Source organism: Embleya sp. NPDC020886 (assembly GCF_044333915.1).
GTDB lineage: Bacteria > Actinomycetota > Actinomycetes > Streptomycetales > Streptomycetaceae > Embleya.
Map to the genome: position 1 here is coordinate 1 of NZ_JBIRRX010000020.1, position 43,320 is coordinate 43,320.

Consider the following 43,320-nt stretch of genomic DNA (forward strand, 5'->3'; position numbering starts at 1 on the left):
TGCAACGCACCCAACGCGACCCCACCATCCGCCTCACGCTTGAAGTAGATGTTGAAGAACGCCAGGAACCGATGCCACGCAACACCCATGCTCGGCTTGAGGCCGATGGTGATCGCCCACGTCATCGAGATGACGATCTTGATCGTCGCGACGAGGTAGATCAGGTTTTCCAGCGAGCCGTCGGAGAGCCCACCGAACGCGGACACCAGGGGGTAGCTCACCCAGTAGCCGGCCTCGTACCCGTCGACTCCGGCGAGCGCGCCCTCCAGGCCGCGCAGCAGCATGATGCACACGCCGACCGAGCCGACCACGAACTCGACGAAGTACGCCTGGCCGAACCGCGATCCGGCGAATCGGCTCTTGCGCCCGGCCCGACGCGGGTGGCTGATCTGGCGGATGACGATCAGCACGAGGATGCCGACGATGGTCATCAGGCCCATGAACTCGGTGAAGACCTCGAACACGTCCCAGTGTCCGAGCCCCCACAGCGCGAACTCCGGTGAGAAGAGTTGTCCGTACGCGTTGACCAGGGTCAGGATCAGCGCGCCGAAGCCGACCATGACGAACCAGTGGGCGGCGCCGACGATGCCCCAACGGAGCATCCGGGTGTGCCCGACCGTCTCGGTGAGCATCGTGCGCAAACGGGTGCCGGCCGCGCTGGTCCGGCCCCACGCGGGCTGCCCGAGTTTGACGAACGAGTAGATGTAGGCGGCGGTGCGCCCGAGTAGGGCGAACCCGATCACGCTGATCAGCAGCGAGATCACGATCCCTGCGAGCTGCATGGCGTTCGACTCCTCCGGTGGGACGTCCCTTCCGGGGCGTGTGTCGGCCGACCGGGCGAGGCGTTCGAGCGCCGTACCCGGTGGTAACTTGATCACTGTGTCGATGATATCCATCCGCCGAACGCCATCGACCTCGCGGGTTTTGCCCGTTTTGTCGCAGCGCCGACGGAAACTGTCCGGTCGTTCGTTCCGCACCGACCCGGCCGGTTCGCCAGTTGTATGACGCACCGTCAGATCTGTCGATATGCATGCTGCCATGCCACGCCTGCGGAATCCGCAACAGGTCCCGACCCGAAGGTCAGCCGGTGCCGTGGATCGCGTGCCATTCCGGGGCCAGCACGGACCAGACCTCGGTGTTCTGCCGCACGCCCCGGTAGAGGTAGTTCTCCCGATGCACACCTTCGCGGGTCATCCCGAGGCGCTTGGCCACGTTGATGCTCGGGGTGTTCTCGGCGGAGACCAGCCACTCGACCCGGTGCATCCCGCGCTCCCGGATCGCCCAGTCGATGATCATCGTTGCCGCCCGGGTGACCAGGCCCCGGCCCGCGGCGGCCGGTTCGAGCCAGCAGCCCGCCTCGCAATTGCCCTGTTCCGCGTCGAAGACCCGGAAGAGCACCCCGCCGACCAGGACCCCGTCGAGCCAGATGCCGTACAGCCGACCGGCGTCGACGGCGGTCTTGTCGGCGTAGGACTGGAGCCAGCCCCGGGCCGAGTCGAGATCGGCCGTGACGTCGGCCAGTCCTATGTGGCGGCCGACGAACTCCCGGCCGCGGTCCATGTGAGCCAGGAACTCCTCGGCCCGCCAGGGCTCCAGCGGCCGCAACTCGGCTCCGTCGCCCAGGGATCTCGCGAACATTCTCGTCCTTCCGCAATGGCCGTGCAGATCGGTTGATCAACCGTCGGATCCTAATGCGGGCCGATCGAATTCGGCCGCTCGAATTCGGCCGCCCGAAAGTGAGCAGCCCGCCCGAGCCGGCGTTCTCGGACCGGCTCGACGCGCGGCCGTTCGTGCTGCTCGCGGAGTTGCCGCCGTCGTCCGGCGGTCGCCGCGGCGGCCTCGGCGCGGGCTTCGGAAAAGCGAGTACCGCACGAGGCGAGCAATTGCTCATAATTGGGTCGTGACCTGGGCCTGGGCACCGATCGCCGGGTCGGGCGAGGCCCGGACGGCCGCGCCCGGCCCGATCCCCGACGGAGCGGCGAAAGCGAGAAGCAGAGATGTTGCCGAAGGTGCAACTGCCGGAAACGCGGCGGATGATATCCCTGACGGTGCGTGAGAACACGCGCCTCAGCCCCAACTTCGTACGCCTGACGCTCGGCGGATCCGAACTGGCGCACCTACACGGGTCCGGATTCGATCAGGGCGCACGCCTGTTCTTCCCGCGCGAGGGACAGGAGGAGCTGCGCATGCCGAAGTTGTCCAACAACGCGTGGATGGCCGAATGGCTGCTGCTGCCCAAGGCCCGTCGACCCTGGGTGCGCAACTACACGATCCGCGCCTTCCGGCCCGAACGCCACGAGATCGACATCGAGTTCGCGCTGCACGGCGACGCCGGACCGGCGTCGGCGTGGGCGGCCCGGGCCCGACCCGGCGACCCGGCGGGCATCTTCGATCTGGGCCGGATGTACCTGCCACCGAGCCATGCCGAGTGGCACCTGCTGGTCGGCGAGGAGAGCGCGCTGCCGGCCATCCTGTCCATCCTGGAACACGCCCCCGCGACCCTGCACGCGGAGGTCTTCCTGGAAGTGCCCGAGGTCGCGGACATCCGCGAGCGGGTCGAGGCCCCGGCGGGCGTGCGGGTGCACTGGCTGGCCCGGGACGGGGCCGGATCCCGGCCCGGCCGGCTCGCCCTGAACGCCGTCGAGTCCGCGACCCTGCCCGCGGGTCCGTTCTACACGTGGACCGCCGGCGAGCACGGCCTCCCGACCGGTCTGCGCCGGCACCTGGTGAACGAGCGGAGGATCCCCAAGTCGGACATCACCTTCTTCGGCTACTGGCGCCACGGCCGCTCCAGCCCCGGCTGACCACGGCCGACAGCGGTGTGCCCGCCCGGCCCCCGGGCTCAGCCGAAGTCGACCCCCTGGGCGAGCGGCAGCTCGTCCGAGTAGTTGACCGTGTTGGTCGCCCGACGCATGTACGCCCGCCACGCGTCGGAGCCGGATTCGCGCCCGCCGCCGGTCTCCTTCTCGCCGCCGAACGCGCCGCCGATCTCGGCGCCGGAGGTGCCGATGTTGACGTTGGCGATGCCGCAGTCCGACCCGTCCGCGGCCAGGAATCGTTCGGCCTCGCGTTGGTCGCGGGTGAAGACGCCGGACGAAAGCCCGTGCGGCACGTCGTTGTTCAGGGCGATGGCCTGGTCGAACGTGCGATAGGTGAGCACGTAGAGGATCGGCGCGAAGGTCTCCTCGCGCACCACCTCGGTCTGCCCGGGCATCCGCACGATGGCCGGACGCACGTACACCGCGTCGGGCGCCTCCGGCCGGGCCACCCGCTCGCCGCCGACCACCACGTCGCCGCCGTCGGCCCGCGCCCGGTCCAGCGCCGCCGCCATCGCCGCCCCCGACCCGGCGCCGATCAGCGGCCCGACCAGCGTGCCGTCCGCGAACGGATCGCCGATCCGCAGCTCGGCGTAGGCCCGGCTCAGCCGCGCGACGAGCACGTCCACCACGTCCTCGTGCACGATCGCCCGGCGCAGCGTGGTGCAACGCTGCCCGGCGGTGCCGGCCGCGGCGAAGACGATGCCGCGCACCGCCAGATCCAGGTCGGCCGACGGCGCGACGATCACCGCGTTGTTGCCGCCGAGTTCGAGCAGGCAGCGGCCGAATCGGGCGGCCACCCGGGGCGCGACCTCGCGGCCCATCCGCACCGAACCGGTGGCGCTCACCAACGCGACCCGCGGATCCTCGACCAGCGCCTCGCCGACCGCACGATTCCCCAGCACCAGGCGATGCAGGTCGGTCGGCGCGCCGACGTCGACGGCGGCCCGGAAGAGCAGCGCGGCGCAGGCGACCGCGGTGAGCGGGGTCAGTTCGGACGGCTTCCACACCACGGCGTCACCGCAGACCAGGGCGATCGCGGTGTTCCACGACCACACCGCCGCCGGAAAGTTGAACGCGGAGACCACGCCGACCACGCCCAGCGGGTGCCACGACTCGGACAGGCGGTGCCCGGGTCGCTCCGAAGGCATGGTGCGTCCGTACAACTGCCGGGAGAGCCCGACGGCGAAGTCGCAGACGTCGATCATCTCCTGCACCTCCCCGCGCGCCTCGGTCCGGATCTTGCCCGCCTCCAGGGTGATCAGGTCGGCCAGGTCCTCGTGGTGCTCGGCGAGCAGTTCGCCCAGTCGTTTGACCAACGCCCCGCGCACCGGCGCGGGCGTCGTGCGCCAGATGCCGAACGCGCGGTGCGCGGCGCCGATCGCCTCGGTGACCTGCTCCGGCGTGCCGGAGGCGAGTCGGCGCAGCACGCCGCCGGTGATCGGCGTACGCACGATCAGATCGCCGGCATCGGGCCGGGACACCGCACCGCAGCGGCGCAGGCATTCGTCCGCTCGCGCACGCAGCCGATCGGTGTCGGGAAGGGAGGTGGTGACGTCGGACATGGGGGCTCCTGACCGGGACGCGGGTCGGATCGGCGGAACACGCAACCCTCGGGTCGTACCCACGCACCCGGTGCGGGTACTCCCCGCCTTCGCCGCACCGACCGCACCGGATCCGGCTGCGCGATCGGACCGGCGCCACGCCGGCCGGTGCGCGCCGCCGAAATCCGGCCCGGGACAATGTCCGGCATGGAACCGAAGATCGAATTGTTGCGGCCCACCGACGCCGACGACCGACTTCGCACCGAGATCCACCGGGTCGTCCACGACGTCGCCCGTCTCGGTGGCGCGATCGGCTATCTGTCCCCGCCGAGCAAGCCGACCACGGACGCCTGGCTGGAGGACGTGCTCGCCGCCGTCCGGGTCGGCGACGCCGTGCTCGTGGTCGCCTCGGTCGACGACGACGTCGCCGCGACCGGCCTGTGGCGACGCCGGCCCGAGCCGGTCTTCGCGCACTCGGCCGACGTGGAGAAGGTGATGGCCCACCCCGACAGCCGCGGCCTGGGCCTGGGTCGCCTGCTGATGACGGCCCTGATCGACAGCGCCCACCGAGCCGGCATCGAGACCCTCACCCTGGGCGTGCGGGGCAACAACCACGGCGCCATCGAGCTCTACGAGCGGCTCGGCTTCACCGTGTGGGGCCGGTTGCCCAACGTCATCGAGGTCGACAACGAACGCTTCGACGACGTCCGGATGGCCCTCACCCTGGGCCACGCCCCCGACGTCGTGTTGCGCGGATCCACACCCGGCGGCCCCGGCTCCTCGCCCCGCCGCCCGCTCGCGGGGTCCTGAGCCCACCCGGCCTCAGTGCTCGACGGTGACCACGATCTTGCCGACCTGGGCGCCCGCCTCCAGGTAGCGGTGTGCGTCGACGATGCGCTCCAGATCGAAGGTGCGGTCCACGGTCGGCGCAAAGGCACCGGTACGCAGCCCGGAGGCGACGAACGCCTCGGCCCGGCGCAGCCGTTCCGGGTCGGTGGTGGTCTCCAAGGCGGTATAGCTGCGCATGTTCAGCGCGGGCATGCCCAGGTCGATTCCCGGATAGGGGGTCGCCTCGCCGCTCAGCGCGCCGTAGATCAGCAGCGTGCCGCCGGGGGCGACCACCCGGGCCAGGTCCACCACGCCGGAGCCGGCGACGGCGTCGAACACGAATTCGGCGCCGCGGCCTCCGGTGAAGGCACGCACCCGCTCCACGACGTCCTCCTCCTCGGTGACGATCACCTCGGCGGCGCCGGCCGCGCGCAGCCGGTCCGCCTTGGCCCGGGTGCGGGTGGTGGCGATCGGCACCGCGCCGACCCGGAGCGCCGTGCGGATCGCGGCCAGGCCCACGCTGCTGGAGGCGGCGGTCAGCACGACGGTGTCGCCGGCGCCCAGCCCGCCGATCTCGACCAGCGCGCCGTAGGTGGTCAGGTACGGCATCCACACCGCCGCACCGGCGACCGCGTCCAGCGAGTCGGGCCGGTGCAGCACGGCCGACGCGGGCACGATCGCGCGTTCGGCGTAGACGCCGTAGTCGTTCATCGAGAACGCGGGCACCACGCTGATCGGCCGGCCGACCTCGAACCCGGCGACCCCGGCACCGACCGCCTCGACCACGCCGGCGGCCTCCAGGCCGAGCCGGGCCGGGAACTCCCGGACGTCCTGGATGTAGTTGCCGCTGCGGAAGAGCGCCTCGGCCCGGTTGATGCCGATCGCGTCCACCCGGATCGCCAGTTCGCCGGGACCGGGTACGCCGAGTTCGGCGTCCTCCAGGCGCAGCACGTCCGGCCCGCCGAGTTCGTGGAAGCGCACTGTCCTGACCATCACGCATCGTTCCTTCCGGGCGCCGCCGACACGGGAGCGTGTCGACGTGCCTCACCCAAGCGGAAAGTTCGGTGAGTGTCAAACTTCGATGGTCATCGCACTTTGATGAGTGTCGTACCATTCGGCCAGGAGGTATCAGATCGATGGCGAGCACCCAGCACGGCGGACGCGAACGCGTCCCACCCCACCCGGACATCGACACGATCGGCCTGCAACAGGTCCTCGAAGCCCTCGTCGACCCGGTGCGCCGACTGATCGTCGGCGAGCTCTACGCCGCGTCGGAGGCGTTGAGCTGCGGCACGATCGAGCTGCCCGTCAGCAAATCCACCGCCACCCACCACTTCCACGTGCTGCGCGAGGCCGGCCTCATCCGCCAGTACTACGTGGGCACCTCCCGGATGAACGCGCTGCGCCGCGAGGAGTTCGACGAATCCTTCCCGGGCCTGCTGCCCGCGCTGATCGCCGCCGCCGACCGGGCGTGAGCCGACCGCCGGGGCGTTGCGCCGGTGGGACGCGGCCGGCCGACACCCTCCCCACCTGCGGTGTCGGTTCCGGTCGCTCCTTCGAGTGCGCGGACGTACTCCCCCGCGTCCGGACACGTGCGCGGTTCCGCGCGCGGGGTCCGGCGAGCGGGCGTCCGGGCACCCGATCGGCTCCCGACGGCACTTCGGCATCGGCGCCCCGTCCCGGACCGGGCCCGGCGCGACCCCGGCGCCGCACCGATCACGCCAGCAGGTCCTCGTGGTTGTGCACCACCAGCCAGCCCTGCTCGAAGCGGCGGGCCACCGCCGTGTTGCGGATGTGTTCGGAGGCCGGGGTCGAGCCGTCGGCGCCCGGGGCGAAGTCGACCCGCAGCGTGTAGCGGGCCAGCGCGGTGTCGTCCCAGACGTCGATCACCTCGTCGCTCGCGTGGATCCCGGTGACCACCGGCGCGTCCGGGCCCACCGGTCGGGCCGCGCGGATCCGGTCCAGGTCGGCCCGGCCGAACAGGAGTTCCGGCGCGGCCGAGTCCCAGATGGTGGCCTCGGGGTGGATGCGGCTGTCGATGCGCGCACGGTCGCCGGCCGTGAAGCCGGCGTAGATGTCGAGCAGGGCGCTCCAGACGGCGGCGCGGTCCTCGGCCGACCCGGCGGGTCGGTGGGTGTCGCGTGCGGCGGCGTCGGTCATGGCACGAAGGTCCTTACGTCGGGGGTGGGTCGGGGCGCGGCGACTCCCGGGCGGGGGCCGGCGAGGTGCACCCGCCGGGATGCGGCCGCGAACGGTTCAGGCGGCCAGGTCCTCGCGGACGATCCGGCCGCCCTGCATGACGAACGACAGGCGGCCCAGCGCCGAGATGTCGTGCAGCGGATCGCCGTCGACCGCGATCAGGTCGGCGGTGAACCCGGGCGCGACCTGTCCCAGCCGGTCCTCGGCCTGCACCAGGCGGGCCGCGGTGGTCGATACCGACTGGAGCACGCGCAGGTTGTCCAGGCCGCCGCGGGCCATCAGATACATCTCGTACACCGCCGCGGGCACGCCCTCGACCAGGTCGGCGGGCGGGATGTCGGTGCCGTTGACCAGTTGCACGCCGGCGGCGACCGCCCGCCGGAAGCTCTCCTGGTGCGGTTCGATCGCGTTCTGCGCGTTGGCGATCGACGCCTCCTCGAAGCGGTTCTCCCGCATCCAGCCGAGCGAGTTGGTCACGCACAGCGTGGGAGTCACGAACGCGCGTCGGTCGGCGAGCAGGCGCGCGGTGTCCTCGTCGAGCGCATACGCGTGTTCGAACGAGCGCACGCCCTGGGCCAGCGCGGCCCGGATCGCGGCGGACTCGCCGGAGTGCGCGACCACGTACGCGTCGTGTTCGTGGGCGGCCTTGACCGTGGCGGCGATCTCCTCGTCGGTCATCTCCGCGTGCTCGAAGTCCTCGCCCTCGCGGGCCAGGCCGGAGTTGATGAAGATCTTCAGGTGGTCGGCGCCGGCGGCCAGTTCGCCCAGCGCGGCGCGGTAGAAGCCGTCCGGGCCGCTCGCGTAGGAGCAGTCCGCGCCCTCGCCGTGTCCGTGCGGGGTGGACAGCGCGCGGCCGGCGCCGAAGATCCGCGGGGCCTGGATCCAGCCGCGCTTTTGCGCGTCGCGCAGCACCAGGTCGATCTGGTTCTGCTCGTGCACGCAGCGCAGCGTGGTGATGCCGGCCCGCAGCGCGTCGTGCGCGCGTTGGGCCGCGCGGAACGCGGTCAGGCCCGGCGATTCGTCCTCACGCGTGTCGGAGAAGGGGAAGACCACCGACAGGTGCGAGTGGCAGGAGATCAGCCCCGGCAGCAGGTATCGGCCGCCCAGATCGTGCGCGTCGGCGTTGGGCGGCAACGCGCCGCGCACCTCGGCGATGGTCGAACCCTCGACCCGCACACTGCGGTCGCGCAGCAGTTCACCCGTGACGACGTCGACGACATGACAGTTGGTCAGCCACATGAGTGCGGTCACCCGACTTTCGTGAGGGTCGGCGCGAGCACGGTGCACGCGGCGCGCCGGCGCGGAAGGAACTCGACCAGTGCGGGTTCGTCGAGCGCGCACGCGTCGACGGCGATCGGGCACCGGGGGTGGAAGCGGCAACCGGCGGGCGGGAAGGCCGGGTCCGGCACGTCGCCGGGCAGGTCGACGGGCAACTCGCCGCTGCCGTCGGCGCGCGGCACCGCCGCGATCAGCGCCCTGCTGTACGGGTGGCGCGGCTCGGCCCAGACCTGGTCGGTGGGGCCGCTCTCCACCACGGTGCCCAGGTACATCACCGCCACGGTGTCGGCGATCTGTCGCACGATGGACAGGTCGTGCGAGATGAACAGCAGGCCCACGTTGCGCTCGCGGGCCAGTTCGAGCAGCAGGTTGGCCACCGACGCCTGCGCCGAGGCGTCCAGCGCGGCGATCGGCTCGTCCGCGACGATGCAGGTGGGCTCGGCGGCGAGCACCCGGGCGATGGCGATGCGTTGGCGCTGGCCGCCGGAGAACTCGTGCGGGAAACGATCGACGAACTCGGCGGGCAGGCCCACCCGTTCGAGCAGTTCGCGGGCCACGCCGCGGCCGCGTTCGCGGGTGCCGCCGGCCAGGACCACGGCGTCGGAGATCTGTTCGCCGACCCGGCGGCGCGGGTTCAGCGACGCGTACGGATCCTGGAAGACCATCTGGAGGCCGCGTTGGGTCACCGGCCGCGAGCGCAGCCCGAGCGGGACGACCGGGTGTCCGTCGAACTCGACCGTGCCGGCGGCCGGCTTGAGCAGTCCGACCGCGGCCTTGCCCAGGGTCGACTTGCCGCACCCGGACTCGCCGACCAGGCCGACCACTTGGCCGGGCGCCACGGTCAGATCCACGCCGGCCACGGCGCGCACGGTGGGCCGACCCGGCGTGCGGTACGCCACGGACAGGTCGCGCAACCGCAACCCGGGATCCTTCGCGGTGACGGCGACGGTGGAGGTGAGGGAGGACAGGGTCATCGGCTATCCACCTTCGAAGCGGCGACGGCGAGCGGATCGATCGGACAGGCCCCGGTGTGGGTGGGCGTCAGCGCCAGCAGGCGCGGGCGCTCCTCCCGGCAACTCGGCTGCGCGTGCGGGCAGCGCGGGTGGAACGCGCAACCGGCGGGCGCCTGGCCCAGCTTGGGCGGCGTGCCCACGATCGGCACCAGCGCCGCGGTGCCCCCGTCGGGGTGCGGCAGCGCGTCGAGCAGGCCGCGGGTGTAGGGGTGGCGGGGTTCGCGCAGCACGTCCGCGCGCGGCCCGCTCTCCACGATCCGGCCCGCGTACATCACGCTCACCCGGTCCGCGAGCGCGGACATCACCCCCAGGTCGTGCGTGATGATCAGCACCGACAGGCCGTTCTCCCGGCGCAGTCGGTCCAGCAGGCGCAGGATGCCGGCCTGCACGGTGACGTCCAGCGCGGTGGTGGGCTCGTCGGCGAGCAGCAGCGCCGGGTCGCAGGCCAACGCGATGGCGATGGCGATGCGTTGACGCATGCCGCCGGAGAATTGGTGCGGGTAGCGGCGCAGCGCCCGCTCGGGGTCGGGGATGCGCACCGTGGCGAGCAGTTCCACCGCCCGGGCGTTGGCCGCGCGCTTGTCCAACTTCTTGTGGTGGCGCAGGTGTTCGGTGAGCTGTTTGCCGATGCTCAGCATCGGGTGCAGCGAGGTCATCGGGTCCTGGAAGACCATCGCGACCCGATTGCCGCGCAGGTCGCGGACCTGACGCGGGGTCATGGTCAGCACGTCCTGGCCTTCGACGAGCATCTGCCCGCGCGCGCTGCCGCCCTGGGGCAGCAGCCCGAGCAGCGCGAGTGCGGTCATCGTCTTGCCGGAGCCGCTCTCGCCGGCCAGGCCGACGATCTCGCCGCGGCCCACGGTCAGGTCGACGCCGTCGATGGCGCGCAGCGGTTCGCCGTCGGGTCCGGGCAGTTCGACGACGAGGTCGCGGATCGCCAGCAGCGGCTCCTCGGCGTCGACCACCGGCGGGGTCGGGGTGTCGTTCATGTCCGTCACTTTCGGATCGCCCGTGCCGTACGCGGGTCGAGCGCGTCGCGCAGGGTGTCGCCCAGGAAGTTGAAGGCGAGCACCGAGAGCAGGATGGCCGCGCCGGGGAAGACCGCGACCCACCACGCGTCGAAGTTCGCCGAGCCCGCGTTGACCATCGCACCCCACTCGGCCGCGGGCGGTTGTGCGCCCAGGCCCAGGAAGGACAGTCCGGACAGCAGCAGTACGGCGTTGCCCAGGTCGAGCGCGGCCAGCACGGCCACCGGGCCGGCCAGGTTGGGCCGCAGGTCCACGGCCAGCACCCGCCACCCGGAGGCGCCGAGCAGCCGATCGGCCTGGACGAAGTCGGACTGGCGCAGCGTCAGCACCAGTCCGCGCACCACGCGGGCGTAGGTGGGCCAACTGACGATCACCACCGCCAGCACGGCGTTGGTCAGGTTCGGGCCCAGTGCCGCCACCACGGCCATCGCCAGGATGATCGCCGGGAAGGCGAGCACCAGGTCGGCGCAGCGCATCACGACCATGTCGATCCAGCCGCCGAAGTAGCCGGCGACCGCGCCCAGCACGGTGCCGATGACCATGGCGAGCACGACCAGCAGCAGGGCGAGCGGGAGCGAGATGCGGGTGCCGTGGATGACCCGGGAGAGGATGTCGCGGCCGAGTTGGTCGGTACCGAACCAGTGTTCGCCGGACGGCGACTGGTACTTCGGCCATTTCTGGGCGAGCGGATCCTCCGGCGAGATCACCGACGCGAGGACCGCGGCGATCAGGAAGACGCCGATGATCACGATGCCGGTGATGGCCAGGGGGCTGCGCCACGGCGACTTGCCGGGACGGCGCTTGCGCCGCGGGGCCGGGTCGTCCGTGCCGGTGCGGTCGGCTCCGAGCCGATCGCCGAGGAAGAGGCGCGTGGCGTTCACGAGAGGCGAATCCTCGGGTCGATGACCCCGTAGAGCAGGTCCACGAGGAGGTTGATCACGACGTACACGACCGCGACGAACAGGCAGACGCCCATGATGGACGGCAGGTCCAGGTTCAGTGCGCTCTTGTACGCGTACTGGCCCAGGCCCGGCCAGGACAGCACGTTCTCGACCAGGACGGTGCCGGCGAGCATGCCACCGAAGGTGAGCCCGGCGACGGTCAGGATCGAGGTGAGTGCGGGTCGCAGCACGTGCCGACGGACCACGGTGAACTCGGGCAGGCCCTTGGCTCGCGCGGCACGCACGTAGTCGTTGCCGAGGGCTTCCAGGACCGCGGCGCGGGTGAAGCGGGTGAGCACGCCGATGTTGAACGCGGCCAGCACACACGCGGGCAGGACCAGGCGGGAGAATGCCTCGCCGAAGGTGCCGAGATCGCCGGTGAGCAGCGAGTCGAGCGTGTACAGGCCGGTGATGTCCTGGGGTGGGATCGCGCCGGGTGACAGTCGTCCACCGGCCTGGATCCAGCCGAGCTTGAAGGAGAAGAGGTAGAAGGCGACCTGGGCGAGCCAGAACACCGGCATGGACACGCCCGCGAGGCTGACCACGCGAATGATCCGGTCCGGCCAGCGGTTGCGGGTGACCGCCGCCACGATGCCCAGTCCGACGCCGATCACCAGTGCCAACACGATGGCCACCAGGGCCAGTTCGAGGCTGGCCGGGACCCGGTCGGCGAGGTCGTCCCAGACCGGTCGGTGGGTCTGCTGGGAGGTGCCCATGTCGCCGTGCAGCAGGTTGTTCAGGTAGGTGCCGTACTGCGAGGGCAGGGACTCGTCGAGTCCGTTCTTCTTCTTGAACGCGGCGACCGCGGCCGGGTCGTTCTGGGCGCGGTCGCCGAGGTTGGCGGCGACCGGGTCACCGGGCACGGAGTGGGTGAGCACGAAGGCCAGGATGGTGATGCCCAGGCACAGCAACAGTCCGACGGACAGGCGCACCAGCACGAAGCGGGCGAAGGGATGGGAGCCGCGCGCGGTCCGAGGGCCGGCGGCCGCACCCTTGCGGGGTGCGGCCGGCCGGGGGGTGCCGCGGTCGACCGTGGGGTCAGCCGAGCTTGTCGACATCGATGTACCAGATCGGGTTGTAGTGCAGGTTCTTCACCGAGTTGTTCGCGGCGATCACCTGTGCGGGCTGGAGAAGCGGGATGAAGGGACCGGTCTTGTTCATCGCTTCCTGGAGCTGCCGGTACAACTGCACGCGCTCGGCGTCGGAGGTGGCCACCTTGGCCTGTTGCGCGAGCGCGCTCACCTCGGCGTTGGCGTCCTTCTTCCAACCGGCGCGCAGGCCGACGAGTTCACCCGGGGTGAACGCGAGGTAGTCGCTGGCGTCCGGGTAGTCGGCTTGCCACCACCAAAGGCCCATCGCCTCGGTGCCGTTGCGGTAGGAGTCCAGCGCGGTCTGGGTGGGGGCCGGCTTGAGGTTGATGGTGATGCCGACCTCCTTGAGGTTGGCCTGGACCCGGGCGCCGAGGTCGCCGAAGTTGATCCCGTTGATCGTCACGTCGGAGGCGTAGTACAGGTCGACGCTGGGGTTGTTCAGTCCGGCGCGGGCCAACGCGGCCTTGGCGCGCGGGATGTCGCGCACGATCGCCTTGGCCGGGTCGAGCGCACCGGTGAAGAAGCTCGGCACGATGCCCGCGGCCTGGGCGGAGCCGGCGCCGGCCACGTCCAGCAGGCTCTTGTAGTCCACGCCGTAGCGCACGGCCTCCTGGAAGTCCTTGTTGGAGGTGATCGGCGAGGTGGCCGGGTTGTCGTTGCTGAACAGGAACGCCGTGGTGGGCGTGGGCTGTTGCAGCACCTGCGCCTGACCCTTGACCTTGACCGCCTGGTCCGGCGACATGTCCAGGGAGATCTGGCTCTCGCCGCTGAGCACGTTCAACTGCTGGGTGTTCGCGGGCACGTTGCGCACCACGACCTTGGCGTACTTGGGCTTGGCGCCCCAGTAGTTGTCGTTGCGGGTGAGGATGACCTCGGTGCCGACGTCGTACTTGGTGATCTTGTACGGGCCGCTGCCCTGCGAGTCGGTGTTGAGGAACTGCTCGGCCTTGTCGCCCTGGTCGGCGCCCGCCGCATCGGTACCGCCGTGCGCGGTGACGACCTTGGAGTTGACCACGCCGAGCGCGGGGGTGGCGATGCGGAACGGCAGCGCGGGATCGGCGGCCTCGGTGGTGAGCACCACCGTGTGCTCGTCCTTGGCGGTCGCGGTCACGCCGTCGAGCAGGAAGGCCGGGTTGCCCTTGAGGTTCTTGACCCGGTTGAAGGAGAAGACCACGTCCTTGGCGGTCACCGGCGAGCCGTCGGAGAACTTGGCCTCCGGACGCAGCGGGAAGGTGAACGTCTTGGCGTCCGGCGCGGCCTCGTAGGACGCGGCGAGCAGCGGTACCGGCTTGGTCACGTCGCCGCCCGCGAAGGTCAGCAGCGTGTCGTAGACGGGACGGGTGACCAGGATCCCGGTGGGCTCGAAGGTCCGGCCGGGGTCGGCGGTCTTGAGACTGAAGGAGGTGTCGACGACGAGTGTGCCGCCGCCCTCCGCTTCGCCGGACTGCTTCTTGGCGCCGCCGCACGCGGCGAGCATCAAAGCGGCGGCGACGGTGACCGCCAATGGGGCGGCGGCCCGACGCACGGCCTTGGCCCGGCGACTGTCCCCGATGGGGTGATTGCCCTGCATGGCGCACCTTCCTCAAGCCACCCGATCAGCCGATGACGGAACCCAGTGTTTGATCTGGCTGAACGGTGGGCTCGAAAGTAGGCGTGGCCGAGCGTGATGGTCAATGACTTTCTTGCCCGTCTCGGCATTTGGGACCAAAGATCCATTCACGGTGATCACTCGTCCACGTGGAGCGACGATTTTTCGCCTTGATAACGGTTTGATGACTGCTCAGAGCCCATATCGACGTCAAAAGCCGCACCCATCGACGACCTCGCGTCAGGAGCCCGACACCCGACCGCCACCCGCCGGCAACCGGGCGGCGTTCACCCGGGCGACACAACGATCTTGACGGGGAGTCAGCAACCTGCTTATCTTCGCCCCGAAGCGTTCGACCACATTGAACACGCCATGAAGCACAAGCTCAGGATCCGCGAGTCGAGGGTGCTCGACACCGGAGCGAACGGGGATCGGCATGCTGGGTGACCGACTGCGCGAACTGCGACAAGCGCACGATCTGACTTTGCGTCAGTTGGCCGTCCAAGCCGGGATATCGGCAGGCATGCTCAGTCAACTGGAGAACGGCGCCGCGGAACCGAGTCTGAGCACCCTGCGCAAGCTCGCCCGCGTCTTCGACACCTCCATCGCGACCCTGTTCGACGATCCGGACGTACCGCGCGTGGCCGTGACCACCCGCGAACAACGCATGCGGCTCGGCGCGGCCCGCCAGCACATCACCTACTCCAGGCTCACCCCCGGATCGGGCGATCTCGAAGTGCTGGAGGCCGACATCGAGCCCGGCCAGGCATCCTCCGACGAGCCGTACAGCCATCCCTCCACGGAATGCGCCACCGTGCTCGCCGGACGACTCGACGTGGAGGTGGACGGTCGCGTCCACCACCTCGAAGAGGGCGACGCGATCACCTTCGACTCGCGTCTGCCGCACCGGTTCGTCAACTCCTCCGACGCCCCGGCCCGGCTGCTCGTCGCGGTGACGCCCCCGATGCCGTAGTGGTGTCGCGGTCGGGAACGATGCCCGTTCCCGGCCGTGACACCTGCGGGGGGTGTCGCCCGGATCCCGCGTTTGTGCCCCGAAAGGACCCGAGGGCATGGACCGCAACACCGTCGACTGGCACGGCTACATACCGGCCGTGACAACCCCCTTCACCTCCCAGGGCGACCTCGATCTCGCCGCCTGGGACGAACAGTTGGAGTGGTTCGCCGCCGAACGCCTCGACGGCGTGATCATCGCCGGCACCACCGGCGAGTGGTACACCCTCACCGCTACCGAACGCGCCGCCCTGTTCACCCGCGCCGCCCGCCGAGTGCGCGGTCGCTACACCCTGCTCGGCGGCTGCAACGCCTACACCGCCGCCGCCGCGATCGGCCACGCCCGGGCCGCGCGCGCCGCGGGCCTGGACGGCATCCTGCTCACCCCGCCGCCGTACATGGTGCCCAACTCCCGCGAGATCGTGGCCTTCTACGCCGAGGTCTGCGCCGCCGTCGACATCCCGGTCTGCGTGTACAACTGGCCCCGGGGCACCGGTGTGGACCTGGACCTCGACACCCTGAGCGCGCTGGCGGACCTGCCCAACGTGGTCGCGATCAAGAACTCCACCGGCGATTTCGGGGCGTTCGTCAAGGGCCTGATCGCCCTGCACGAGCGGGTGCGCTACTTCGGCATCACCACCGACCAGGTGGGCATCGCGCTGATGCGCGGCATCGGCGGCGACGGGCTGATGGGCGCCGGCGCCGTCCTCGGCCGCGACCACCCCGACTTCTTCCACCACCTCGCCGCCGGCGACGAGGCCGCCGCGCTGGCCGTGGGCGCCCGCGACCGGGTGCTGATGCGGGCCTGGTTCACCACCGACTACGGGCCCCGCTTCGGCAGCGCGCCCGCCATCCTCAAGCACGCGCTCACCCTGCGCGGCGTGCCCGCCGGCCACCCGCGCCGCCCGCTGCTGCCGCTGACCGTCGCCGAGGCCGAGCAGGTCCGCGCCACGGTCGCCGAACTGGGACTCCTGGCCTAATGACTCCCGGCCCGAAGACACCCGACCCGAAGACAGCCGGCGTGCCGACTCCCGGCATCGGGGCTCCCGGCCCGCAGACCCCGGGCGTGCGGACTCCCGGCATCGGAGCCCCCGGCTCGCAGACCCCGGGCGTGCGGACTCCCGGCCCGACGGACCCCACCGACGTCCTGGTCGTGGGCGGCGGGTTGCTCGGCTGCGCACTGGCCTACCACCTCGCCCGCGCGGGCGCCTCGGTCCGCCTGATCGAGAAGGACCAGCTCAACCGGCACGCCTCCGGCCAGAACGCGGGCAGCCTGCACTTCCAACTCGAATACCGGATGATCCAACACGGCCCCACCGTCGCCGCCCGCGCCGCCGAGGCCCTGCCGCTGCACCTGGACGCCATGCACTCGTGGGCCGGGCTGGAGGACGAGCTCGGCGAACCCTGCGGCGTGCGCCGCTCCGGCGGCCTGATGCTGGCCGAGTCCCCCGAGGACATGGCCCTGCTCGCGCACAAGGCGCACCTGGAACACGCGCACGGACTGGACGTCGAACTCCTCGACGCCCGAGCCACCCACGAACGGGCGCCCTACCTCTCCGACCGGGTGATCGGCGCCGCCTGGTGCCCCGGCGAGGGCAAGGCCAACCCGCGCCTGGTCACCCACGCCTACGCCCGGGCCGCCCGCCGGCACGGCGCCCGGATCGACACCGGCGTACGGCTGACCGCGCTGCGTCACGACGGCCGACAGTGGCTCGCCGAGACCGCCGGCGGACGCCGGATGGCCGCGCGCGCGGTCGTGGTCGCGGCCGGCGTGTGGACCGGCGAGGTCGCCGCGATGGCCGACATCCGGCTGCCCATCGTGCCCGTCGCGCTCACCATGACGGTCACCGCCGCCGCGCCGCCGCTGATCCCGCACCTGGTCCAGCACGCCGGGCGACGCCTCTCGCTCAAACAGACCGAGGAGGGCAACGTGCTCATCGGCGGTGGCCGCGCCGCCAAGTTCGTCCAGCACGCCGGAGCGCTCGACCTGGACGCCCGCCCCGAACTGCGGCTGGACTCGGTGTTCGCCGGCGCCGACGCGGCGCGCGTGGTGCCGGCCGTGCAACGCCTGCCGGTGCTGCGCGTCTGGTCCGGCGCGACCTCGCTGGCCCCCGACCAACTGCCTTTGCTGGGGCCGGTCCCGCGCCGCCCCGACTTCTTCGTCGCCACCGGCGGATCCGGCTTCACCCTGGGCCCCACCTACAGTCGCCTGCTCGCCGAACAGGTGCTCACCGGGACCACCGGGCTGCCCCTCGACGACTACTCCCCCGCACGGTTCGGAGCGCTGAACTTTGTCTGACCACCCGGCGCAGGTATCCATCACCCTGGACGGCCGCCCGCACAGCGTGCCGGCCGGCCGCTCACTCGCCGCCGCCCTGATCGCCACCGAGCACCCCGTCACCCGACACGACCGGGCCGGCCGGCCGCGCGCGCCCTACTGCGGGATGGGCGTGTGCTTCGACTGCGCCGTCACCGTCGACGGCACCCCGCTGGTACGGGCCTGCCAGGAGCCGGTCCGCGCGGGCATGCGCGTCGACACGGGCCGCGCGGGTGGCCCGGACCCGCGGGACCGGGTCGGCCGTTCGGACCTGCGGGACGACACCGGCCGTGAGGACGTGTGATGACCACCACCGAACCGCAGTTGCTGATCGTCGGTGCCGGTCCCGCCGGTCTCGCCGCCGCCGTGACCGCCGCCCACCACGGTGCACAGGTCCTGGTCGTCGACGAACAGGCCCGCCCCGGTGGGCAGATCTGGCGCCGACCCGACCCCGGCGCAGGCGGCTCGGACCCGCTCGCGGGCCCCGCGTACGCCGCGGGCCGCGCACTGCTCACCCGCGCGGCGGCGCACCCGCGGATCACCTTCGCGCACGACACCACCGCGTGGGGTGTCTTCGGCACGCAGACCACGCCCGACGGCTTCGCCGCACCGCCCGGCACCCCCGTGCCGGAGGGTCCCCGGGTCGCGGTGCACGGCCCCGCCGGGGTCGAAGTCCTGCTGCCCCGCGCCCTGTTGCTCACCGCCGGCGCCTACGACCTGCCGGTGCCGGTACCCGGCTGGACCCTCCCCGGTTTCTTCACGGTCGGCGGCATCCAGGCCCTGCTCAAGGGCCACCGCACCCTCGCCGGCCGACGCATCGTGCTGGCCGGCGCCCATCCGTTGCTGCTGATCGCCGCCGCGCAGTTGGTGCGCGCCGGCGCCGACGTCGCCGAAGTCGCCTTCGCCCAGGGCCTGCCCCACCCCGCCGAGCTCACCCGCGCCCTCGCCGCGCTGCCCGGCAACCGGGCCAAGGTCACCGAGGGCCTCGTCGCGCTGCGCACCCTGCGACAGGCCGGCGTACCGATCCGCACCCACACCCTGCTTCTGCGCGCGGACGGCGAGGAACACGTCACCGCCGCGGTGCTGGCCCGGGTCGACCGCGACTGGCGCCCCGTACCCGGCACCGAACGCACCGTCGCCTGCGACACCGTCGGCACCGGCTACGGCTTCGTCCCCTCCACCGAACTGGCCCGCCAGGCCGGGTGCGCGGCGACCTGGAACGGCCCCGCCGGCGGCTGGGTCCTGGTCCACGACCACGCGATGCGCACCACCCTCCCGCACATCTGGGCCGCCGGCGAACTCACCGGCATCGCCGGCGCCGAACACGCGGTCGCCGCCGGCAAACGCGCCGCACTGGACATCTGCCGCAGCCTGGGCATCCTCGACGCCGCCGCCCACGACCGGGAACTCCCCGCCGTGGAGCGGGAATTGGCCGCGACCACCCGGATGGCCCGGCTGCTGGGGCACACCTGCGCACCCGACCGCGCCGCGCTCCACGCGCTCGCCGACGACGACACGCTGCTGTGCCGCTGCGAGGAGGTGACGTACGGGCAGATCCGCTGCACCCTGCGGGAGAACCCCGGCCTGGGCACCGCCGACGCGGTCAAACTCCTGACCCGGGCGGGCATGGGCCCGTGCCAGGGCCGGATGTGCGGACCCGCCCTGGTCGAACTCCTGCACCAGGAAACCCACATCCCCCGGGAAACCCTCGGCCCCTTCACCGCCCGCCCCCCGATCAAGCCCCTCCCGGTGTCCGCCCTCGCCGAGGCCCACGACGCCGGCACGCACACCCCCGCACCACCCGTCGACACGCCTTAGGAGCACCACCCGGCGGCAACGAACGCTAACGACCCTCTACTGCGTGGCCCGCACCCCCTGGACCCCGCCGCTGACCTACAGCTGACCCGCCGCCGGCCGATCCACCAGGCCGGTTCACCCTCATCGGGCATCCCGCGTCAACCCCGGACCTCCCGGCCGGCCCTGGTCCAGTTGTCGTGCAGTCGATCCAGATACGAACTGGCCTGCGAGCCCGGTCGCACGCCGCGCGCGAAGGCCCGCATGTTGCCCGCTCCGGCGTTGTAGCCCAGCGCCAACAGCTCGTTCTTCGTCAGCGCACCGGCCCACTTCGCGGGCAGTTGGGCGGCCAGGTCGTGCAGGTGCCAGGCGGCGGCCCGGATCGCGAGATCCGGGTCGTCGGGCAGCTCCTGCCAGTCCCGATCGGCGAAGTCCCGGCCCTGCTTGGCCTCGTCGAAGGCCGCCCTGTGCATGTTCGCGATGCCGAACGCGGAATCCGGCTTGAGCTTCTGCCAGGCCCGCTCCAGCGCCGAGTCGTGCGGCTTGTACGACTCGTTGTGCAGGATGGCCATCAGCAGTTGCGGATCGATGCCGGCCGCCCGCGCATGCCGAACCACCTGCGGCGCGTAGCGGGCCGGCTGCCCGCCACCGCCCTTGGGCACGGAGTCCTCGGCACCCGAAGTCGCCGAACCGGACGCCCGAGCCGAACCGGTCTCCGGCGGATCGCACGCCACCACGCCCGCACCCGCCAACACGAGCACCATCGCCGCCGGCCACCACCGACACCCGCGAGACTCCCGCACGCCGCGCCCTTCCCGTCCATACCTCCGACCCGATCGGCCAGCCTACGCGTCACACCGCGCCGCCCCTGGCACCACCCGATCCCGGACCGGACAGGCCCACTGGAGGGGGTAGGCGGTTCGGTGAGGTTCGCCGGGGAGCCTTTCCGGGTGGGTCGGGTGCTTTGTGGCCGGCGGTCGCGTCTTGGTGAGGCTGGGTGCGGGTGGCTTTGTGCTAAACGGTCGGCGTGGATCGGCGGAGATCAGCCCGGTCCCGGGGTAACCGGCGGTCAGGAGCCCTGGGTTCCCCGGCGAGACCCGGGCGTTGCTCGCCGGAAAAGCGCTGGCAACGGCGGAGCGGGAGGGGCGGCCCGGTCAGGTTCGCCGGGGAGCCTTCGTGAGTGGGCCGGGCGTTCACGGCCGGCGGTCGCGCCTTGGTGAGGCTGGGCGCGGATGGCCTTGTGCTAAACGGTCGGCGTGGACCGGCGGAGATCAGCCCGGTCCCACGGTCACCGGCGGTCAGGAGCCCTGGGTTCCCCGGCGAGACCCGGGCGTTGCTCGCCGGAAAAGCGCTGGCAACGGCGGAGCCGGAGGGGCGGCCCGGTCAGGTTCGCCGGGGAGCCTTCCCGAGTGGGCCGGGCGTTCACGGCCGGCGGTCGCGCCTTGGTGGGGCTGGGCGCGGGTGGCTCAGTGCTAAACGGTCGGCGTGGACCGGCGGAGATCAGCCCGGTCCCGGGGTCACCGGCGGCCGGGAGCCCTGGACTCCCCGGCGAGACACGGGCGTTGCTCGCCGGAAAAGCGCTGGCAACGGCGGAGCCGGAGGGACGGCCCGGTCAGGTCCGCCGGGGAGCCTTCCCGAATGGGCCGGGCGTTCACGGCCGGCGGTCGCGCCTTGGTGGGGTTGGGCGCGGGTGGCCTTGTGCTAAACGGTCGGCGTGGACCGGCGGAGATCGACCCGGTCCCACCGTCACCGGCGGCCGGGAGCCCTGGATCCCCCGGCGAGACACGGGCGTTGCTCGCCCGGAAAGGCGCTGGCAACGGCGGAGCCGGAGGGTGCTTTCGTCAGGTCCGCCGGGGAGCCTTCCCGAGTGGGTCGGGCCGTTTCGGCGGGCGGTGGGTGTGTGGTGGCGGGGAGAGGAGGAGAAGAGCGGGCCGTGGGTGGGCGGTTCCGGTCGCCGGAGCGCGCAACCCGGCCCCCGGCACGCGCTCTCGCCGCCCGGTCACGTAAAACCCCAGGTCAGTGGACCCCTCCGGTCCGGGAAGCCGTCTCGGGATCCGGGTCGTGACCCTTCAGGGCTCACGGACGGCTCTCCGCCCGGTGGCGCCGACCCGAAACGCCCACCGAGAGCCATGACCCACGCGAAACCCGCCACCAGAGTGCGCAACCCCGCCTGCGGCACGCGCTCCCGCCGGTCGGTCCCGCAAAACCGCAGGTCAGTGGAACCCCGGGGGCGGGAAGCCGTCTCGGGATCCGGGTCGTGACCCTTCAGGGCTCGCGGACGGCTCTCCGCCCGGGCGCGCCGACCGGAAACGCCCACCGAGAGCCATGACCCACGCGGAATCCGCCACCGGAGTGCGCGAACCGGCCCACGGCACCCACACTCGCCAACCACTCCCACAAAACCGCAGGTCAGCGCGAAACAGCGAGCCCGAAGTCGCCCCACGATCCGGATCGAGACCCGCCCAACCCACCGGCAGCCCTTCCACCCGCGCACCCACCCCGAAACGCCTGCCGAAACGGCCCGACCCACTCGGAAAGGCTCCCCGGCGGACCTGACCGGGCCGCCCTCCCGCTCCGCCGTTGCCAGCGCCTTTCCGGGCGAGCAACGCCCGCGTCTCGCCGGGGAACCCAGGGCTCCTGACCGCCGGTGACCGTGGGACCGGGCCAACCTCCGCCAGCCCACGCCGACCGTTTAGCACAAAGCCACCCGCACCCAACCCGACCAAAATGCGACCGCCGGCCGCGAACGTCCGGCCCACTCGGAAAGGCTCCCCGGCGAACCCGACGAAAGCACCCACCCGCTCCGCCGTTGCCAGCGCCTTTCCGGCGAGCAACACCCGCGTCTCGCCGGGGAACCCAGCGCTCCTGACCGCCGGCGACCGTGGGACCGGGCCAACCTCCGCCAATCCACGCCGACCGTTTAGCACTGAGCCACCCGCTGCCGGCCCAAACGCAACCGCAGGCCACAAACACCCGACCCACTCGCAAAGGTCCCCCGGCGGACCCGACGAAAGCGCCCACCCGCTCCGCCGTTGCCGGCGCCTTTCCCGCCGAGCAACACCCACCTCTCGCCGGAGAACTCAGGGCTCCCGGCCGCCGGTGACCCCGGGACCAGGACCACCTCCGTCGATCCACGCCGACCGTTTAGCACTGAGCCACCCGCGCCCAACCCCACCAAGACGCGACCGCCGCCCACAAAGCACCCGCCCCACTCGGAAAGGCCCCCGGCGAACCCAACCGAACCGCCCGGGCCGCATCGCCCTCGGGCCCAACCGAGTCCGCCCAACCGAGGGTCCGCCCAATCGAGGGTCCGCCCAACCGGGTCCGCCCACCCGGCTCCGCCCACCCGGACCTACCCAACCGTCAGCGCCGGATAGTCCAAATACCCCTCCGCCCCGCCCCCGTACAGCCCGCTCCCGCGTGGTGTCGCGAGTTTGGCGTCGGTGGCGATGCGTTGTGGCAGGTCCGGGTTGGCCAGGAACAGCCGGCCGAAGGCGTAGACGTCGGCGAGGCCGCTGCGGAGCGCCCGTTCGGCCTGCTCGCGGTCGCCGGGCTCGGGGCCGTCGTAGCTGCCCACCAACATGCCCCGCCAGCGCGGACGCAGATCCTCCAACGCCGGATACTCCCCGGACTGCACCACGTGCAGGTAGGCCAGGCCCATCCGGTCCAGCGCGGCCGCCAATCGGTGGTAGCGGCGGGCCGGGTCGGCCTCGACGATGTCGTGCAGCCGGTTGTCCGGCGAGATGCGCAGCGCGGTGCGCCCCGGCCCGATCGCGGCGGCGACGGCCTCGACCAGGTCGACCACGAAGCGGATCCGGTCGGCGTAGGCGTCGGTGCGCAGGTTGGCGCTGTCGGAGAGGAACTGGGCCGGCAGATAGCCGTAGGCGGCGTTGATCTCCACCCCGTCGAAGCCGGCGTCCACGGCGTTGCGGGCCGCCGCCGCGTGCGCCTCGATCGCCTCGACGACCTCGCCCGGCAACATCCGCCGGGGCCGGACGTAGTCCTTCGGGCCGGCGGCGGTGTGGATGACGCCGTGCGCGACGGCGACGGCGGACGGCGCGACGGGCCGCTCGCCGTCGAGGAGATCGGGGTGGCTGACCCGGCCCACGTGCCAGAGCTGGGCGAAGATCCGACCGCCCGCGCCGTGCACGGATCCGGTGACCCGGCGCCAGCCCTCGACCTGGGCGGCATCGGTCAGGCCGGGGACGCCGGGCCCGCCCTTGCCGAGGCGATGCGGCCAGATTCCTTCGCTCACGATCAGGCCGGCGGCGGCCCGCTGGGTGTAGTACTCGGCCATCATCGCCGTCGGAACGCCGGTGGCGTCGTCGGCCCGGGAGCGGGTCATCGGCGCCATCGCCACGCGGTTGGGCAGCCGCAGGGCGGGGCCGTGGTACGGGTCGAGCAGGGGAGAGGGCGCGGTGGACGGCGCCCGGTCGGCGTCGGTCGGTACGGCCAGGACGGCATCGGTGTTCATGGCGATCTCCCGGGTCGTGATCGGTTGCCCCGCCGACGACTCGACCGAGGAGGACTCGACCGGGGGGGTGCCCCGAGCCTGCCGCAGCGCGGCCGGGGCACCCAGACCCCTGTTCGGCTTACGACCGGTGGTCCTACCACCGCCAGGGTCAGGCTCGACCGCCCTCGTGGGAATCGGCACTGCGGATAATGGGCGGCATGAACGATCGGGCCGAGGCAGCAGCGCAGGCGACGGAGGCGGAGGCAGCGGCGGAGGTGACACGAGCGGCGGAAATCGGCGGCGAGCCGATCGATCCGCGCGCCGAACTGAGCGAGTTCCTGCGCAATCGGCGAGCCCGGCTGCGTCCGGAGGACGTCGGCCTGGCCGACTCGGCCGGGCGGCATCGGCGCGTGCCGGGACTGCGCCGCGAGGAACTGGCCCGGTTGGCCGGTGTGTCGGTCGCCTACCTCACCCGGCTCGAACAGGGCCGGGGCCACAACGTGTCCGAGGAGGTCCTCGACGCCGTCGCGCGGGCCCTGCGGTTGACCGACGCCGAGGCGGAGTACCTCGACCACCTGATCCGGTGTCAACGCCGCAGGCGCACCGAACCCCCGCCGCAGCGGCAAGTGCGGGGCGCGCTCCGGGGATTGCTGGCCGCCCTGGACGGGGTGCCGGCGTACGTGACCGGGCAGCGGTCGGACATCCTGGCCTGGAACCCGATGGCGGCGGCGCTGTTCGGCGACTGGGACCGGCTGCCGGCCCGGGAACGCAACTGGGCCCGGCTGGTGTTCCTGCGCCCGGACCAGCGCGCCTTGTTCGTCGACTGGGAGGCCAAGGCCGCCGACATCGTCGGCGCCCTGCGGCTGGACGCGGGTTGCCATCCGGACGACCCGCGCCTCTCCGCCCTTGTGGGCGAACTCTCGGTCAAGAGCCGGGAGTTCCGCAGTCTGTGGGCCAGGCACGACATCCGGGAACAACACCACGGCGCGATCCGCCTGCACCACCCGCTGGTCGGCGACCTGGACCTGTCCTTCGAATCACTGCGTCTACCCGACGACTCGGAACAGTCCCTGACCATGTACCACGCCCGACCGGGCTCCCCCACGGCGGAAAACCTGCGCCTGCTTGCGAGTTGGGGCCCGGCCACGAACACGCCGGACGTGCCGACCCGCAACGCCTGAGCCCCGGGAGCCGGCACGATCCGGCTCCCGTTCCGCGCCGCCCCTCGCCCGCGTCCCGCCCCTGCGCCGAGGGGCCGGCCGGCCTCGCCGGCGGGTCGCCGTGGGTCCTCCGCGCCCGCCGTCGCAGGCGGGGGCGGGGCCGAGGTCAGGCCGGTGTTTCGAGGGGCGTGCGTCGTGCCCGCCGGTCCGGAGCCGCGGGCCGGCGGGGTGCGGTGTCGGCCAGGGTGGCGATCCGGTGGTGGGCCGGGTCGACGTGGCCGGCGCAGTCGGCGCCCAGCAGGGCGCTGCGCAGGATGTGGGTGTCGTTGCGGTCGGCGACCGCGCGCGGGTGTCGGCCCAGGAAGTCCAGGACGCGCACGTGCAGCATGCTCAGGTGGACGGGGTGTTCGGCATCCGCCGGGTCGGTGTGCACGATGTGCCGGCTGGCGGTCGCGACGGAGGACAGCCGCGGACGGGGTTCGCCGGACAGGGCCAGGTAGGTCAGGATGTCCAGTTCCGGTTCCTGATACAGCATCAGCTCCGGCTCGCCGTCGATCAGGTCGCGCCAGCGGCGGGTGTCGCGCAGTCTGCCCGCGAGCAGCCGGCCCAGGCCGTCGGGGGTCGGCGGCAGGGCGCGCAGGGTCAGCCACAGGGCCGCCGCGGTGACGTCGGAAGGAGCCTGATCGAGGCCGGATTCACCCGGGTGGGTGCCCCCATGTGGGCGGTCGCCGGTACGGACCAGCAGTACGCCGCACGCGTGCGGGTGCAGCCCCCGGCGGTGCGGGTCCACGGCCACCGAGTCGCAGTCGGCGATCGCGCGAAGGTGCCTGGCGGTGGGGGTGTCGCGCAGTTCGTCCGCGTCGACCACCAGGGTGAAGAACCCGCCGTGGGTGGCGTCCACGTGTACCCGCACGTCGTGCTCGCGGCACAGCGCCAGGATGTCGGCGATCGGGTCGACCGCGCCGAGCGTGGCGGTGCCGGCGCCGACCACGAGCGTGCCGACGGGTTCCTTGGCCAATAGCGTCGCGAGCGCGTCGACGTCGATCCGACCGGCCGTGTCGGTGCGGACCGGGTACGCCGGCACGCGCAACACATCGCACCTGCGTTCGTGTGCGGGGTAGCCGTCCGTGCCGTGTGCGATGCCGCGTTCGGGGTGGGCCTCGCGGGCCAGCCGGAGCGCCTCCAGGTTGGCCATGGCACCGCCCGAGGTCAGCCGGCCGTACGCGCAGGGCAGGCCGAACATCGCCGCCAGTTCGGCGACGACCTCCTCCGCCGGCGAGGCCGCGCCCGGATCGCCGTCGCCGATCCCCTCCTCGGCCTCGACGAGCGTGGCTGCGAGCCGGCCGATCAGCGCGGCCCGATGCGGCGGCTCGACCGGATCCCCGGTCCGGACCGGCGACGGCCGCCCGCCACGCAGCCGCGCCGCCAGGTCCACCAGGTGCGGTTCGAAACGGTCTCCGTCGCCGGCCCGCGCGTCGGCCCACGCGGACCAGGTGTCGAATGCCTCGGTCAGCCGGCGACGAGTGTCCATGATGTCCCTCCGGATGCAACGGTTTGACGGGATCGCCCGGCTGCTCGACACCCGCGACCCGGCCCCGGGGTTGGCACACCGAGGACGCCTCGTGCGGGATCGGATCGGGCGGGATGCGGGGGATCGTACCCTGGCGAAAAATCCGGATATTCAGACTTCCCGACCGACTCTCGATCATGCACAGCCGGACCCGGATGCCCGCCGGCCCGGGGACGCGCCGGACCGGTACCCCGGTCCCGAGATCGCCGTGAAGCAGGACTCGGGTCCGGGGTCGAGATCGTCACTGCGGTGGTGTGCCGCGATCACCGGACCCGATGGAATGGAGAAGGCGGCTCCATGCCCGGACCACCGACCACCGACCACCGACCATTCGACCACCGACCATCAGCTAAGGAGACCCGAGAATGGGGTCCGACCACCCGCCGGCGGCCTCGGCACTACCCGGCAGGGTCATCACCGCGAGCCGAGGCGCGGGGACGCACGCACGAGTGCGGCGCAGGTTCGCGAACCCTTTCGCGTACCGCAACGACCTGATGCTCGTGATCGCCTCCGTCGCCCTCGATTCGCTCGCCTTCGTCACGACCTCCGGGGCCGGCTCCGCCGGCGCGGCCACGGCGGTGATCGGGTTCGGATCGGCGATCGTGGGTGCCGTGGCCCTGCTCGCGCGACACCGGTATCCGATGCAGGTGTTGACCGCCGTGGCGCTGACCCAGGCGGTCTTCGTCCTGGCTACCGACATGGCCACGCACAGCTTCGGATGTGCGCTGATGATCGCGCTGTACACCGTGGCCCGGTTTCGCCCACCTCTCGACATCGGCCTCGCCGCCGGCCAGGCGGTGGCGGCCCAGTTGTTGCGGGCGCTGCCCGCCACCGGCGAGCCGTTGAGCCAGTCGATCGCGTCCGGCCTGGGCGGCGCCGTCCTGGTGGTCACGGTCGGCATCGGCACCGCCAAGTGGCAGCAACAACTGGCCATCAACCGGCAGTTGCGCGCGGACCGGGCGGTGACCGAGGAACGGCGGCGAATCGCCCGGGAGTTGCACGACATCGTGGCGCACCACATCACCACGATGTACCTGATGTCGGGAGGCGCCCGGGCGACCCTGGAGCGCGATCCCGAAACGGCCCGCGAGGCGCTGTTCACGCTGGAGGCGTCCGGGCGCACCGCGCTGGGCGAGATGCGCCAGTTGCTCGGCGTACTGCGCAGCACCGAGAACCCCGAGGAGGCGCCCTCGGAGCCGCAGCCGGGGATGCCCGAGATCCACCGGCTGATCACCGAGTCGCGCGCGGCCGGCCTGCCGATCGAGTACGAGGAGTTCGGCGAGCGGCAGCCGTTGTCGCCCGCGACCGGGCTGACCCTGTACCGGATCGTGCAGGAGGCGCTCACCAACACGCGCAAGCACTCGGGGGCCGCGCGGGCGTCGGTCCGGGTGCGGCATCTGGCCGATCGGGTGGTGCTGGAGGTGCTCGACGACGGTGTGGGCGGCTCGGCGCCGCCGAGCGGTATCAGCGGCAGCGGCTACGGCCTGATGGGCATGCGCGAGCGGGTGGCCCTGCACGGCGGCACCCTGGAGGCCGGGCACCGCCCCGAAGGGGGCTTCCGCGTCGTCGCCGACGTACCCCTGCCGCCGAGCGAACCCGCCTGGTCGGGCTGACCCCGAAGCGGTCGTCGGCTGGCGGCGTCGGGTGCGGGCGTCGGGTGGGTCGGTGGGTCGATATCGTGTGGGGCGCCTCGGGGTCCTGGCGGGGCGCCGTGGTGGTTCGTCGACCCGGGCCTGGGTGCCTCGGTGACCGGTGGGGAGTGGGTTGTGGCGCCTGATCCGGAGCCGACGCGGCGGAAGCTGATCGACGCGGCCACCCTGTTGTTCGCCGAGCGCGGCGTCGGTGCGGTCTCCCGGGCCGAGATCGGGCGCGCGGCGGGTCAGCGGAACACGGCGGCGCTGGTGTACCACTTCGGCAACCTGGACGGGATCCTGCGGGTGATCCTCGACGATCATGTCGAGCGGATCCGGGAACGACGCCTGGCCCTGCTCTCGGCCGCGATGACCGAATCGCCGACCGCCGTGCGGCCCGTGATCGAGGCTTTGGTACGGCCGATCGCCGACCTGCTGATCGGCGACTGGCGGGATCGGGCGCACCTGCGGATCCATGCCGAGGTGACCAACCAGGTGTGGTCCACCGCCGAAGTACGGGAGTTGTCGCGGCGCGGCGGCGCGGACGAGGCGCACCGCGAGTTGGCCCGTCGTTGCCCGGGGATCCCGGCGGACGTGCGACGCGAACGCGATCTGCTGGTCGCGGCGTTCGTCGCGCGCGCCTCGGGAGCGCGGGCCCGGGCGCTGGCCGAGGGGCGCGCACCGGGCGACTTCCCGCTGTCCCACCCCCGATTCGTCGCCAACCTGATCGACGTCGGGGTCGCGGCGGTGACCGCCCCGGTGAGCGACGAGGTGCGGGGCGAGGCGCACGACGAGGTGCGGGAGGATGGGCGCGAGGCCGGGTAGCCCGCCCCCGTTCCCTCGCGGTAACCCGCCGACCCGGCGACCCGACGTGTCCCTGCGCCCCGACGTCCCTGCGCCCCGGCGACACCCGGAACCGGCCCCGACCGATCCGCCGAACCCTGATGAATCAATTCCCCACGCTTTGCATCTTGTCAATTTAACTCGCGCTAGTTAACTTCTCCGGGACGCAATTCTCCGAATTCACAGGGGCCCGAATGGACACCGACGAACTCCTGGACCGACACGACGCGGTCGGCCTGGCCGACCTGGTCCGGACCGGCCACCTCTCCCCGCACGAGCTCCTGGACGCGGTGGCGGCGCGCGTCGCCACGCGCAACCCGGTCGTGAACGCCGTCGTCTCGACGCGCCTCGACCAGGCACGCCGGGAGATCGACCGCGGCCTGCCCGACGGCCCCCTGCGCGGCGTGCCGTTCGCGCTCAAGGACATCGGCTGCGATATCGCGGGCCTGGCCACCACCAACGGTTCACGCCTGTTCGCCGACGCGATCGCCGAGCGGGACGGCGAGTTGGCCACCCGCTACCGGCGCGCCGGCCTGGTCCTGATCGGCAAGACGAACACCTCGGAATTCGGCAAGAATTCCAGCACCGAACCGCGCCTGCACGGCCCCACCCGCAACCCCTGGCGCACCTCGCACTCGGCGGGCGGCTCGTCCGGCGGATCCGCAGCCGCGGTCGCCGCCGGCATCCTGCCGGTCGCGCACGCCAACGACGGCGGCGGCTCGACCCGCATCCCGGCCTCCTACTGCGGCCTGTTCGGCCTCAAGCCGTCCCGAGGGCGGGTCCCCGACGACCAAGGGGAGAGTGCGCTCGCATATCCGTTCGCGGCCAACCACGCGGTGACCAGGACCGTCCGGGACAGCGCCGCGCTCCTGGACGCGGTGGCCGGACCCAGGTGGGGGGACGCCCACCCGGAACTGCCCCCGCCGAGCGAGGGATCGTTCCTGGCCGCCCTGCGCACCCCACCCGGCCGGCTCCGGATCGGCGTGACCCCCGGCAGCGCGGCCGACCACCCCACCGCGGTCGACGCGGTGGCCCGGGTCGCCGGCGTCCTGGCCGACCTGGGACACCACGTCGAGGAGGCCGCGCCCGCCTGGGATACCGCCGCCGCGTCCCGGGCGGCGGGCGTGGTGATGGCCGCCTCGGTCGCCGCGCAGATCCAGGACCGCCTCACCGTGCTGGGTCGGGACCTGGCCGAGGACGACGTGGAGCCGTTCACCCGCTTCCTGCACGACCGCCTGGCCGGCAGCACCGCCGTGGACCTGCACCGCGCGCTGCGCACCGCCGAGCGGACCGGCCGCCAAATAGCCCCATTCTTCGCGGAGTTCGACATCTGGCTGTGCCCCACGGTCGCCGTCCCGGTGCCCCGCCTGGGCGTCCTGGACACGGCCGATCCGGCATCGATGATCCGCAACGCACCGGCCACCGTCACCTATACCCAGGTCTTCAACATCTGCGGCCTCCCCGCCGCGAGCGTCCCGGCCGGATTCGACCCGGCCGGCCTGCCGGTCGGCGTGCAGATCGGCGGCCGGATGGGCGCCGAAGCCGTACTCCTGCAACTCGCGGCACAACTGGAGACCGCGATCCCCTGGCCCTGGCAGGCCCCTTGGCCCGCACCCGGCGCGTGAGCACCGGGGCTGCCGGCCCCGGCTGCTCGGGACTGTAGGCCGGGCACGACGCACCCCGAAGGCGAGAGCGGGCGCGGGCCGAGCGGCGCGGATCGGGTGGTTCGGTGGCCCCAGCGCACCTGCACCGACCGCGCGCGTCATCGGCGTTCGCGTCCGCCCTCGCCTCCGTCGCCTGCCGGCGGCGCGGCGTACTCCCCCTTCGGCCGCACGCTCGGCACCCCCCGCGGGCGAGCCGCGCGGTCCACTGGTCGCGAAACGCGCTGCGGCCATCCTCGCGCCGACCTCGGGACCCGCGAAATCCCATATTTCTGGGAGGAATTCGGGAACCCTTCGACAACGGCCGGTGTGATCATACGACGATCCGACTACTGATCGTCATCGAACATACACTCGCGGTACACATCGCAGGTCACGGGGTATGACCGAATCGACGTCATTGTGCGCCTCGTGCCGGTCGCGGGGCGCGCCCGAGGTGCGGCCGGGCCCACCGGAACGGGGCCTCCCGCCTCGGCCGTCGTGTATACGTTCCGCCCGGCGTGAAACGTGAAATGGGGGGCGTCCATGGCTACATGGGACGACCTGATCGCACATCTGCAAGCCGTCCCCGAGGGTGTCTACGAGGGCTGGGACGCCCAGGACGGGTACGACAATCACACCAAGTGGGGCCGAGAATTCGGCGAGGACGGCGTCCCGTGGTGCGTCATCTTCGACTGGTGCATGTACAACGACGTCGGTCTCGCCCACCTGGTGCCCAAGGTGGACAACGTGTCCGCGTTCGCCGACTGGGCGCGGGCTCGCAATCAGTGGTCGGAGTACCCGAGTTGGGGCGCGTGGGTCGACTTCGGCAACGGGGCGCACACCGAGATCGTGGTGCGCTTCGACGACGTGCACGTCTACACGAAGGGCGGCAACACCATCCCGACCGGTGGCGACGCGGGCCAGGGCAACGGCGTGTACTCGCACACGTTCCGCCGCACCGATCCGCGGGTGACCGGCTATCTCGCGCCCCGTTTTCCGGACGGATGCCCACCCACCGCGGATCCGCACGATCCGCGCGGCGGCGCGCCGAGCACCGGGAGACCCTCGGTCGCCCTCGCGAACGTGATCGACTCGGCCCGGCTCGACCCGCCCGCGGCACAGGGCGCCGCGGCGCATCGCACCGACGTACTGCTGGTCGAACAGGCGCTCCAGGCCGAGGGGTTGCTCGCGTCCGGCCTGGTCGACGGGTCCTACGGCACCGCGACGATCCGGGCGTACGCGGCCTACCAGCGCCGGCTGGGCTTCTCCGGCACCGACGCCGACGGCATCCCGGGCCAGAGCTCGCTGACCCGCCTCGGCCGGCAGCACGGCTTCCGCGTGAGCTGACCTCCCCCGACGCGTGCCGACCGACGAATCCGACGACCGAAGGAGGCCCGTACGACGACGCGAAGCGCGCGGCGAGCGCACCGGCGCCGCGCGTTTCGCCGTCGTGGGTTGACCTGGAGTGCGCTCCAGGTAGTTGACTCCCGTTCCGGGCCCGAGACGACGGGCCCCGGAACGGGAGGGAAAACCCATGAAGTACCGCACCATAGGCAGCGATCCGAGCACCCGGCGCGAGGTGAGCGTGCTCGCGCTCGGTGCGATGCTCTTCGGCACCCGGACCGACGAGCGAACCTCCTTCGCGGTGTTGGACCACTACGTCGAGGCCGGTGGCACCTTCATCGACACCTCCGACAACTACGCGTTCTGGGAGGACGGCGGCGTCGGCGGCCAGAGCGAGGCGCTGCTCGGGCGCTGGCGGCGCAGCCGCGGCGTCGGCGACGAGATCGTGATCGCCACCAAGCTCGGCGCCGCCCCACTGGCACCGGGCACCGGCTTCCTCGACAACCCCGAGGGCCTGTCCGCGAAGGTGATCCGCGAGGCGGCCGAGCGCAGCCGCGAACGACTGGGCGTGGATCGGCTCGACCTGCTCTACGCGCACATCGAGGACCGGACCGTGCCGCTGCGCGAAACCGTCGAGGGTTTCGGCGAGTTGGTCCTGGAGGGCACGGTCGGGCTGTTGGGCGTGAGCAACCACGCGATGTGGCGGGTGGAGCGGGCCCGCGCGCTGGCGGCGGCGGCCGGGGTGCCCGGCTACGAGGTGTTGCAGTACCAGCACAGCCACCTGCGGCCCCGCTACGACATGCCCGGCGCGCTGTTCCCGGACGGCAGCCTCGGGCACGCCGGCCCCGACCTGCTCGGCTACCTGCGGGCCGAGCCGGAGCTGACCCTGGTCGCCTACTCGCCGCTGTTGGGCGGTGCCTACGAACGCGCGGACAAGCCGCTGCCGCCGGACTACGACCACCCGGGCACACCCGCGCGGTTGGCGGTGCTGCGCGAGGTGGCGAAGGAGACCGGGGCCACGGTGAACCAGGTGGTGCTGGCCTGGCAGTCGGGCGGCCCGTTGCCGATCGTCCCGCTCGCCGGCGCCTCCTCGGTCGAGCAGTTGGCGGAGAACCTGGCCGCGGTGGACCTGGAACTGTCCCCGGACCAGCGCGCCCGACTGGACGCGGCGCGGTAGCCGGCCCGCCACGACCGGTCCCACTCGCGCGCTATCGCGATCCGGCTCGCGATGTGCTGGTCGGAGTACACGAAGACGCGCCCGGGATTTCGGTCGCCCGGACGGATCCGCCGCGGCATCGCAGTGCCTACGCTCTCGTGTCATGACGCCATCAGCCGCTGTGCCGTCCGGGACCCACGACCTCGTACTGCGGGGCGGTCGCGTGCTCGATCCGGAAACCGGGTTCGACGCGATCGCCGACGTGGGCGTGACCGCCGGCGCGATCAGCGCCGTCTCCCGGGAGCCACTGACCGGTCTGCGCACACTGGACGCGCGAGGTCTGGTGGTCGCCCCGGGCTTCATCGACATGCACAGCCATTCGCACGACGTGGCCGGCCACCGGCTCCAGGCCCTGGACGGGGTCACCACCGCGCTCGACCTGGAAGCCGGCCTGTCGCCGGTCGACGAGGGCTATCGGCAGGCGGGCGCCGAGGGCCGGCCACTCAACTACGGCTTCTCCGCGTCCTGGTGCCAGGCCCGGATGACGGCCGTCGGCGGGCTTCCGCACGGTGGTGGCATGGGCGTCGCGCTCGCCCAGCTCGGCACGACCGCGTGGCAGCGCGAGGCGGACGACCGCCAGGTGGACGAACTGCTCGAACTGCTGCGCCGGGACCTCGCCGCCGGGGCGCTCGGGATCGGGATCGTGGTCGGCTACGCGCCTCGGGTCAAGCCCGAGGAATACCTGGCGGTCTCGCGGTTGGCCGCGGATGCGGGCCGCCCGACGTACACGCACGCCCGCAACCTGGTCGAGCAGGACGAGCACACCCTCGTCGACGGCGCCGAGGAGATCGCCCGCGCGGCGGCCGAGACCGGTGTGCACGCGCACTACTGCCACGTGCAGTCCACGTCGCTGCGGCACAGCGACCGGGTGATGCGGCTGATGGACGACGTACGCGCCGAAGGCGGCCGGGTCTCCACCGAGGTCTACCCCTACGGCGCCGGGATGACGGCCATCGGCGCGGCCTTCCTCGCCCCCGAGAACCTCGGCTGGGCCGACATCAAACCCTCCGACATCGTCTACGCCCCCACCGGCGAACGCCCGGCCGATGCCGCGCGGTTGCGCGAGTTGCGCGCCAAGGACCCGGGCGGCCTGGCCGTCGTGCACTTCCTGGACGAGACCGACCCGCACGATCGCGCGTTCGTGGACCGGGCCCTGCTGCATCCGGACAGCGTGGTCGGCTCCGACGCGATGCCGTTGACCTGGACGAACGGGCCGGCCGACCCGATGGCCTGGCCGCTGCCGCCGAGCGCGATGACCCACCCGCGCACCTCGGGTACCTTCTCGAAGGTGCTGCGCCGCTACGTGCGCGAACAGGGCGCGCTGACCCTGATGGACGCGGTCGCGCGCAGCAGCTTCGGGCCCGCGCGCATCCTCCAGGACAGTGTGCCCTCGATGCGGCGCAAGGGACGGGTGCAGGCCGGCTGCGACGCGGACCTGATCGTCTTCGACCCGGACACCGTCACCGACCAGGCCACCTACGAGCACAGCACGCGCCCGTCCACCGGCTACGCCCATGTCCTGGTCGGCGGTGTACCCGTGGTGCAGGACGGCGTCCTGTGCCTCGACGCCCTCCCGGGCACCGCGGTCCGGGTCTGACCCCACGACGGTCGCCGCCGGGGGAAATCGGAGATCCTAGCCGCCCGGCGGCGGTGGCGACGTGCTCAGGGGCAGGGTCAGGTGCACGCGGAAGCCGCCGTCCGGGCATGGGCCGGCGGTGAGCGTGCCGCCGAGGATCTTGGCTCGTTCCCGCATGCCGATCAGGCCGTGGCCGGTGCCCGGGCCGGCCTGCGGTCGGGGTGCGTCGGCGCGCGCGTCGTCGTTGGCGATGCTGACGCAGAGCCGGTCGGACAGGTGCCGTATCCGGACGTCGGCGCGGGGCGTCCCGGCGTGCTTGACCACATTGGTCAACGCCTCCTGGACGATGCGGTAGACGCACAGTTCGAGGCCGGGGGCCAGGTGCCTCGGCACGCCCTCGGTGGTCAGCGCGACGGTGACCCCGACCGTGCCCATGCGCTCGGCCAGATCGGCGAGTCGGTCCAGCCCGGGCATCGGATCGGCGGCGCCGTCGACGCCGTCGGCCCGCCGGTCCGCGCCCCCGCCGTCCTCGTCGAAGTCGACCCGAAGCAGCGACAACAACCGGCGCATCTCGTCCAACGCGTCCCGCCCGACCTCCCCGATCACGTCCAGCGCGGCGCGCGCCGCGCGGGGATCGGAGTCGAAGACGTACGAGGCCAGGCCCACCTGCACGGTGATCACCGACATGTGATGTGCCACCACGTCGTGCAACTCTCGGGCGATCCGGACCCGTTCGTCGACGATCGCCCGCCGGGCGCGTTCCTCCTGTTCGCGTTCCAATCGTGCGGTCAGCAGGATCAGTTGTCGATTGCGCTGCGCGAGTCTGCGGATGGCGTCGCCGATCACCAGCGCGAACATCGGGACGAGCACGGCCTGGGCGAGCACCAGCGCGAGCCCCAACCTGCCCCGCACCCCGCTGTAGGCGACCACGACGGCGACGAACCCGGCCCCCATGGCGGCGCTCCGCGGCGGCCGCAGGCCGGCCACGGTCACCAGGGCGATCACCGGCGCCCAGAAGTTCAACGAAGGTTGGTAGCCGGCGGCCAGGTACACCACGTAGATCGACCCGGAGGCGATCAGCACCGGTACCGGAGCGCGCCGGCGCAGCGCGAGTGGCAACACCAGGGCGCAGGTCAGCAGGTACGCGGTCGCGTCGAAGCGCGCCCATCCGTCGGGGTGGAACTGCTGCCCGGCCACGCACCCCCCGGCGGCCATCGCCACCGCCAGGATCGCGTCGACCACCCCCGGGGCCGGGCGCCGGATCAGCGCCCGGACGTGGCCACGCCCGGGCCGTTCCCGGCGCGAGCCGCGCGGCCTGTCGCCGAACACTGGGCCTCCGGCTCCGCCGCCCGGTGGGCGGTACCCGTTCGTTCCTGCCCGGCTCGTTCACGCCGGGCCCGCGACGGTCGACGGAAGGCGGGACGGATCCCGGTGGTCCGCACCGAGCCCCCGTCGCCCGAGCCCCCGTACCCCGCGCCGCGTCCACGTCCTACCGCCCGCACCGCGCTTCCGTCTCCCGTCGACCACCCCGCGCCACCGCCCGGCGTCCTTCGACGCCGCCCGGCCGAGCACAACGTTAGGGACCCGGCGTCGGCTCGACATTCCCCCCTCGGATGACAACCGGATCGAACCCCGGCGGTATACCCCGCGCCGACTCCACCCGTCGCGGTATGCCGTTCGTGCCCGCCGCGCCGCGCGCACCCGGCCGGCAACCGGCAGCGGGGGCGCCGCGGCGGATCAGCAGGCGTGCGCGGTCCGTTGCAGCCACCCGTGCGGGTGGCTGGTGACGCCGTAGAGTTCCAGGTCGCGCCGAGTGGTGAAGGCACTGCCCTGTTCGCCGGCCAGCCAGTCGGCGACGGCGGGCAACACGCCGCCCGGCATGCCGGGCGGGCACAGGTCCGGGTCGTCGACGATGCCGTCCTCGACGACGAAGAACCCGCCCGTCGGGACCAGATGCGCGAAGTTGCGCAGCGCGGCGATGGTCGTGGCGTATTCGTGCAGGGTGTCCTCGACCACCAGGCAACGCGCACCGGGCGGGACCAGGTCCGCGACGCGGTCGGCGAGCCCCGGGTCGGTGACGTCGCCGGCCACCAGGGTGATCTCCCGGTCGAAGGCCGGATCGGCGGCCCGGAGCAGCCCGGCGGCGCGGTCCTGGTCGAGGTCCACCGAGATCACCCGGATCGCCTCGGGGACGCGCCCGTAGCCGGCCTGGGTACGCAACCGGTCGCGGAACCACAGGGCCGAGCCGCCCAGATGGGTGCCCAGTTCCACCACCACCTGCACACGGGCGGACCACAACACATGCTCGAACACGCGCAGATCCTCGGGAAACTTCTTGATCCGCAGCCCGGCGTACCAGTCCCGGACGTGCTGTCGCCCACGGGCGCGCCGGTACTCCAGCAGTGTCGTCCCATGGTCGGCGGTGACGGTCGGCGGCAGGTGTGCGGCCTCGCTGTGATCGGTGATGGTGATCCTCTCCTGTCCCGTGTCTCGACGGGTCGGGTCACGGACCGGGCGCGGACGGCTCGGCCCGCGTTCCATTGAAGAGGCGGATTTCCGATTCGGGCGGCCTTTTACCGATCGTTTCACCATGATTGGGGCAATCGACGCCCGGCCGTGGGGGATCAGTCCGGGAGGATGGAGCGGTACCAGTCGATCTTGCCCCGCAGGTGTCCCTGCTGGGTGCGCAACAGCGCGATCTGTCGCTCGACGGCGGTGTCGTGTTGTTCCAGCAGGGCTATCCGCTCGGCCAGTGACTCCTTGTCCCCCGTGCGCGCCAGTTCGGCGTAGCGCCGCATGTCCGCGATCGGCATGCCGGTGTCGCGCAGGCAGCGCAGGATGCCGAGCCATTGCAGGTCGTCCTCGGTGAAGCGGCGGTGGCCGCTGGGCGCCCGGTCCACGTCGGAGAGCAGGCCGATGCGTTCGTAGTAGCGCAGGGTGTCCAGGCTGAAGCCGGATCGTTCCGCCGTCTCGGCCGGGGTCAGGTAGCGCGTCACGGTGGTCATGAGCGCATTGTGCCCGCAGTGCACGTGTCACGGGGACTTGCTGTAGCCCAGGGCCTCGACGATGCGTCCGTCGCGGATCTGCATCAGGTTGACGCCCGCCACCCACGCGGTGTCCGCGTGTGCGTCGCCGAAGACCTCGTTGACCGGGCCGGCCCCGAAGGACACGTGCCACTTGATCACCGCGCGATCCCCGAACACGTACACGTCCTGCGGCTCGAAGTCGGTACCGGCGTCCGCCGCCAGGTCCTGCCAGAACCCCAGGCATGCGTCCAGGCCCTCGTAGCGGGTGCCCTCGGGGGCCGGTTGCACGCTCACCATCACGCAGTCGTCGGCGACCAGACCGACCAGCAGTGCCGGGTCGTGGGTGGTGAACGCGTCGTTGAACCGGGCGATGACCTCGGCGGTGCTCGGGGTCGTGGTGGTGGTGGTGTCCGACATGGTGGTTACTCCCGTACTCCTCGACGAGGCGCGGTCGTGTGCCCTCGTGCCTGCTTCCGATGATGACCGGCTCACCCGTCGCTCGCGGCGGGCCGTGAAAGCAATCCTGCGACCGCCGCGCGACCCGAACAATTCCCTCCGGGGAATGAGCGGACGACGCAACCTCCCGCAGCGGTCCGGGTGTTGCTACCGTGTGGGGCCGTGTCCCGGCGCCGGGCGCAGGAGCAGCGGCAGGTAGACGTCGTCCACGATGTCGCGGATGACGGCGTCGTCGACGGGTGCCCCGAACAGCAGGATCTCGTTGCGCAGCAGGTCGGTCGCCACCGTGGCGCGGCGCGAGGTCGGCATCGTTGGCTCGATCTCGCCACGCTCGACCGCCCGTTCCAGGATGGCCCGGACCGACGAGGGGCCGGCGGTGTGGAAGCGGGCGTGGATCAGCCGGGCGAGTTCGGCGTCGCGACCCGTCTCGGCCAGCAGGCCGCGCAGGATCTCGCCGAGCGGACCGGCCAGTTTGGCGGAGATGCGCTCCAGGAGCGTGATCATGTCGCTGCGCAACGCCCCGGTGTCGGGCGGGTCGACGTCCGACACGCCGGGCAACTTGAGCGCGTCGACGACCAGTTCGGCCCGACCGGACCAGCGGCGGTACAGCGTGGCCTTGCCGGTGCGGGCGCGCGCGGCCACCCGCTCCATGGTCAGGGCCGGGTAGCCCACCTCGACCAGCTCCGCCAGGGTCGCGGTCAGGATGGCCGACTCCAGTTCCTCGCCGCGCCGACGCGGCCCCTTGCGGTGGTCGATTGCCGCTTCGACCGCGATCCGACCGACTTTGGGTGACAGTTCGACTCCCTTGAGTCATGGAGAGACCGTTGCGTTCCCTGATCGAGGAGCCTAGCCTCCCAAGCAGAGAACCATTCGTTCTCTATGCGATCGGCGAATCCGATCATGCCCAACCATGCCCAATCCATGCGATGGCTGCGAGGGGATCGATGAACGAGACCGCTGCGACCTTTCGAACCGGACAGGCTCCCACCTACCCGAGCAACCGAACCTGCCCCTACCGACTCCCCGACTCCTACAACAGGCTGCGCGACCAACCGGGTTCGTTGCAGCGGGTGACCCTGTACGACGGCCGTCCGGTCTGGGTGGTGACCCGGCACGAGACGGCCCGCAGGTTGCTGGCCGACCCACGCCTGTCCTCCGACCGCACCCACCCCCACTTCCCGGCGACCTCGCCCCGCTTACGCGCGCTGAGCGACCGGCACCCGGGATTCATCAGCCTGGACCCGCCCGAGCACGGCCCCCGGCGGCGGATGACCATCGCCGAGTTCACCGTCCGGCGGATCAAGGGCATGCGCCCGGACGTCGAGCGCATCGTGCACGGCGCGATCGACGACCTGTTGGCCGCGGGCCCGCCCGCCGACCTGGTCGAGTTGTTCGCCCTGCCGGTGCCCTCGATGGTGATCTGTCGACTGCTCGGCGTCCCCTACGCGGACCACGACTTCTTCCAGGACGCGAGCCGGCGACTGCTCCAGGCCACCGACGGCGCGGACGCCCTCGCCGCACGCGACCGGCTCGAACGCTATCTGGACGAACTGGTCACCACCTTCGAGGCGAAACCCGGGCCGGGCCTGGTGTCCACCCTGGTCACCGAACAGCTCGCGACCGGCGCGATCGAGCGGGAGGAGCTGATCTCGACCGCGATCCTGCTGCTCGTCGCCGGTCACGAGACCACCGCGTCGATGACCTCGCTCAGCGTGATCACCCTCCTCGAACACCCCGATCAACACGCCGCGTTGCGCGCCGATCCCACGCTCGTGCCGGGCGCCGTCGAGGAATTGCTGCGCTACCTGGCCATCGCCGACCTCGCGGGCGGCCGGTTCGCCACGGCCGACATCGAGATCGACGGTCAGCTCATCCGGGCCGGCGAAGGGGTGGTCGTCACCAACTCCATCGCCAACCGCGACGGTTCGGTGTTCGAGGACCCGGACACCTTCGACGTGCGCCGCTCGGCCCACCAGCACATCGCCTTCGGCTACGGCGTGCACCAGTGCCTGGGGCAGAACCTGGCCCGCCTGGAACTGGAGATCATCCTCACCGCCCTGTTCGAGCGCATTCCGACCCTGCGTACGGCCGTTCCGATCGAACAACTGACGCTGCGCCCGGGCACCACGATCCAGGGCGTCAACGAACTCCCGGTCACCTGGTGAGCGACGCGAAGGCGACCGGCCTGCACGTCACCGCCGACCGCACCGTGTGCGTCGGCGCCGGCCTGTGCGCACTGACCGCCCCCGAGGTCTTCGACCAGGACGACGACGGCCTGGTCACCGTCCTGACCCCCGATCCGGCCGCCGCGCTGCACCGCGGCGCCCGCCAGGCCGGCCGGCTGTGCCCGTCCGGCGCCATCCGCACCGTCGAATAGCCCGCCCGGGACCGGGCCGCGCGGGCGGCCCGGTCCCGGTGGCCCGGCCCGTGCCCGGTGATCGACTCCCCCTCGGCGACGTCGGGCACCCTTGACCATCAAAACCGATCACCATATGGTTTTTACCGATCGCCGGCCGGCTTTCGTGGCGGGCAGCAGCCCGAGCCACCCAGGGACCCATCGATCGGAGTCGCCATGGCCGCGCACGACCTCACCCTGACCGACAAGGCCGCGTTGACCAGCGGCCTGGGCCAGATGACCACCAAGCCGATCGAACACGCGGGCATCCCGTCGGTCACCATGTCCGACGGCCCGCACGGGCTGCGCCTACAGCACCCCGACCACGAGCCCGGGCAACTCGACCTGCGCCCCGCCACCCCCGCCACGTGCTTCCCGCCCGCCGTCGCGCTGGGCAGCAGTTGGGACCTGGACCTCGCGCACCGCGTCGGCGCCGCACTCGCCGCCGAGGCCGCCGCACACGGCATCGGCGTCCTGCTCGGCCCCGGCATCAACATCAAGCGTTCGCCGCTGTGCGGGCGCAACTTCGAGTACTTCGCCGAGGATCCGACCCACTCCGCCGAATTCGGCGGCGCGGTGATCCGCGGCCTCCAGGAGAACGGCACCGGCGCGACGCTCAAGCACTACGCGGCCAACAACCAGGAAACCGACCGCATGCGGGTCAGCGCGGACATCGACGAACGTCCGCTGCGCGAGATCTACCTGCGCGCCTTCGAACGCATCGTGCGCCGCGACAAGCCGTGGGCGGTGATGTGCGCGTACAACGGCGTCAACGGCGTGACCCTGTCCGAGAACACCCGGCTGCTCACCGACATCCTGCGCACCGAGTGGGGCTTCGAGGGTCTGGTGATGTCCGACTGGGGCGCCGTGCGCAACCGGGTCGCCGCGCTGCGCGCCGGACTCGACCTGGAGATGCCGCCGACCGGCGGCCGGACCGACCGCGAAGTGGTCGCCGCGGTCACCGCCGGCGAACTCGACGAGGCGGTGCTCGACCGGGCCGTCGAACGGCTCGTGCACTTCGCCCACCGGGCCGCGCGGCCCGCCGGCGACGGCTCGACCGCGCCGTACGACGAACACCACCGTCTCGCCGGCGAGGTCGCCGACCACAGCATCGTGCTGCTGCGCAACGAGGGTCCGCTGCTGCCCCTGGACCCCGGCTCGGGCACCGTGGCGGTGATCGGCGAACTCGCCCGCACCCCGCGCTTCCAGGGCGGCGGCAGCTCCCAGGTCACCCCCACCCGGGTGGACATCCCGCTCGACCACATCCGCGAACTCGCCGACGGCGCCCACGTCGAGTTCGCCCCCGGCTATCCGCTCGCCGACGGCCCCGAACCCGACGCCGACCCGACCGAGGTGGCCGACCGGGCGGTGCGCCTGGCCGCCGCGAGCGACACCGTCGTGCTCTTCCTCGGCCTCGCCCAACAGGACGAGTCCGAGGGCTTCGACCGCGACCACATCGACCTGCCCGCCGACCAACTCGCCCTGCTCCACCGGGTCCTGGCGGTCAACCCGCGCGTGGCGGTGGTGCTCTCCAACGGCGGCATCGTGCGCACCGCGCCCTGGCACGATCGGGTGCCCGCGCTCGTCGAGGGTTTCCTGCTCGGCCAGGCCGGCGGCGGCGCCCTGGCCCGGGTGCTCTTCGGCGCGGTCAACCCCTCCGGCAAGCTCGCCGAGACCATCCCGCTGCGCCTGGAGGACTCCCCCAGCTTCCTGACCTTCCCCGGCGCGGAGGGCCACGTGCGGTACGGCGAGGGGGTGTTCGTCGGCTACCGGGGCTACGACGCGGCCCGCGTCGAGGTCGCCTTCCCGTTCGGACACGGCCTGTCGTACACCACCTTCGCCTATCGCGAGCTGAGCGTGGCCGGCGCCGACGACGGCGCCGGGATCGTGGTCCGGGTGACCGTCGCCAACACCGGCGAACGGGCCGGCCGCGAGGTGGTACAGATCTACTCCGCGGCGCCCGCCGGCTCGCCGGTGGAACGCCCGATCCGCGAACTGCGCGGGTTCGCCTCGGTCCGCCTCCAGCCGGGCGAGAGCCGCGAGGTGACGATCGAGTTCCCCCGCGCCGACCTGGCCTACTTCAGCGTGCGCGACCGGTGTTGGCGGATCGAGGGCGGTACCTACCGGATCGAGGCCGCCGCATCCTCGCGGGACGTGCGACTGTCCGCCGAACTGGCCGTCGCCGCCGACGCGGACACCGCCGAACTGGACGTGCGCAGCACCCTGGGCGAGTGGCTGGCCCACCCGATCGGCGGCCCGCTGCTGCTGGAACGACTGGCCCGATCCAACGCCGGCCTCACCAGCCGGCTGGCGGACGACGCGACGTTGCGGCGGGCCGCGCACAACGTCCCGCTGGAGGTGGTCGCCGACTTCGCCGGCGGCCTGATCGGCCGGGACGAACTGGCGGCGCTCGCCGACCGGGTCGCCGAGGCGACGGGCTGAGACCGGAGCGCGAACGACGGCGGGTGGGGCGCCCCGGTACCGGGGCGCCCCCCCCGCCGGCCGGTCAGGCGCCGTTGGCCGGTGCCGGGGCCAGCCCGGGCAGCAAGGGCTTGACCG

The 43,320-nt window shown here is 72.3% G+C and carries 36 protein-coding genes and 1 pseudogene; 18 read left to right on the forward strand and 19 right to left on the reverse strand.

Annotation, left to right across the window (positions count from 1 at the left end):
- Both ACH4U8_RS40695 and ACH4U8_RS40700 read right to left on the reverse strand, forming a co-directional pair.
- Positions 1 to 782: pseudogene (locus tag ACH4U8_RS40695) on the reverse strand (Fe-S oxidoreductase); the annotation flags it as partial.
- A gap of 298 nt (positions 783 to 1,080) precedes the next feature.
- A complete protein-coding gene (locus ACH4U8_RS40700; RefSeq protein WP_395783231.1) occupies positions 1,081 to 1,638 on the reverse strand; it encodes a GNAT family N-acetyltransferase in 558 nt (185 codons plus the stop codon).
- Positions 1,639 to 1,997: 359 nt separating this feature from the next.
- Between ACH4U8_RS40700 and ACH4U8_RS40705 the strand changes: the two genes are divergently transcribed.
- The gene (locus ACH4U8_RS40705) at positions 1,998 to 2,804 is read left to right on the forward strand and encodes a siderophore-interacting protein (RefSeq protein ID WP_360322247.1); all 807 of its coding nucleotides are present in this window, start codon (positions 1,998 to 2,000) and stop codon (positions 2,802 to 2,804) included.
- Positions 2,805 to 2,842: 38 nt separating this feature from the next.
- Here the strand turns inward: ACH4U8_RS40705 and ACH4U8_RS40710 are convergent, their stop codons facing one another.
- The gene (locus tag ACH4U8_RS40710; RefSeq protein WP_395783233.1) at positions 2,843 to 4,381 is read right to left on the reverse strand and encodes an aldehyde dehydrogenase family protein; all 1,539 of its coding nucleotides are present in this window, start codon (positions 4,379 to 4,381) and stop codon (positions 2,843 to 2,845) included.
- 186 nt (positions 4,382 to 4,567) lie between these two features.
- Here ACH4U8_RS40710 and ACH4U8_RS40715 point away from each other — a divergent pair, with 186 nt between their 5' ends.
- Complete coding sequence (locus ACH4U8_RS40715) at positions 4,568 to 5,170, forward strand: GNAT family N-acetyltransferase (RefSeq protein ID WP_360322241.1); 603 nt, start codon at positions 4,568 to 4,570, stop codon at positions 5,168 to 5,170.
- 12 nt (positions 5,171 to 5,182) lie between these two features.
- Here the strand turns inward: ACH4U8_RS40715 and ACH4U8_RS40720 are convergent, their stop codons facing one another.
- Positions 5,183 to 6,181: a zinc-dependent alcohol dehydrogenase family protein gene (locus tag ACH4U8_RS40720; RefSeq protein WP_395783235.1), complete on the reverse strand. Its 999-nt coding sequence runs from the start codon at positions 6,179 to 6,181 to the stop codon at positions 5,183 to 5,185.
- Positions 6,182 to 6,324: 143 nt separating this feature from the next.
- On the opposite strand from ACH4U8_RS40720, the gene ACH4U8_RS40725 reads away from it, so the two are divergent.
- Positions 6,325 to 6,663 (forward strand): ArsR/SmtB family transcription factor, encoded by a 339-nt coding sequence (locus ACH4U8_RS40725; protein ID WP_395783237.1) that lies wholly within the window; start codon positions 6,325 to 6,327, stop codon positions 6,661 to 6,663.
- 241 nt (positions 6,664 to 6,904) lie between these two features.
- Here the strand turns inward: ACH4U8_RS40725 and ACH4U8_RS40730 are convergent, their stop codons facing one another.
- The 7 genes from ACH4U8_RS40730 to ACH4U8_RS40760 form a co-directional block, all read right to left on the reverse strand.
- Positions 6,905 to 7,348, reverse strand: coding sequence for a DUF4440 domain-containing protein (locus ACH4U8_RS40730; RefSeq protein ID WP_395783239.1), 444 nt, complete (start codon positions 7,346 to 7,348; stop codon positions 6,905 to 6,907).
- Positions 7,349 to 7,444: 96 nt separating this feature from the next.
- Positions 7,445 to 8,638 (reverse strand): amidohydrolase family protein, encoded by a 1,194-nt coding sequence (locus ACH4U8_RS40735; protein WP_360322229.1) that lies wholly within the window; start codon positions 8,636 to 8,638, stop codon positions 7,445 to 7,447.
- Positions 8,635 to 9,639, reverse strand: coding sequence for an ABC transporter ATP-binding protein (locus tag ACH4U8_RS40740; RefSeq protein ID WP_360322226.1), 1,005 nt, complete (start codon positions 9,637 to 9,639; stop codon positions 8,635 to 8,637). Before ACH4U8_RS40740 ends, ACH4U8_RS40735 begins: the two co-directional genes overlap by 4 nt.
- On the reverse strand, positions 9,636 to 10,667 hold the full coding sequence (locus tag ACH4U8_RS40745) for an ABC transporter ATP-binding protein (RefSeq protein WP_360322223.1): 1,032 nt from the start codon (positions 10,665 to 10,667) through the stop codon (positions 9,636 to 9,638). The genes ACH4U8_RS40740 and ACH4U8_RS40745 overlap by 4 nt, the downstream gene beginning before the upstream one ends.
- Before the next feature lie 5 nt (positions 10,668 to 10,672).
- Positions 10,673 to 11,587 carry an ABC transporter permease gene (locus tag ACH4U8_RS40750; protein WP_360322220.1) on the reverse strand — a complete coding sequence of 305 codons (915 nt, stop codon included), beginning with the start codon at positions 11,585 to 11,587 and terminating at the stop codon, positions 10,673 to 10,675.
- Complete coding sequence (locus ACH4U8_RS40755) at positions 11,584 to 12,705, reverse strand: ABC transporter permease (RefSeq protein ID WP_395783241.1); 1,122 nt, start codon at positions 12,703 to 12,705, stop codon at positions 11,584 to 11,586. Before ACH4U8_RS40755 ends, ACH4U8_RS40750 begins: the two co-directional genes overlap by 4 nt.
- Positions 12,686 to 14,308, reverse strand: coding sequence for an ABC transporter substrate-binding protein (locus ACH4U8_RS40760; RefSeq protein WP_395783243.1), 1,623 nt, complete (start codon positions 14,306 to 14,308; stop codon positions 12,686 to 12,688). Before ACH4U8_RS40760 ends, ACH4U8_RS40755 begins: the two co-directional genes overlap by 20 nt.
- A gap of 454 nt (positions 14,309 to 14,762) precedes the next feature.
- Between ACH4U8_RS40760 and ACH4U8_RS40765 the strand changes: the two genes are divergently transcribed.
- The 5 genes from ACH4U8_RS40765 (at position 14,763) to ACH4U8_RS40785 (ending at position 19,472) form a co-directional block, all read left to right on the forward strand.
- Positions 14,763 to 15,299 carry an XRE family transcriptional regulator gene (locus tag ACH4U8_RS40765; RefSeq protein WP_331770475.1) on the forward strand — a complete coding sequence of 179 codons (537 nt, stop codon included), beginning with the start codon at positions 14,763 to 14,765 and terminating at the stop codon, positions 15,297 to 15,299.
- A 97-nt stretch (positions 15,300 to 15,396) separates the two neighbouring features.
- Complete coding sequence (locus ACH4U8_RS40770) at positions 15,397 to 16,317, forward strand: dihydrodipicolinate synthase family protein (RefSeq protein ID WP_395783245.1); 921 nt, start codon at positions 15,397 to 15,399, stop codon at positions 16,315 to 16,317.
- A gap of 41 nt (positions 16,318 to 16,358) precedes the next feature.
- The gene (locus ACH4U8_RS40775; protein ID WP_395783247.1) at positions 16,359 to 17,636 is read left to right on the forward strand and encodes an NAD(P)/FAD-dependent oxidoreductase; all 1,278 of its coding nucleotides are present in this window, start codon (positions 16,359 to 16,361) and stop codon (positions 17,634 to 17,636) included.
- Positions 17,629 to 17,958, forward strand: a complete 330-nt coding sequence (locus ACH4U8_RS40780; protein ID WP_395783249.1) for a (2Fe-2S)-binding protein — start codon at positions 17,629 to 17,631, stop codon at positions 17,956 to 17,958. The genes ACH4U8_RS40775 and ACH4U8_RS40780 overlap by 8 nt, the downstream gene beginning before the upstream one ends.
- Entirely contained in the window at positions 17,958 to 19,472 is a 1,515-nt protein-coding gene (locus ACH4U8_RS40785; protein WP_395783251.1) for an NAD(P)/FAD-dependent oxidoreductase, read from the forward strand. Before ACH4U8_RS40780 ends, ACH4U8_RS40785 begins: the two co-directional genes overlap by 1 nt.
- 137 nt (positions 19,473 to 19,609) lie before the next feature.
- Here the strand turns inward: ACH4U8_RS40785 and ACH4U8_RS40790 are convergent, their stop codons facing one another.
- Complete coding sequence (locus tag ACH4U8_RS40790) at positions 19,610 to 20,212, reverse strand: transglycosylase SLT domain-containing protein (RefSeq protein WP_395783253.1); 603 nt, start codon at positions 20,210 to 20,212, stop codon at positions 19,610 to 19,612.
- A gap of 2,588 nt (positions 20,213 to 22,800) precedes the next feature.
- The gene (locus tag ACH4U8_RS40795; RefSeq protein WP_395783255.1) at positions 22,801 to 23,922 is read right to left on the reverse strand and encodes an alkene reductase; all 1,122 of its coding nucleotides are present in this window, start codon (positions 23,920 to 23,922) and stop codon (positions 22,801 to 22,803) included.
- Between the two features lie 197 nt (positions 23,923 to 24,119).
- Between ACH4U8_RS40795 and ACH4U8_RS40800 the strand changes: the two genes are divergently transcribed.
- Positions 24,120 to 25,082 carry a helix-turn-helix transcriptional regulator gene (locus ACH4U8_RS40800; protein WP_379989793.1) on the forward strand — a complete coding sequence of 321 codons (963 nt, stop codon included), beginning with the start codon at positions 24,120 to 24,122 and terminating at the stop codon, positions 25,080 to 25,082.
- Positions 25,083 to 25,227: 145 nt separating this feature from the next.
- Here ACH4U8_RS40800 and ACH4U8_RS40805 read toward each other — a convergent pair whose 3' ends face one another.
- Positions 25,228 to 26,592 carry an aminotransferase class I/II-fold pyridoxal phosphate-dependent enzyme gene (locus tag ACH4U8_RS40805; protein ID WP_395783257.1) on the reverse strand — a complete coding sequence of 455 codons (1,365 nt, stop codon included), beginning with the start codon at positions 26,590 to 26,592 and terminating at the stop codon, positions 25,228 to 25,230.
- 404 nt (positions 26,593 to 26,996) lie between these two features.
- On the opposite strand from ACH4U8_RS40805, the gene ACH4U8_RS40810 reads away from it, so the two are divergent.
- The 6 genes from ACH4U8_RS40810 (at position 26,997) to ACH4U8_RS40835 (ending at position 34,905) form a co-directional block, all read left to right on the forward strand.
- Entirely contained in the window at positions 26,997 to 28,244 is a 1,248-nt protein-coding gene (locus ACH4U8_RS40810) for a sensor histidine kinase (protein ID WP_395783259.1), read from the forward strand.
- A 153-nt stretch (positions 28,245 to 28,397) separates the two neighbouring features.
- Positions 28,398 to 29,087, forward strand: coding sequence for a TetR/AcrR family transcriptional regulator (locus ACH4U8_RS40815; protein ID WP_379989792.1), 690 nt, complete (start codon positions 28,398 to 28,400; stop codon positions 29,085 to 29,087).
- A gap of 212 nt (positions 29,088 to 29,299) precedes the next feature.
- A complete protein-coding gene (locus tag ACH4U8_RS40820; RefSeq protein ID WP_395783261.1) occupies positions 29,300 to 30,730 on the forward strand; it encodes an amidase in 1,431 nt (476 codons plus the stop codon).
- Positions 30,731 to 31,291: 561 nt separating this feature from the next.
- On the forward strand, positions 31,292 to 32,095 hold the full coding sequence (locus tag ACH4U8_RS40825) for a peptidoglycan-binding protein (RefSeq protein WP_360322178.1): 804 nt from the start codon (positions 31,292 to 31,294) through the stop codon (positions 32,093 to 32,095).
- A gap of 187 nt (positions 32,096 to 32,282) precedes the next feature.
- Positions 32,283 to 33,269 (forward strand): aldo/keto reductase, encoded by a 987-nt coding sequence (locus ACH4U8_RS40830; protein ID WP_395783263.1) that lies wholly within the window; start codon positions 32,283 to 32,285, stop codon positions 33,267 to 33,269.
- A 142-nt stretch (positions 33,270 to 33,411) separates the two neighbouring features.
- A complete protein-coding gene (locus ACH4U8_RS40835; protein ID WP_360322172.1) occupies positions 33,412 to 34,905 on the forward strand; it encodes an amidohydrolase family protein in 1,494 nt (497 codons plus the stop codon).
- A gap of 36 nt (positions 34,906 to 34,941) precedes the next feature.
- On the opposite strand, the gene ACH4U8_RS40840 is transcribed toward ACH4U8_RS40835, so the two are convergent.
- From ACH4U8_RS40840 to ACH4U8_RS40860, 5 genes are all read right to left on the reverse strand, one after another.
- Positions 34,942 to 36,213, reverse strand: a complete 1,272-nt coding sequence (locus tag ACH4U8_RS40840; RefSeq protein WP_360322169.1) for a sensor histidine kinase — start codon at positions 36,211 to 36,213, stop codon at positions 34,942 to 34,944.
- Positions 36,214 to 36,621: 408 nt separating this feature from the next.
- Complete coding sequence (locus ACH4U8_RS40845; protein WP_395783265.1) at positions 36,622 to 37,425, reverse strand: CmcI family methyltransferase; 804 nt, start codon at positions 37,423 to 37,425, stop codon at positions 36,622 to 36,624.
- 83 nt (positions 37,426 to 37,508) lie between these two features.
- Complete coding sequence (locus tag ACH4U8_RS40850) at positions 37,509 to 37,889, reverse strand: MerR family transcriptional regulator (protein ID WP_360322166.1); 381 nt, start codon at positions 37,887 to 37,889, stop codon at positions 37,509 to 37,511.
- A gap of 27 nt (positions 37,890 to 37,916) precedes the next feature.
- Positions 37,917 to 38,327: a nuclear transport factor 2 family protein gene (locus tag ACH4U8_RS40855; RefSeq protein ID WP_395783267.1), complete on the reverse strand. Its 411-nt coding sequence runs from the start codon at positions 38,325 to 38,327 to the stop codon at positions 37,917 to 37,919.
- Between the two features lie 186 nt (positions 38,328 to 38,513).
- Positions 38,514 to 39,161, reverse strand: a complete 648-nt coding sequence (locus tag ACH4U8_RS40860; protein ID WP_395783418.1) for a TetR/AcrR family transcriptional regulator — start codon at positions 39,159 to 39,161, stop codon at positions 38,514 to 38,516.
- Positions 39,162 to 39,310: 149 nt separating this feature from the next.
- Between ACH4U8_RS40860 and ACH4U8_RS40865 the strand changes: the two genes are divergently transcribed.
- The 3 genes from ACH4U8_RS40865 (at position 39,311) to ACH4U8_RS40875 (ending at position 43,203) form a co-directional block, all read left to right on the forward strand.
- Positions 39,311 to 40,531 (forward strand): cytochrome P450, encoded by a 1,221-nt coding sequence (locus ACH4U8_RS40865; protein WP_360322160.1) that lies wholly within the window; start codon positions 39,311 to 39,313, stop codon positions 40,529 to 40,531.
- A gap of 20 nt (positions 40,532 to 40,551) precedes the next feature.
- Positions 40,552 to 40,743, forward strand: coding sequence for a ferredoxin (locus ACH4U8_RS40870; RefSeq protein WP_395783420.1), 192 nt, complete (start codon positions 40,552 to 40,554; stop codon positions 40,741 to 40,743).
- A 195-nt stretch (positions 40,744 to 40,938) separates the two neighbouring features.
- Positions 40,939 to 43,203, forward strand: a complete 2,265-nt coding sequence (locus ACH4U8_RS40875) for a glycoside hydrolase family 3 C-terminal domain-containing protein (protein ID WP_395783269.1) — start codon at positions 40,939 to 40,941, stop codon at positions 43,201 to 43,203.
- The last annotated feature ends 117 nt before the right edge of the window (positions 43,204 to 43,320 follow it).

Excerpts from the sequence above, each read along its gene's own strand:
- ACH4U8_RS40700 (WP_395783231.1), bottom strand. The coding sequence starts at position 1,638 with ATGTTCGCGAGATCCCTGGGCGACGGAGCCGAGTTGCGGCCGCTGGAG.
- ACH4U8_RS40705 (WP_360322247.1), top strand. The coding sequence starts at position 1,998 with ATGTTGCCGAAGGTGCAACTGCCGGAAACGCGGCGGATGATATCCCTG.
- ACH4U8_RS40710 (WP_395783233.1), bottom strand. The coding sequence starts at position 4,381 with ATGTCCGACGTCACCACCTCCCTTCCCGACACCGATCGGCTGCGTGCG.
- ACH4U8_RS40715 (WP_360322241.1), top strand. The coding sequence starts at position 4,568 with ATGGAACCGAAGATCGAATTGTTGCGGCCCACCGACGCCGACGACCGA.
- ACH4U8_RS40720 (WP_395783235.1), bottom strand. The coding sequence starts at position 6,181 with ATGGTCAGGACAGTGCGCTTCCACGAACTCGGCGGGCCGGACGTGCTG.
- ACH4U8_RS40725 (WP_395783237.1), top strand. The coding sequence starts at position 6,325 with ATGGCGAGCACCCAGCACGGCGGACGCGAACGCGTCCCACCCCACCCG.
- ACH4U8_RS40730 (WP_395783239.1), bottom strand. The coding sequence starts at position 7,348 with ATGACCGACGCCGCCGCACGCGACACCCACCGACCCGCCGGGTCGGCC.
- ACH4U8_RS40740 (WP_360322226.1), bottom strand. The coding sequence starts at position 9,639 with ATGACCCTGTCCTCCCTCACCTCCACCGTCGCCGTCACCGCGAAGGAT.
- ACH4U8_RS40745 (WP_360322223.1), bottom strand. The coding sequence starts at position 10,667 with ATGAACGACACCCCGACCCCGCCGGTGGTCGACGCCGAGGAGCCGCTG.
- ACH4U8_RS40755 (WP_395783241.1), bottom strand. The coding sequence starts at position 12,705 with ATGTCGACAAGCTCGGCTGACCCCACGGTCGACCGCGGCACCCCCCGG.
- ACH4U8_RS40760 (WP_395783243.1), bottom strand. The coding sequence starts at position 14,308 with ATGCAGGGCAATCACCCCATCGGGGACAGTCGCCGGGCCAAGGCCGTG.
- ACH4U8_RS40765 (WP_331770475.1), top strand. The coding sequence starts at position 14,763 with ATGCTGGGTGACCGACTGCGCGAACTGCGACAAGCGCACGATCTGACT.
- ACH4U8_RS40770 (WP_395783245.1), top strand. The coding sequence starts at position 15,397 with ATGGACCGCAACACCGTCGACTGGCACGGCTACATACCGGCCGTGACA.
- ACH4U8_RS40785 (WP_395783251.1), top strand. The coding sequence starts at position 17,958 with ATGACCACCACCGAACCGCAGTTGCTGATCGTCGGTGCCGGTCCCGCC.
- ACH4U8_RS40790 (WP_395783253.1), bottom strand. The coding sequence starts at position 20,212 with ATGGTGCTCGTGTTGGCGGGTGCGGGCGTGGTGGCGTGCGATCCGCCG.
- ACH4U8_RS40795 (WP_395783255.1), bottom strand. The coding sequence starts at position 23,922 with ATGAACACCGATGCCGTCCTGGCCGTACCGACCGACGCCGACCGGGCG.
- ACH4U8_RS40800 (WP_379989793.1), top strand. The coding sequence starts at position 24,120 with ATGAACGATCGGGCCGAGGCAGCAGCGCAGGCGACGGAGGCGGAGGCA.
- ACH4U8_RS40805 (WP_395783257.1), bottom strand. The coding sequence starts at position 26,592 with ATGGACACTCGTCGCCGGCTGACCGAGGCATTCGACACCTGGTCCGCG.
- ACH4U8_RS40810 (WP_395783259.1), top strand. The coding sequence starts at position 26,997 with ATGGGGTCCGACCACCCGCCGGCGGCCTCGGCACTACCCGGCAGGGTC.
- ACH4U8_RS40820 (WP_395783261.1), top strand. The coding sequence starts at position 29,300 with ATGGACACCGACGAACTCCTGGACCGACACGACGCGGTCGGCCTGGCC.
- ACH4U8_RS40825 (WP_360322178.1), top strand. The coding sequence starts at position 31,292 with ATGGCTACATGGGACGACCTGATCGCACATCTGCAAGCCGTCCCCGAG.
- ACH4U8_RS40830 (WP_395783263.1), top strand. The coding sequence starts at position 32,283 with ATGAAGTACCGCACCATAGGCAGCGATCCGAGCACCCGGCGCGAGGTG.
- ACH4U8_RS40835 (WP_360322172.1), top strand. The coding sequence starts at position 33,412 with ATGACGCCATCAGCCGCTGTGCCGTCCGGGACCCACGACCTCGTACTG.
- ACH4U8_RS40845 (WP_395783265.1), bottom strand. The coding sequence starts at position 37,425 with ATGGAACGCGGGCCGAGCCGTCCGCGCCCGGTCCGTGACCCGACCCGT.
- ACH4U8_RS40850 (WP_360322166.1), bottom strand. The coding sequence starts at position 37,889 with ATGACCACCGTGACGCGCTACCTGACCCCGGCCGAGACGGCGGAACGA.
- ACH4U8_RS40855 (WP_395783267.1), bottom strand. The coding sequence starts at position 38,327 with ATGTCGGACACCACCACCACCACGACCCCGAGCACCGCCGAGGTCATC.
- ACH4U8_RS40865 (WP_360322160.1), top strand. The coding sequence starts at position 39,311 with ATGAACGAGACCGCTGCGACCTTTCGAACCGGACAGGCTCCCACCTAC.
- ACH4U8_RS40875 (WP_395783269.1), top strand. The coding sequence starts at position 40,939 with ATGGCCGCGCACGACCTCACCCTGACCGACAAGGCCGCGTTGACCAGC.